Source organism: Pararoseomonas baculiformis, assembly GCF_017813395.1.
Lineage (GTDB): Bacteria > Pseudomonadota > Alphaproteobacteria > Acetobacterales > Acetobacteraceae > Roseomonas > Roseomonas baculiformis.
In genome coordinates this window covers 219,995-261,150 of the sequence record NZ_JAGIZB010000006.1, presented here as the reverse complement: position 1 = coordinate 261,150, position 41,156 = coordinate 219,995, and the positions used below count along the sequence as shown (strand labels likewise).

Annotated in this window: 43 protein-coding genes (1 of these 43 cut by a window edge); 17 read left to right on the top strand and 26 right to left on the bottom strand. The window is 69.8% G+C overall.

Annotated features, from left to right (window positions below; translation table 11 throughout):
• From J8J14_RS08645 to J8J14_RS08625, 5 genes are all read right to left on the bottom strand, one after another.
• A partial coding sequence (locus J8J14_RS08645; RefSeq protein WP_245215567.1) for an enoyl-CoA hydratase-related protein occupies nucleotides 1-247 on the bottom strand: 247 nt, incomplete at its 3' end.
• Nucleotides 248-354: 107 nt separating this feature from the next.
• A complete protein-coding gene (locus J8J14_RS08640) occupies nucleotides 355-765 on the bottom strand; it encodes a GIY-YIG nuclease family protein (RefSeq protein ID WP_209379065.1) in 411 nt (136 codons plus the stop codon).
• A gap of 257 nt (nucleotides 766-1,022) precedes the next feature.
• The gene (locus J8J14_RS08635; RefSeq protein WP_209379064.1) at nucleotides 1,023-1,952 is read right to left on the bottom strand and encodes a hypothetical protein; all 930 of its coding nucleotides are present in this window, start codon (nucleotides 1,950-1,952) and stop codon (nucleotides 1,023-1,025) included.
• 5 nt (nucleotides 1,953-1,957) lie between these two features.
• Entirely contained in the window at nucleotides 1,958-3,226 is a 1,269-nt protein-coding gene (purD, locus tag J8J14_RS08630) for a phosphoribosylamine--glycine ligase (protein WP_209379063.1), read from the bottom strand.
• Nucleotides 3,227-3,282: 56 nt separating this feature from the next.
• Nucleotides 3,283-4,461, bottom strand: coding sequence for a sensor histidine kinase (locus J8J14_RS08625; protein WP_209379062.1), 1,179 nt, complete (start codon nucleotides 4,459-4,461; stop codon nucleotides 3,283-3,285).
• Nucleotides 4,462-4,568: 107 nt separating this feature from the next.
• Between J8J14_RS08625 and xseA the strand changes: the two genes are divergently transcribed.
• Both xseA and J8J14_RS08615 read left to right on the top strand, forming a co-directional pair.
• On the top strand, nucleotides 4,569-6,155 hold the full coding sequence (gene xseA / locus J8J14_RS08620) for an exodeoxyribonuclease VII large subunit (protein ID WP_209379091.1): 1,587 nt from the start codon (nucleotides 4,569-4,571) through the stop codon (nucleotides 6,153-6,155).
• A 42-nt stretch (nucleotides 6,156-6,197) separates the two neighbouring features.
• Nucleotides 6,198-7,010 (top strand): M23 family metallopeptidase, encoded by an 813-nt coding sequence (locus J8J14_RS08615; protein ID WP_245215565.1) that lies wholly within the window; start codon nucleotides 6,198-6,200, stop codon nucleotides 7,008-7,010.
• Here J8J14_RS08615 and J8J14_RS08610 read toward each other — a convergent pair whose 3' ends face one another.
• The 5 genes from J8J14_RS08610 to J8J14_RS08590 form a co-directional block, all read right to left on the bottom strand.
• Nucleotides 7,011-7,214: a hypothetical protein gene (locus tag J8J14_RS08610; RefSeq protein ID WP_209379061.1), complete on the bottom strand. Its 204-nt coding sequence runs from the start codon at nucleotides 7,212-7,214 to the stop codon at nucleotides 7,011-7,013. It abuts the gene before it with no gap.
• Between the two features lie 648 nt (nucleotides 7,215-7,862).
• Nucleotides 7,863-8,564, bottom strand: a complete 702-nt coding sequence (locus J8J14_RS08605) for an ATP-binding cassette domain-containing protein (RefSeq protein ID WP_209379060.1) — start codon at nucleotides 8,562-8,564, stop codon at nucleotides 7,863-7,865.
• Nucleotides 8,564-9,778, bottom strand: coding sequence for an ABC transporter permease DevC (devC, locus tag J8J14_RS08600; RefSeq protein WP_209379059.1), 1,215 nt, complete (start codon nucleotides 9,776-9,778; stop codon nucleotides 8,564-8,566). The genes J8J14_RS08605 and devC overlap by 1 nt, the downstream gene beginning before the upstream one ends.
• A gap of 5 nt (nucleotides 9,779-9,783) precedes the next feature.
• Nucleotides 9,784-10,815, bottom strand: coding sequence for an HlyD family efflux transporter periplasmic adaptor subunit (locus J8J14_RS08595; RefSeq protein ID WP_209379058.1), 1,032 nt, complete (start codon nucleotides 10,813-10,815; stop codon nucleotides 9,784-9,786).
• Nucleotides 10,812-11,387 carry a TetR/AcrR family transcriptional regulator gene (locus J8J14_RS08590; RefSeq protein ID WP_209379057.1) on the bottom strand — a complete coding sequence of 192 codons (576 nt, stop codon included), beginning with the start codon at nucleotides 11,385-11,387 and terminating at the stop codon, nucleotides 10,812-10,814. The genes J8J14_RS08595 and J8J14_RS08590 overlap by 4 nt, the downstream gene beginning before the upstream one ends.
• Before the next feature lie 216 nt (nucleotides 11,388-11,603).
• Between J8J14_RS08590 and J8J14_RS08585 the strand changes: the two genes are divergently transcribed.
• Both J8J14_RS08585 and J8J14_RS08580 read left to right on the top strand, forming a co-directional pair.
• Nucleotides 11,604-12,074, top strand: coding sequence for a (2Fe-2S)-binding protein (locus tag J8J14_RS08585; protein WP_209379056.1), 471 nt, complete (start codon nucleotides 11,604-11,606; stop codon nucleotides 12,072-12,074).
• 15 nt (nucleotides 12,075-12,089) lie between these two features.
• A complete protein-coding gene (locus J8J14_RS08580; RefSeq protein ID WP_245215564.1) occupies nucleotides 12,090-14,351 on the top strand; it encodes a xanthine dehydrogenase family protein molybdopterin-binding subunit in 2,262 nt (753 codons plus the stop codon).
• Nucleotides 14,352-14,412: 61 nt separating this feature from the next.
• On the opposite strand, the gene J8J14_RS08575 is transcribed toward J8J14_RS08580, so the two are convergent.
• On the bottom strand, nucleotides 14,413-14,790 hold the full coding sequence (locus J8J14_RS08575; protein WP_209379055.1) for a hypothetical protein: 378 nt from the start codon (nucleotides 14,788-14,790) through the stop codon (nucleotides 14,413-14,415).
• Nucleotides 14,791-14,981: 191 nt separating this feature from the next.
• On the bottom strand, nucleotides 14,982-15,734 hold the full coding sequence (locus tag J8J14_RS08570) for a hypothetical protein (RefSeq protein WP_209379054.1): 753 nt from the start codon (nucleotides 15,732-15,734) through the stop codon (nucleotides 14,982-14,984).
• Between the two features lie 206 nt (nucleotides 15,735-15,940).
• Between J8J14_RS08570 and J8J14_RS08565 the strand changes: the two genes are divergently transcribed.
• On the top strand, nucleotides 15,941-16,336 hold the full coding sequence (locus J8J14_RS08565) for a c-type cytochrome (RefSeq protein ID WP_209379053.1): 396 nt from the start codon (nucleotides 15,941-15,943) through the stop codon (nucleotides 16,334-16,336).
• A 39-nt stretch (nucleotides 16,337-16,375) separates the two neighbouring features.
• On the opposite strand, the gene J8J14_RS08560 is transcribed toward J8J14_RS08565, so the two are convergent.
• The 3 genes from J8J14_RS08560 to J8J14_RS08550 form a co-directional block, all read right to left on the bottom strand.
• A complete protein-coding gene (locus tag J8J14_RS08560) occupies nucleotides 16,376-16,879 on the bottom strand; it encodes a CinA family protein (RefSeq protein ID WP_209379052.1) in 504 nt (167 codons plus the stop codon).
• Nucleotides 16,876-17,184, bottom strand: a complete 309-nt coding sequence (locus J8J14_RS08555) for a putative quinol monooxygenase (RefSeq protein ID WP_209379051.1) — start codon at nucleotides 17,182-17,184, stop codon at nucleotides 16,876-16,878. Before J8J14_RS08555 ends, J8J14_RS08560 begins: the two co-directional genes overlap by 4 nt.
• A gap of 61 nt (nucleotides 17,185-17,245) precedes the next feature.
• A complete protein-coding gene (locus J8J14_RS08550) occupies nucleotides 17,246-17,890 on the bottom strand; it encodes a histidine phosphatase family protein (RefSeq protein ID WP_209379050.1) in 645 nt (214 codons plus the stop codon).
• 99 nt (nucleotides 17,891-17,989) lie between these two features.
• On the opposite strand from J8J14_RS08550, the gene thrC reads away from it, so the two are divergent.
• Both thrC and J8J14_RS08540 read left to right on the top strand, forming a co-directional pair.
• Nucleotides 17,990-19,393, top strand: a complete 1,404-nt coding sequence (gene thrC / locus J8J14_RS08545; RefSeq protein ID WP_209379049.1) for a threonine synthase — start codon at nucleotides 17,990-17,992, stop codon at nucleotides 19,391-19,393.
• A gap of 533 nt (nucleotides 19,394-19,926) precedes the next feature.
• Nucleotides 19,927-21,198 carry a hypothetical protein gene (locus J8J14_RS08540; protein ID WP_209379048.1) on the top strand — a complete coding sequence of 424 codons (1,272 nt, stop codon included), beginning with the start codon at nucleotides 19,927-19,929 and terminating at the stop codon, nucleotides 21,196-21,198.
• Nucleotides 21,199-21,217: 19 nt separating this feature from the next.
• Here the strand turns inward: J8J14_RS08540 and J8J14_RS08535 are convergent, their stop codons facing one another.
• The 4 genes from J8J14_RS08535 to J8J14_RS08520 form a co-directional block, all read right to left on the bottom strand.
• Nucleotides 21,218-22,423, bottom strand: a complete 1,206-nt coding sequence (locus tag J8J14_RS08535; RefSeq protein WP_209379047.1) for an aminotransferase — start codon at nucleotides 22,421-22,423, stop codon at nucleotides 21,218-21,220.
• A gap of 366 nt (nucleotides 22,424-22,789) precedes the next feature.
• Nucleotides 22,790-23,008, bottom strand: a complete 219-nt coding sequence (locus J8J14_RS08530) for a hypothetical protein (protein ID WP_209379046.1) — start codon at nucleotides 23,006-23,008, stop codon at nucleotides 22,790-22,792.
• 322 nt (nucleotides 23,009-23,330) lie between these two features.
• Complete coding sequence (locus tag J8J14_RS24950; protein ID WP_245215563.1) at nucleotides 23,331-23,612, bottom strand: hypothetical protein; 282 nt, start codon at nucleotides 23,610-23,612, stop codon at nucleotides 23,331-23,333.
• An 8-nt stretch (nucleotides 23,613-23,620) separates the two neighbouring features.
• Nucleotides 23,621-24,940, bottom strand: a complete 1,320-nt coding sequence (locus tag J8J14_RS08520; protein ID WP_209379045.1) for a tetratricopeptide repeat protein — start codon at nucleotides 24,938-24,940, stop codon at nucleotides 23,621-23,623.
• A gap of 174 nt (nucleotides 24,941-25,114) precedes the next feature.
• Between J8J14_RS08520 and J8J14_RS08515 the strand changes: the two genes are divergently transcribed.
• The 3 genes from J8J14_RS08515 to J8J14_RS08505 all read left to right on the top strand — a co-directional run bounded on the left by J8J14_RS08515 (nucleotide 25,115) and on the right by J8J14_RS08505 (nucleotide 28,617).
• A complete protein-coding gene (locus J8J14_RS08515) occupies nucleotides 25,115-25,378 on the top strand; it encodes an AraC family ligand binding domain-containing protein (RefSeq protein ID WP_209379044.1) in 264 nt (87 codons plus the stop codon).
• A gap of 184 nt (nucleotides 25,379-25,562) precedes the next feature.
• The gene (locus tag J8J14_RS08510) at nucleotides 25,563-27,185 is read left to right on the top strand and encodes an ABC-F family ATP-binding cassette domain-containing protein (RefSeq protein ID WP_209379043.1); all 1,623 of its coding nucleotides are present in this window, start codon (nucleotides 25,563-25,565) and stop codon (nucleotides 27,183-27,185) included.
• A 727-nt stretch (nucleotides 27,186-27,912) separates the two neighbouring features.
• Nucleotides 27,913-28,617: a lysozyme inhibitor LprI family protein gene (locus tag J8J14_RS08505; RefSeq protein ID WP_209379042.1), complete on the top strand. Its 705-nt coding sequence runs from the start codon at nucleotides 27,913-27,915 to the stop codon at nucleotides 28,615-28,617.
• A gap of 94 nt (nucleotides 28,618-28,711) precedes the next feature.
• On the opposite strand, the gene J8J14_RS08500 is transcribed toward J8J14_RS08505, so the two are convergent.
• Together J8J14_RS08500 and J8J14_RS25740 are read right to left on the bottom strand one after the other, a co-directional pair.
• The gene (locus J8J14_RS08500; protein ID WP_209379041.1) at nucleotides 28,712-29,929 is read right to left on the bottom strand and encodes an amidohydrolase; all 1,218 of its coding nucleotides are present in this window, start codon (nucleotides 29,927-29,929) and stop codon (nucleotides 28,712-28,714) included.
• Nucleotides 29,930-29,976: 47 nt separating this feature from the next.
• Nucleotides 29,977-30,135: an SH3 domain-containing protein gene (locus J8J14_RS25740; RefSeq protein WP_408895712.1), complete on the bottom strand. Its 159-nt coding sequence runs from the start codon at nucleotides 30,133-30,135 to the stop codon at nucleotides 29,977-29,979.
• Between the two features lie 466 nt (nucleotides 30,136-30,601).
• Between J8J14_RS25740 and J8J14_RS08490 the strand changes: the two genes are divergently transcribed.
• On the top strand, nucleotides 30,602-30,781 hold the full coding sequence (locus tag J8J14_RS08490; protein WP_209379039.1) for a hypothetical protein: 180 nt from the start codon (nucleotides 30,602-30,604) through the stop codon (nucleotides 30,779-30,781).
• A 267-nt stretch (nucleotides 30,782-31,048) separates the two neighbouring features.
• Here the strand turns inward: J8J14_RS08490 and J8J14_RS08485 are convergent, their stop codons facing one another.
• A complete protein-coding gene (locus tag J8J14_RS08485) occupies nucleotides 31,049-31,816 on the bottom strand; it encodes a hypothetical protein (RefSeq protein ID WP_209379038.1) in 768 nt (255 codons plus the stop codon).
• Nucleotides 31,813-32,559, bottom strand: coding sequence for a sulfite exporter TauE/SafE family protein (locus J8J14_RS08480; protein ID WP_209379037.1), 747 nt, complete (start codon nucleotides 32,557-32,559; stop codon nucleotides 31,813-31,815). The genes J8J14_RS08485 and J8J14_RS08480 overlap by 4 nt, the downstream gene beginning before the upstream one ends.
• Before the next feature lie 86 nt (nucleotides 32,560-32,645).
• On the opposite strand from J8J14_RS08480, the gene J8J14_RS08475 reads away from it, so the two are divergent.
• Nucleotides 32,646-33,545, top strand: coding sequence for a LysR substrate-binding domain-containing protein (locus J8J14_RS08475; protein ID WP_209379036.1), 900 nt, complete (start codon nucleotides 32,646-32,648; stop codon nucleotides 33,543-33,545).
• 287 nt (nucleotides 33,546-33,832) lie between these two features.
• Here the strand turns inward: J8J14_RS08475 and J8J14_RS08470 are convergent, their stop codons facing one another.
• Complete coding sequence (locus J8J14_RS08470; protein WP_245215562.1) at nucleotides 33,833-34,468, bottom strand: AAA family ATPase; 636 nt, start codon at nucleotides 34,466-34,468, stop codon at nucleotides 33,833-33,835.
• A 165-nt stretch (nucleotides 34,469-34,633) separates the two neighbouring features.
• Here J8J14_RS08470 and J8J14_RS08465 point away from each other — a divergent pair, with 165 nt between their 5' ends.
• Nucleotides 34,634-35,608 carry a Bug family tripartite tricarboxylate transporter substrate binding protein gene (locus J8J14_RS08465; protein ID WP_209379035.1) on the top strand — a complete coding sequence of 325 codons (975 nt, stop codon included), beginning with the start codon at nucleotides 34,634-34,636 and terminating at the stop codon, nucleotides 35,606-35,608.
• A gap of 17 nt (nucleotides 35,609-35,625) precedes the next feature.
• Here J8J14_RS08465 and J8J14_RS08460 read toward each other — a convergent pair whose 3' ends face one another.
• A complete protein-coding gene (locus tag J8J14_RS08460) occupies nucleotides 35,626-35,832 on the bottom strand; it encodes a hypothetical protein (protein WP_209379034.1) in 207 nt (68 codons plus the stop codon).
• 257 nt (nucleotides 35,833-36,089) lie between these two features.
• On the opposite strand from J8J14_RS08460, the gene J8J14_RS08455 reads away from it, so the two are divergent.
• The 3 genes from J8J14_RS08455 to J8J14_RS08445 all read left to right on the top strand — a co-directional run bounded on the left by J8J14_RS08455 (nucleotide 36,090) and on the right by J8J14_RS08445 (nucleotide 39,585).
• On the top strand, nucleotides 36,090-36,803 hold the full coding sequence (locus tag J8J14_RS08455) for a restriction endonuclease (RefSeq protein ID WP_209379033.1): 714 nt from the start codon (nucleotides 36,090-36,092) through the stop codon (nucleotides 36,801-36,803).
• Nucleotides 36,804-36,916: 113 nt separating this feature from the next.
• Nucleotides 36,917-38,233: a M16 family metallopeptidase gene (locus J8J14_RS08450; protein WP_209379032.1), complete on the top strand. Its 1,317-nt coding sequence runs from the start codon at nucleotides 36,917-36,919 to the stop codon at nucleotides 38,231-38,233.
• Nucleotides 38,230-39,585, top strand: coding sequence for a TldD/PmbA family protein (locus J8J14_RS08445; RefSeq protein ID WP_245215561.1), 1,356 nt, complete (start codon nucleotides 38,230-38,232; stop codon nucleotides 39,583-39,585). Before J8J14_RS08450 ends, J8J14_RS08445 begins: the two co-directional genes overlap by 4 nt.
• A 91-nt stretch (nucleotides 39,586-39,676) precedes the next feature.
• On the opposite strand, the gene J8J14_RS08440 is transcribed toward J8J14_RS08445, so the two are convergent.
• Nucleotides 39,677-40,600 carry a dihydrodipicolinate synthase family protein gene (locus tag J8J14_RS08440; protein WP_209379031.1) on the bottom strand — a complete coding sequence of 308 codons (924 nt, stop codon included), beginning with the start codon at nucleotides 40,598-40,600 and terminating at the stop codon, nucleotides 39,677-39,679.
• A gap of 126 nt (nucleotides 40,601-40,726) precedes the next feature.
• Between J8J14_RS08440 and J8J14_RS08435 the strand changes: the two genes are divergently transcribed.
• Nucleotides 40,727-41,156, top strand: partial view of a FadR/GntR family transcriptional regulator gene (locus J8J14_RS08435; RefSeq protein ID WP_209379030.1) — the 5' portion only. 278 nt of this gene lie beyond the right edge of the window; only the first 430 of its 708 coding nucleotides appear in the window; it begins with the start codon at nucleotides 40,727-40,729; the stop codon falls past the right edge of the window.

Genomic DNA, 41,156 nt, shown 5'->3' with positions numbered 1-41,156 from the left:
TCACCTCCGACAGGCCAGGCGGGACAGGCGGCTTGCCGAACTCGCTGATGTCCGCCCCCGCAATGAAGGTCCGGCCCTCCGACCCGATCACCACCGCCCGCACCGAAGCATCAGCCCCGGCCAACTCCACAGCCCGCAACAACCCAACGCGAACACCAGAACTCAACGCATTCACAGGCGGGTTCGAAATGGTGATGACCGCCAGGCCGTTCTCGTGAACCGACGTGACCGGAGCTTCTGAAGCCATGCCTTGGCGACCCCCATTCCCCCTATTTTCGCACTGCGAAAATATGTTTTGTGCTTTCCATCCTTGCTAAACGGGGAGTCCGAGGCAGGTCAAGCGACAGCAGTATCTCAGCCTGAACTCGCCCTCATGCGCGCCGACCGGATTCGGTTGCCGTAGGGCCAAATGCCTGTTGCGTCGCGGAATGCCTCCAGCATGAGCCGTTCCGCCTCCGCATAGACCTCCGCCCGCGCCCAATGGACGACCCTCTGCCCATCGAGTTTCAGGATCTCCTGCCCGCCACGATGGGGTGAGGAGGCACCATATCGGTGCCGGTAAAACTGACGCAGGCGGCGGGACAGAGATTTCGCCCGTCCGATATAGACGACGGGTTGCCCGTCGCGCGGCGCGGGATCTGCTGTGATGATGTAGACGCCTGGTCCGCGCTCCTGGACGAGCTGACCCCACCCGACTTCGCTACAGGGCGCCAAACCGGCTTGAGCGAACAGCCAGCCAGGCGTGACTGCCGCGATGCCGCTCACGCCGTCTCCGGCTGACGCGGCCTGTAAGCTCCGCGCTTGGCCGCGCCTGCTTCCAGCAAATCCTTGCCTTCAAAGAAGTAGGAGACGACGGTCATACACGTTTCCATGTCTGCCACTCATGCATAGCAAGTAGTCCATCAGTTCGGCTACGAGAGCTCAGATTTCAGACTGAGATACCATCGAGGCGACAGCGTAGCGCCCGCGCCGCATCGCGGGCCAAGTCACCAGGCAAAGCCTGCTCGGAATCAGCGCAGCGACTAGAACGGCAGTCCCATGGCCCCACGCCCCGGCGGCAGGTCCGTCACCCCTGCGGCACGCGGGCTCCACCACCATCCCCCGCCGGGGCCGACGATCACGCCGGCATGGAAGCGTGGCGCGGAGACGTAGCGCGCTTCGCCCGCCAGGATCGCCGCCCCGCGTGGCGTGACGGCATAGGGCGGATCGCGCGAGATCAGCCGGCGCGTTCCCGTGGAAAGCCGCGCCAGCAGGTCGCGCAGGATCAGGTCCGTCACATGGAAGACCGTGTCGGCTTCGCGGATCCGCGCGAGCAGCGCCGCTTCGGTGCGGACACCTTCCGCCACACCCTGCATCACCATCCGCTCCGTCAACCCCAGCCCGTCCGTCACCCAGGGCAGGTCCTGCAGGTGGCGCCGCATGGCGCGGGCTAGATGGGGCAGCGGCAGCGCGCGGCGCGTCAACCGGTCCAGCGCGGTCGGGTCCGGATCGGCGAAGGCGCGCCAGGCCTCCGCGCCGGCCTCCACGGCGGACCAGGGCAGGGGTTCCGGCATCAGCGCCTCCAGCTCCTCCTGCGGCAGCAGCGGGAAGGGCCGCACGCCGTCGGCTGGCATCAGGAAGATGCGCCCGGCCAGGGCCGGCCAATCCGCGAGAAGCGAGAGCAGGCGGATCAGCACCGCCTGGTCCCAAAGGTCATGCTCGAACCACAGCAGGATGCGGTCGAAACCCGCCAGCCCGCGCAGCGCCTCGTACTCCGCCGCCAGCCGCGCCCGCACGGCGGCCACGCCGCCCCCGTAATGCGCCGCCACGAAGCCCGCGCGGCGGGAGACATACTCGGCGGGAAACTCGCCATGCACCGGCCCCTGGCAGACCGGATCGGCGAGGCAGAAATATTCCCCGGGCACCCGCCCCCGCAGGTCGTCGCCGCAGCGGATGGAGGCGGTGCCCGGCATGCGTTTCAGAGTGCCCGGTGCGCGATGTCCCGCCGGCAGAAGCCGCCGGGCCAGTCCAGCGCATCCACCGCCGCATAGGCGGCATCCCGCGCGGCGCGCAGATCCGGGGCCGTGGCGGCGATGCCCAGCACACGCCCACCGGAAGCGACCACCGCGCCATCCGCGCCGCGCGCCGTTCCGGCATGGAACACGCGCGCGCCCGGCACGGCCGCCGCCTTCTCCAGCCCGCCGATCGGCTCGCCCTTCCGCACCGCGCCCGGATAGCCGCGCGCGGCCACCACCACCACCAGCGCCGGGTCATCCGACCATTCCAGCGCCACGCCCGAGAGATCGCCGCGCGCCGAGGCCAGCAGCGCCGGCAGCAGGTCGCTCTTCAGCCGCATCATCAGGACCTGGCACTCCGGATCGCCGAAGCGCACGTTGAACTCGATCACGCGCGGCCCCGTGGCCGTCAGCATCAGCCCGACGAAGAGCACGCCGCGGAAGGGCGCGCCGCGCCTGTTCATCTCCGCCAGCACCGGATCCACCACGCGGGCCATCACCTCGTGCCGCATGGCGTCGGTGAAGGCGGGCGGCGGGGAATAGGCGCCCATGCCGCCGGTGTTGGGGCCGGTGTCCCCATCACCCACGCGCTTATGGTCCTGCGCGGCGGCGAGCGGGACGGCGCGCGTGCCGTCGCACAGGGCGAAGAAGGAAGCCTCCTCGCCCATCATGCATTCCTCGATCACCACGCTCGCGCCGGCCTCGCCGTGCACGCGGCTTTCCATGATGTCGGCGATCGCGGCCTCCGCCTGTTCCAGCGTCTCGGCCACCACCACGCCCTTGCCGGCCGCCAGCCCATCCGCCTTCACCACGATGGGCGCGCCCTGGGCACGCAGATAGGCACGGGCGGCCTGCGGATCGTCGAAGCGCTTCCAGGCGGCCGTGGGCGCCCCCGCGGCGTCCAGCACCTCCTTCGTGAAGGACTTGGAACCCTCCAGCATCGCGGCGGCCCTGCGCGGGCCGAAGCAGGGAATGCCCACCTCCTCACACGCATCGGCCAGGCCCAGGGTCAGCGGCGCCTCGGGGCCCGCCACCACCAGCTCCACCCCGTTCTCCCGGGCGAAGCGCAGCAGCCCGGCCACGTCCTCCGCCCCGATCGCCACGCATTCCGCATGGGCCGCGATGCCGGGATTGCCCGGCGCGCACCAGAGCTTCGTCAGGAGCGGGCTCTCCGAGATCCGCCATGCCAGCGCATGCTCGCGCCCACCGCCGCCGACCAGCAGAACCTTCATGCGTGCCCGATCCCCAACTGCCGCCGGGCGCCTTATGCCCCGGAAAGGGCCGCCCGTCAGGTCACCAGGGGGAAGAACACGCAGAAGCCGGCCCCGCATTCCTGCTCCGGCTGCTCCAGCCGCCCGCCCACCTGGCGCACCAGCCGCCGCACCAGCTCCGTGCCCGAGCTGCCCGGGCGGGGCGGGCCCATGCCTACGCCGTCATCGCGGACGCAGAGCCGGGCCTCGGCGCCCGGGGGGGCTTCGAACTCCACGCGGATCACCCCGTTCCGCCCATCGGGGAAAGCGTGCTTCAGCGCGTTCGTCACCAGCTCGTTCACGATCAGCCCCAGCGGCACGGCGCTGGAATGGGGCATCTCCACCGGCTGCAACGTGGTCTCGATCGCCACCCCTTCGCGCCGGGCGGAGAGGTTGCCGCACAGCGCCTGCAGGTATTCCGCCAGGTCGATCAGCCCCGCCCCGCGCTCCAGGTTCAGCTGGTCATGCGCGACTCCGATCGCGGCCACGCGGTCCAGCACATGGCCGAAGACCCGGCGCGCCTCGGCATCCGGCAGCCGCCGCCGCTGCATCACGAGGAGGGAGAGGATCAGCTGCAGGTCGTTCTTCGCCCGGTGCTGCAGCTCCCCGCGCAGCGTCCGCTCCTGCGCCAGCTGGCGGGCCGCATCGGCGGCCACGTCGGCCACCTCGCGCGTGCCACCCCGGAAGGCGAGGGCCAGGCCCAGCGTGTTCGCCATGGCCGAGAGGAAATGCACGTCGTCCGGCCCGAAATGGCGGGGCACATGGCTGTCCACCTCCAGCACGCCCCAGACATTGCCATCCATTTGGATGGGAACATTGAGCGCGGAGACGATCCCGTGATCGCGCAGCACGGTGGAATAGCGGAACTCCGGGTCGTTCGGCAGGTCGTCGATGATGTTGGGCTGCGTCGTGCGCAGCGCCTGCCCGGGCAGGGATGCGAGATCGGTGCCGAGGCTCACATGCCCCACCACCCCCGGCTTCCACCCCACCCCGGCCACGATCAGCAGGTCGCCCAGTTCCGGCCGGTAGCGCAGCGCCTTGCTGTGCCCGATCCCGATCCCGCGCGCGGCCTGCACGCAGGCCAGCTGCAGCAACCGCTCCGCATCCGTCGCCTCGGCCGCCATGCGCCCGAAATCGTTCAGGATCTCGCCATAACGCCGCAGCCGCGCCAGCTGCGCCTCCACCGGCTCGTCCCTCGATATCCGGGCATCATCCATCAAGACCGGTACACTCCGCTGTTGCAGGGGCGAAAAGTCCCGACACGGGCGCAAGGTTTCGGGAGCGCCGCATGGCGCGCGCGGGCGTGAGGCGGCATAATGCGGGCATGGACGGCACCAGCGACGGCAGCCGGGGCAACATCCCGGAATACAGCGTTTCGGAAATTTCCGGCGCGGTGAAGCGCACGCTGGAAAGCGCCTTCGGCCGCATCCGCGTGCGCGGCGAGATCTGCGAGTTCAAGACCTACCCCTCCGGCCACTCCTACCTGTCGATGAAGGATGAGGCGGGCACCATCCGTGCCATCATCTGGCGCGGCGCGCTCTCTAAACTCTCCGTGAAGCCGGAGAATGGCGTCGAGGTGATCGCGACCGGCAAGATCACCGCCTCCGACAAGCGTTCCGACTATGCGCTGCAGATCGAGAAGCTGGAATATGCCGGGGAAGGCGCGCTGCTCGCGCGGATCGAGAAGCTGCGCCAGCGTCTGGGCGCCGAAGGCCTGTTCGACGAGGCCCGCAAGCGCCCCCTGCCCTTCCTCCCCGAGGTGATCGGCGTCATCACCTCCGAAAAAGGCGCGGTGCTGCACGACATCCGCACCACCCTCGCCCGCCGCTTCCCGCGCCGCGTGCTGCTCATCCCCGTGGCGGTGCAGGGGCAGGGCGCGGCGGAGCAGGTGGCGGCGGCGATCGCCACCATGGGCAGCCTCTCGCCGCTGGGCCGCATCCCGCGCCCGGATGTCGTCATCGTCGCGCGCGGCGGCGGCAGCCTCGAGGACCTGATGGCCTTCAACGAGGAGATCGTCGTCCGCGCCGCCGCCAGCTCCCCCATCCCCCTGATCTCCGCCGTCGGGCATGAGACGGACACGACGCTGATCGACTTCGCATCGGACCGCCGCGCCCCCACCCCCACCGCCGCCGCCGAACTGGCCGTTCCCTCACGCGAGGAACTGTCCGCCGCCCTGCAGCAGCGCGGCACGCGCCTGGCCCGCGCCGGGCATTCCGTGCTGGACCGCGGGCGCCTCCGCCTGGCCCGCGCCGCCTCGGGCCTGCCGGACCTGCCCGCCCTCATCGCTGCGGGCCGCAACCGGCTGGAGGATCGCGGCCACCGGCTGCAGCTCGCGCCGCGCGCCCTCATCGCCACCAAGCGCCGCGGGCTGGAAACCGCCGCCTCGCGCCTGCCACGGCCACAGGAAGCGATCGCCGCCCGCCGCGCCGCGCTGAACCTGCTGCAGCTTCGCGCCGCGGGGGCCACGCGCACCGTGCTCGACCGGCAGTCCCGCGCCCTCGCGCGCCTGCCCGATCCGGCGCCCTTCCTCCGTGGCCGCCTGCGCGAGGGACGCGCCGCCTTCCTGCGCAGCGCCGAGCGCCTGGATTCCGCCGCCGCGCACCGCCTGGATGAGCGCGGCGCCGCCCTGGGACGCATCCCCGACCCCACGCCGCTGATCGCCGCCCGCCTGCGCGAATCCCGCGCGGCGCTGCACGGCCTCGGCGCGCGGCTGGAAGGCGCCTCCTATCAGGCGCTGCTGGAACGCGGCTTTGCCCTGGTGCGGGACAGCGCCGGCCAGCCCGTCACCGCCGCGGCGGATGTGGCCGTGGGGCAGAGGCTCACCCTGCAATTCGCCGATGGCAGCGTGAACGTGACCGATGACCGCGCGAGGCGGCGCGGCAAGGCGGATGCGCAGGGATCGCTGCTGTAGGAAAACAGCGCGACCTTCCCCGCCGGTTCTGCTGGAGCACGGATGATCCCCCTGACCCCTATCCTGTCACGCCGCGCCGCGCTGGCCCTGCCCGCGCTGCTGCTCGCCAAGCCCGCCGCCGCGCTGGTTCTGCCGGAGCGCATCACCCAGGGCGCGCTCGTCACGGGCCGCGCCGATCCGGGCAGCCGCGTGGCCTTCGAGGGGCGCGAGATCCGCGTCTCGCCGAATGGCTTCTTCGTCTTCGGACTGGGCCGCGACGCCACCCAGGCCAGCCTGGCCGTCGCGGCGCCCGGCGGCGGGCGCATGGAGCGCCGTATCGATGTGATCCCGCGCGAATGGGACGTGCAGCACCTGCAGGGCCTTCCGCCGCGCATGGTCACGCCCGATGCCCAGGCCATGGAGCGCATCCGCGCCGAGCAGCAGCGGCTGAACGCCGCACGCCGCACGGACACGGCCATCCCCCATTTCGCCGATGGCTTCGAATGGCCCGCGCGCGGGCGCATCAGCGGGGTGTATGGCAGCCAGCGCATCCTGAACGGCCAGCCCCGCGCGCCGCATCTCGGCCTCGATGTCGCGGTTCCCGTCGGCACGCCGCTGGTCGCCGCAGCCTCGGGGCGCGTCACCCTCGCCGACGATCTCTACTTCACGGGGCAGACCATGCTGATCGAGCATGGCCACGGCGTGACCACGCTCTACGCCCATATGTCCCGGCTGGACCTGCAGGAGGGCGACACGGTGTCGCGCGGGCAGGTCATCGGCGCCTCCGGCGCCACGGGCCGCGTCACTGGCCCGCATCTCCATCTCGGCCTGTTCTGGCTCTCGACCTCGGTCGATCCCCGGCCCGTTCTTCCCTGATCAGGCCGCGGCCGGCCGAAGGCTGGCCATGGCCATGGGCGCAGGCAGGGAGGCCGGCATCGCCGGCATCATCTGCGAGCCGGCCGGCAACGTCAGCAGCCCCATCCGGGACTCCTGGCGCTGCTTCTCAGCAGCCATGGTCTGGGCACCGCGCAGCAGCACCCGCGGCGGAAAATAGTCGCGGCCGGGAAGCGGAACGCGCATGAATTGTTACTCCGAATTCAGGACCTTAAAGCACAGGCCGCGCGGGAAAATGTTGCCCGGCGCGCCAGCCTGCAAGGCGGTGTGCCGTGACAAGACGGTGAAGAACTTCGCCCCCTTGCCGGGGCCCGGAACGCGGTGCCGAAGAGTGCGTTGCAGCAATTCCAGCAACATTCCTTTTCAGCCGGGCTCGCGTTGCGGCTCCGATACGATAGAGCCGCGCAAAGCTATGGTTCCCGCACCGACCGAGTCCTGCATCGCAGTCCGGACCGCCTGGGCGGCGGGCATATGCCCGCGGAGCCGGGAGTATGTTTTATCGCAGGTGATTCACAACGGATCGTGAAGGTCGCGGCCGGGTTTCAGGCGGTGTGGCGCCCGCTCTGGGCTGCCGGTTCCCGGAGAGGGCTCTGCCCTCTCCGGACCTCACCCGCCAAGGGCCTGAGGCCCTTGGATCCCCGTCTGGCTGCCGCGGATACGGTGCAACACGGGGTTTCCTGTTCCCCATCCTGCCCTTGCAGTCGCCTCCGGTCATGGACCGGAGGCGCACCACCAGCCCAGCCGCTCCAACTGATAGAAAAAGATGATGGTGAGGGGTCCGGGGAGAGGAAGAATTCCTTCTTCCTCTCCCCGGGACAATCCGCCCTGGAAGGATCAGCCCAGCACCGCCTGCGCGGAGCCATCCCCCACCACGCGCCCGTCCTCCATCGCCACGATCCGGTCGGCCACGTCCAGGATGCGCGGGTCGTGTGTAACCAGCAGGATTGCGGTCCCGCGGGAGCGGGCGAGGTCGCGCAGCAGGTGCACCACTTCCTGTCCGCTGGCCTTGTCCAGCGCGGCCGTCGGTTCGTCGGCCAGGATCAGCCCGGGGCGGGCCACCAGTGCACGCGCCACGGCCACGCGCTGCCGCTGCCCGCCCGAAAGCTGTCCGGGGCGCTTTTCCGTATGCTCCGCCAGCCCCACGGCGCCGAGCAGCGCCCCCGCCCGCTCCAGCCGCTGTGCCTCGCCCGTGCCGCCATCCATTTCCAGCGCCATGGCCACGTTCTGGCGCGCGGTAAGGAAGCCCAGCAGGTTGTGGTTCTGGAAGATGAAGCCGATGCGCCGCCGCAGCGCCACGCGCTCCGCCTCCCGCGCGCCGGCCAGCTCATGTCCCAGTACGCGGCAGGATCCCTGCTGCAGCCCGCGCAGGGCGCCGACCAGCGTCAGCAGCGTGGTCTTGCCGCTGCCGGAGGGGCCGGTGAGGATGACGATCTCGCCGGGCGCCACGCGCAGCTCCACATCCCGCAGCACCTCCCGCCGCAGCGCGCCTTCCCCATAGGCATAGGTGACGTCGCGGATCTCGACCGGGTTCTCCATCAGAACATGTCCGCCGGATCGGCATCGCGCAGCTTGCGCACGGCCAGCAGCCCCGCCGCCGCGCACATGGCGAAGATCATCGCGAACACGGTAAGCGCGCGGTCGGCACCCAGGGAGAGCGGGAGGAAGGTTGCCTCCGCCACCACGCTGTAGAGCAGCGCGGAGGCGATGGTGCCCGGCACGAAGCCCAGCACGGCCAGGATCCCCGCCGCCCCCAGCACCACGCGCGACAGGTGCCCGTTGGAATAGCCCATCGCCTTCAGCGTGGCGTATTCCTTCAGGTGCCCCGCGATGTCGCTGAACAGGATCTGGTAGACGATCACCATTCCCACGATCAGCCCCATCAGGCTGCCGAAGGAGAAGATGAAGCCGATCGGTGTCGCTTCCTCCCAGTAGCGCAGCTCATGTCGCCGCAATTCCTCCTGGGTCAGCACGGCCACGTCGGGCGGCATGATGGCGCGCAGCGCCGCCTGCGCCGCCAGCAGGTCCGCGCCGGGCTTCAGCCGGATTGCGGCCAGGTCCACCAGCGCCTGCGGCCTTTCCCGCACCGCGCGGCGGAAGTTCACCTCGGACAGCACGGCGTTGCCATCGGCGCCGAAGGAGCTGCCCAGTTCCACCATGCCGACCACGCGCATCTCGCGGTTGCCGATCTGTACGGGGAAAGGCCCCTGCCCGGCGAAGATCTGCGCCACCGGCCCGAATTCGGGCCGGGACCGCGTATCGAAGGCGATGGTGTCCGGCTGCTTCAGCGCTTCCCGCATCGCGGAGAGCCCGGGCAGGTCCAGCACGCCCGCCTCGGCGTCGAAGCCGATCAGCTGGATCATGCGCCGCTTTCCCGTCTCCGGGTTCCGGAAGCTGGCCTGCGCCAGATACACCGGCACGGCCGCCTGCACCGCCTCCACGCCCAGGGCCTGCGAGACGCGCACGCGCGGAATCGTCTCCGGCCGGAAGGAGGCGAGGGTCATCGGGCTCATCAGGAACAGGTCCGCCCTCATCGCGGAGATCAGCGTCGTCGCGCTCTCGAACAGCGCCGCGCGGAAGCCCAGCTGCATGAAGACCAGCACGCAGGCGAACATCACCCCCGCGATGGCCGAAGCCAGCCGTGCCCGCTCCGAGCGCAGCTGCCGCCAGGCCAGCCGCAGCGCCAGCCAGGATCCCGTCAGGAAACCCGGCTGCGGAACCGCGCCGCGCAGCGCGGGCCGGATGTCGTTCATGGCGTTCACGGGCGGATGGCCACCTGCACCTGCATGCCGGAACGGCGCATCAACGCCTGGCGCGCGGCCTCGTCCAGGGTCAGCCGCACCTCCACGGTGCGCGCATCCACGGCCGCCACGGGGTCGGTGCCCGCCTGGGTCGTGCGCCGCACCAGCCAGCCGATCTCCCGCACCACGGCGTGGTGGCGCGTGCCTTCCCCGGGCACCAGCACCTCGGCGGCCATGCCCTCGCGCAGGCGGGGCAGGTCCGTCTCATAGACATCCGCCACCACGTCCATGCGGGAGAGGTCGCCCATCTCCAGCACGCCATCGGCGCCCACGGCCTCGCCCACGCGCGCGATCACGCGCAGGACGGTACCATCCGTCGGGGCGCGCAGCCGGGCCAGGTCCGCATCCACCCGCGCCCGGGCCAGCGCGGCCTCGGCCGCGGCCATATCGGCCTGCGCCCGCGCCACATCCTCCCGCCGGGGGTTCCGCAGCGTCTCCAGCTCCGCTTCCGCAGTCGCCCGCTCCGCCGCGCGCTGCGAGGCCAGGAAGCGGTTCCGCTCCGCCTGGGCCGCCGCCCCCGCACCCGAGGAAACCAGGGATTCCGAACGCACGGCATCGCGCCGCGCCGTTTCCTCAGCGGCCCGGGCCGCCGCCACCCGCGCTTCCGCCGCCGCCCGCTCGCTGGGGCTGCCGCCGCGCCGCGTGCGCTCCAGCGTCGCGCTTGCCTGGGCCAGGCGCGCGGCCGCCTCCGCCACCGCTGCATCGCGCTGCGCGGCATCGGCGAACTCGGCCAGCACCTGGCCAGCCTTCACCGCATCACCCTCGGACACCAGCAGGCGGTCCAGCCGCGCGCCCATGCTCAGCCCGGGGGCCGCGAGGCGCAGGATTCGCCCGGCGGGCTCCACCCGGCCCAGCGCGCCAACCCCTGCCGGCGCAGCGGCCACGGCGGGGGGCGCCACGGGCGCGGGCGCGAAGGGCCCCAGCCCAGCCGCCCAGGCGCCGATGCCGGCGGCCAGCACGGCCGCTCCCAACCAGGCCCAGCGCTTCACGACCCGCCCTCCAGCAGGCCGTGCAGCGTGGCCCGCAGGGCGGCCAGTTCCGCCGCATTCGGCTCGTAGAGGCGGAACAGACGGGCCATGAACAGCCCGTCCCCGGCCAGCATCACCGCCCAGGCCACGCCCGGCGCCGTGCCATCCAGCGCCACCTCCGCCCGCACCTGGGCGAAGAACTCCCGGATCGGGTCGATCAGCGCGGGATCATGGTGAAAGGCGGCCAGGAGCACCGCCGCGGCCCGGGCATGCGCCTCGGAAATGTCGGGCTGGTCGAAGGTGAAGGCCAGGCAGGCGCGCAGCGCACGGTGCGGCCCCTCCGGCTGCGCCGCGACGATCGCGCGGAAATCCGCCTCGATCCCCTGGGCCAGCCGCCGCATCAGGGCGACCAGAAGGGCTTCCTTGGACGCGAAATGGTAGAGCAGCCCGCCTTTGGAGACCCCGGCTTCCCGCGCCGCCCCTTCCAGCGTGAGGGCCGGGACGCCGCGCGCGCGGATAATCGCCTCGGCGGCATCGAGCACGCGGGTCCGCAGGTCGGGACGATCAGGGCTGGGAGGGGCATCGGGCGGCATGCCCTTCAACTATACCGTCCGGACGGTTTTTTCCAGACCGTCCGGACGGTCTGGTCCGCTCCGCGGAACTGTTCCGCCCGGAAGGCTGGTCGCTGCCACCCCGCCGCCCCGCAATCCGCCGAAGGGCAAAACCGCGGGCCATGCTCAGTCGTTAGGCCCAATGCAGCGCAGCTTCGCCCGGCCATTCCCATGGGCCCGGGTGCCGGAGGATTACCCATGGCCAGTTCGGTGCCGCTACACGTCAACGGGCAGGCCACGACGGTCGAGATAGATGACCCGGACATGCCGCTGCTCTACGCGCTGCGGAACAATCTGGGCCTGCACGGTCCCCGCTTTGGCTGCGGCCTGGGCCAGTGCGGCACCTGCACCGTTCATATCGACGGCGAGGCGGCCCGCTCCTGCATCACGCCCATCTCCTCCATCGGGCCGGACCAGAGGATCGTCACCCTTGAGGGGCTCGGCTCTCCGGAAAGCCCGCACAAGGTCCAGAAGGCCTTCATGGACGAGCAGGCCGTGCAATGCGGCTACTGCATCAACGGCATGATCATGCAGGCCGCCGCCCTTCTCGCCCGCACGCCCAAGCCGAGCGAGGAGGACATCCGGAACGAGCTGGCCAACAACATCTGCCGCTGCGGCACGCATGCCCGCATCCTCCGCGCCGTGAAGCGCGCGGCGGATGCGGCATAGCCGGGGAAACGGAACATGATCACCTCCATGGCCTCGCGCCGCGCCTTCCTCGGCGCCGGCGGATCGCTCGTCATCGGCTTCGCCCTGGGCGGGCGGGCGCTGGCCCAGGGGCAGGCGCCCGCGCCTGCCGGGCCATCCGCTCCCGCCGGTGGCCCCGCCGTCCACAAGAGCGTCGCCCTCGACGAGGTGGACGGCTTCCTCGCGATCGGCGCGGACGGGAAGGTCACGCTCTTCTCCGGCAAGGTGGATCTCGGCACCGGTATCCGCACCGCCCTCACCCAGATGGCGGCGGAGGAACTCGACGTTCCTGTCGAGCGCATCACCTTCGTCCAGGGCGACACGGCGCTGACCCCGGACCAGGGGCCGACCTATGGCAGCCTTTCCATCCAGAACGGCGGCATGCAGATCCGCCAGGCCGCCGCGACCGCGCGCCGCCAGCTGGTGACGGCCGCGGCGCAGCGCCTGGGCGTGCCTGCGGCGGAGCTGGTGGTGGAGGACGGCACGGTGCGGCCGCGCTCCGGCGGCCAGGGCCTCGGCTACGGGGAGCTGATCGGCGACCGTAACTTCTCGCTCAAGGTGGACAAGGACATCGTCACCAAGGACCCGGCGAATTTCCGGGTCGTCGGCAAGTCCGTCCAGCGGCTCGACATCCCGGACAAGACGACGGGCCGCTTCACCTACATGCACGACTTCCGTGTGGACGGCATGCTCCATGGCCGGGTGGTGCGGCCGCCGGGGCTCCAGGCCCAGCTGCAGCAGGTGGACGAGTCCTCGGTGCGGAACATCCCCGGCCTGGTGAAGGTCGTGCGCGAGGGCAATTTCGTCGGCGTGGTGGCGCAGACCGAATGGGGCGCCATCCGCGCGGCCCAGGATCTGAAGCTCACCTGGTCGAACTGGGAGGGCCTGCCGGAGCAGAGCCGGCTCTGGGAGCATGTCCGCGCCACGCCGGTCGCGAAGGACGATGTCACCAGCAATGTCGGCAATGCCGGGGAGGCGCTGGGCCAGGGCGCCAAGCGCCTCAACGCCACATACGACTTCGCCATCCACACCCATGGCTCGCTGGGCCCGTCCTGCGCGGTGGCGGAGATCCGCGACGGGCTGCTGACTTGCTGGACCGCGTCGCAGATGACGCACAACCTTCGCAAGCAGCTCGCCGCCATGATGCGCATGCCCGAGGAAAAGGTGCGCTGCATCTACCTGGAGGGCTCGGGCTGCTACGGGCGCAACGGCCATGAGGACGCGACAGGCGACGCGGCGCTTCTCTCCCGCGCCGTGGAGGGCCGCCCCGTGCGGGTGCAGTGGATGCGGCAGGACGAGCATGGCTGGGACCCGAAGGGCCCGCCCACCCTCATCGACCTGCGCGGCGCAATCGACGCCAATGGCAACATCACCGCCTGGCAGTCGGAATTCTTCATCCCGCAGGGCGCGGCCGGCAATGTGGCCCTGGTTCCGGCGGAGCTCGCCGGGCTGCCGCATGAGGAATCCATGGCGCCCGGCAACATCATCCAGAATTCGGCGCTGCCCTATTCCGTGCCGAACGTGCACACCGTCTGCCACCGGCTTGAGAACACGCTGTTCAAGCCGTCCTGGATCCGCACGCCCGGGCGGATGCAGAACACCTATGCCAATGAGTGCTTCCTGGACGAGCTGGCCGCGGAGGCCGGGGCCGACCCGATGGAATTCCGGCTGCGCCACCTGAAGGACGAGCGCGGGCTGGAGCTGATGCGCCGCCTTGCCGTGCTGTCGCGCTGGGAAAGCCGCCCATCGCCGCGGCGCGACGCCGGGGCCAGCAACGGCGGCGGCACCGCCACCGGGCGCGGCGTGAGCTACGTGAAATACGAGCTGAACCGCACCTATGTCGGCGCCGTCGCCGAGGTGGAGGTGGATCGGGGCAGCGGCGACATCCGCGTGAAGCGCTTCTTCGTCGTGCATGACTGCGGCCAGGTCATCAACCCGGACGGTGTGCGCAACCAGATCGAGGGCAACGTCCTGCACACGATCAGCCGCACCCTGAAGGAGGAGCTGACCTGGGACCGTTCCATGGTCACCAGCCTGGATTGGGGAAGCTACCCTGTCATCACCTTCCCCGAGGTGCCGGAGATCGTGATGGAGTTGCTGGACCGGCCGGGCGAGCGGCCCTGGGGCGCCGGCGAGCCCTCGGCGGCGGTGATCCCCTCGGCGATCTCCAACGCGGTGTTCGATGCCACGGGCGTGCGGCTGCGCTCCGTGCCCTTCACCCCGCCCCGCGTGAAGGCGGCGCTGCAGCAGGCGAGCTGACGGGGGCGTGGCCCCGGGGAGAGGAGGGCCTTCCTCCTCTCCCGCGGCGGCCCCGGCAGCCCTAGTAGGCCGAGGTCTTCAGCGACAGCGGCCAAGTACCTTTCGTCCCCTCGACCGTGACGACCAGCCCGGTGCGCCCGACGACATAGGGCCCGTTCCAGTCGGAGCGGAGGATGTTGCCGGTGCAGCGCTCGGATTCGTAGGCCACGACCAGCACATGCACGGTGCGGCCCGGGCCGAAGCTTCTATCCGCCTCGGTCATGGTGAGGAACCGGTTGTAGTTGACGAGGCAGAAGGGCGGCGCCCGGCGCCCTGTCGCATCCGCCACGACGACGCTGATGGACAGCCGGGTGTTGTTGGCCACGATCACATCGGCCCGCGCCCCGGTGGCGCAGAGAGCGATCAGCCCGGCAAGAACGAGGCGCTTGTAGCGGTGCATGGCGCGGTGGTCTCCCCGGGAACCACCCTATGTGCGCGCCGTCGTGGCGAACAGCGGTCCCGACCTATGACGGGGATAGCGCATTCCGATCGGTGCGGCCCGTTGGGGCGATAAGGCACGCCCCCCGCCCGGCGAACCGGACGGGGAGGGGCCGAAATCGGAAACAGGAATCGGCCGCCTGGCAGGTGCCTCTAGCGGATCACGGCCGGGCTGGTTCCGGCACCCTGCCCGGGCGCCGGCTGGATCACCGCTGTATCGGGATCGCGCAGATCCCCTTGCGGGGGGCCAAGGCGCAGCTCCTGCGCGTCCCGCGGGACCCGGCCCTCCTGGATCTCACGCACACCTTCCGCCATCGCCTCGCGCGCCTGGGTCACCGTGCGGTGGCCCCGGATGATGTCATGGGCCAGGTTCAGCGCCAGGATGTTGGTCGCCTCGCGATCGCCTTGCGTGCTCAGCTCGCCGCGCGTGCGGTTGGGCACGACGCTTCCGTTGAAAGTCGCGATCGGCTCGAAGAAGTTCAGCGGAACGCGGTAGGGCGCCACCTGCTCCAGCACATCGACATGCCGGGCGGGGAAGTCATGCGGCGTCCCCGTCTTGTACACGATGGTGCGGATCCAGGGGCGGTTGGCTTCCCAGAGCAGCCGCGTCGGGCTGGCCTCCTGCGGTGCGCCGTATTTGCGCAGCATCTCCTCCGCGGCGGCCCGTGCCTCCTGCGGCCAGTCCTGGATCAGCGCCGTGACGCTGGCCTGGTCCATCCGGTTCGGGCCCGCTTGGCTCGGCGTGCCCTGGCCTGGAGTGGCCTGGGCGGGAGTGGCCTGGCCTGGGGTGCCCTGGCTTGGAGTGCCCTGGCCCTGGGCATGGGCCCAGCCGGGCAGGAGCGCGACCGCGCCAGCCGCGAGGAGAAAACGCCGGCTGATGCCGTGGATTGGGTGGCGGCCGCCCATGGGCATCCTCCGGGACTTGTCGAGTGTGGAACTGAACGACCGGGCCGGGATCGGGGTTTCTGAGAGGATGCCCGTCCCGCAGGGCAGGGCCGCGGGCGGCGCGGCTCGTTCCGGCTCTCCCGCCCGCATCCAACAGGGCTGCCTCGCGTTGGTTCAGGCTACGGAATGGCGGCTGGCTGGCCGCGCCGGATGAGAAAGGAATCGGGATGAAGCGACAGATCGGCGTGGTCCTTCCGGTCCTCGGTCTCCTGCTTGGAGCCGCCCTGCCGGACGCGGCGAGAGCGCAGGATGCCGAGGCAGGCCAGCGGGTCTTCGGCCAGTGCCGTGCCTGTCACACCGTCGAGGCCGGCGGGCGGAACGGCGTCGGCCCAAATCTCCACGGCGTCTTCGGCCGTAAGGCCGCATCGGTCGAGGGCTTTCGCTACTCGGCGGCCATGCGCCAGAAAGGCGAGGAAGGCCTGACCTGGACCGCGGAGAACCTGCGTCCCTATCTCGCCAATCCCAGGGCGGTCGTCCCGGGCACCAGCATGGTCTATCCTGGGCTTCGGAACGAGGAGCAGCTGACCAACCTCATCGCCTATCTCGAACAGGCGACCCGCTAGGTTCCGGGCGGGCGGTGGCAGGCCCGCCGCCCGCGTATCCTACCTTCGAAGCTCTTCCTCCAGCAGCAGCAACGCCCCTTCCGCGAAGGCCTCCATATTCGCCTCCCGGTCGGCGCCACCGGTCCTGAGCGTGCGGGCATGCCTGCTTCCGGGCCCGCAGGCCGCGAAGCAGGCATGCCCGGCAGGGTCACCATAGCGGTTGCCGGATGGGCCGGCGGCCCCGGTTTCCGCCAGCCCCCAATCCGCTCCCAGGCGCTGCCGCACCCGCTCCGCCAGGAGAAGCGCATAGGCCTCGGTGGAGGGCCGCATCCCCGACATCTCCCCGGGCGTAATGCCGAGCAGCCCCATGCGCGCGGCGCCGGTGTAGAGCACGCCGCCCCCGAGGAAATAGGCGGAGGCCCCGGGCAGCGCGAGCAACCGTGCCGAGACCAGCCCGCCGGCCGAGGTCTCGGCCACCGCCACGGTCTGCCCCCGCGCCACAAGCAGGGCTGCGACCCGCGCAGCCGGGGCCGCGACCCGCGCGGCCGGGGCCGCGCTGCTCATGCGCCGGTCAGCACATGGATGGTGCGGCTGGCGATGAACTCGCGCGCTGCCTTGCCATAGGCCACCATGTGCGGCGCCGCTCCATGGGCCTTCAGCGTTTCCGGCGAGCTCCACTTCTCGATCACCATGAAGGTGTCGGGACCGATCGGCGTCTGCACCGGGCCGAAATCGGGCAAGTCCACCACCGGCCCGTATTCGATGCAGCCCTCCTCGGCCAGCACGGCGGGCATGTTGGCGCGGAACAATTCCAGCAGCTTCTCCCGCTGGCCGGGCTTTGCCGTGATGACGGCGACGACATGGATCATGGGCGATGCTTCCTCCGAAGCCGGCAGGCTAGGCCGATCCGGGCCGGGCCGGAATCACCCCTCAGCACCCGTGAAAGCCACCGCCCGGCAGCGGCGCCAGTTCCAGTATGCCCAGTACTCGGAAAGACCCGCCCGGCTCCACCACCGCGAAGGCGCCCTCCGGGAAGGCCCGCCCGCCCACGGCAGGCCCGGCCACCATGATCAGCGGCGTCCGGTGCCCCACCAGCACCCGGTTCACCCCCGGCGCCACGGGGGCCGAGAGCAGGCGGCGATGCCCGGCCAGCACCTCCTCCAGCCGCCCATGGGCAAAGTCATCGGCCAGAAGCTCATCCGTCACCCGCACCCGCGCCGCGCCGAAGGCGGCCTCCGCCGTGTCCCGCGCGCGGAACACGGGGCCGGCGGGCACCGGGAACTCCACCGGGATCCCCAGCTCCGCCAGGCGCCGCCCGATGGCCGCCGATTGGTCCCGCCCCGCGGGGGAGATGTTCCGTTGCCCCGCCCGGTCCCCCACGCGGAAGCTCCGGTCGCAGGGCTCGCCCCGCGTATCGGCATGGCGCAGGAACATCACCAGCCCGCCCTGGCGCAACCGCGCCACCAGCGCATCACCCTCCGGCGTGCCGGGGCGGGTGGGGCGAAGCGCCTCCGCCGCCGCCGTAGGGGCCAGGAGAAGGGCGGGAGAAAGGGCAAGAAGGGCGCGCCGGTTCATGCCCCATCATCCCGCGCCTGCCCGCGCCCGATCCAGTCACGATGCCCCCATGCGCTACCCGCCATTCCGGCGGCCGCCCCTTTCCGCTAAGCCCCCCTGATGCGCTACGTCTCCACCCGCGGCGAGGCCGCCCCCCGCGACTTCGAATCCGTTCTCCTGGCCGGGCTGGCCGAGGATGGCGGGCTGTTCCTGCCGGAGACCTGGCCCATCCTCCTGCCGGAGGACTGGCGCGCCCTGCGTGGCCTGCCCTATCCGGACATGGCCGCGCGGGTCATCGCCCTCTTCACGGGCGACTGCTTCGAAGAGGGCGTGCTGCTCTCCATGTGCCGGGACGCCTATTCCGGCTTCGCCACCCCCGCCGTCGCCCCGTTGGTGCAACTGGATGAGCGCCGCTTCGCGCTGGAGCTGTTCCACGGGCCGACGCTGGCCTTCAAGGACTTCGCCCTGCAGCTGCTGGGCCGCATGTTCGACCATGTGCTGGCCCGGCGCGGGCAGCGCATCACCATTGTCGGCGCCACCTCGGGCGATACGGGTTCCGCCGCCATCGAGGCCTGCCGGGACCGGCAGAACCTGGACATCGTCATCCTGCATCCGGAAGGCCGCACCAGCGCCGTGCAGCGCCGGCAGATGACCACGGTGCTGTCGCCCAACGTGAAGAACATCGCCATCCAGGGCGATTTCGACAATTGCCAGGACATGGTGAAGGCCATGTTCAACGATGCGCCCTTCCGCGCGGAGATGAACCTCTCCGCCGTCAACTCCATCAACTGGGCGCGCATCGCGGCGCAGATCCCTTACTACGTCTATGCCGCCCTTTCCCTCGGCGCGCCGGAGCGCGAGGTGGCCTTCGCCGTGCCCACCGGCAATTTCGGCAATGTCTTTGCCGCCTGGGCTGCGCGCCGCATGGGGCTGCCCGTCTCCACGCTGATCATCGGCTCCAACCGCAACGACATCCTGGCGCGCTGGATCACCGCCAACGACATGTCCGCGCAGCCCGTGGTGCCCAGCCTCTCCCCCAGCATGGACATCCAGGTCTCCTCCAACTTCGAGCGCCTGCTTTTCGAGCTGCTGGGCCGCGACGGCGCGAAGACCGCCGCCACCATGCGCGCCTTCCGCGAGACCGGCACGATGCCCATCCCCGCGGAAGCCTGGCGCAACGCCCAGGCCCTGTTCCGGGGACAGGCCGTCTCAGACGAGGAAACGATCGCCGAGATGCGCCGCCTGCACGCCCAGGGCTACCTGGCCGATCCGCACACCGCCGCCGGCACCGCCGCCAGCCTGGCCCATGCGCCGGACGAGAAGGCCACGCCCATCATCATCGCCGCCACGGCCCACCCGGCGAAATTCCCGGATGCGGTGGAGCAGGCCACCGGCACCCGCCCGGCCCTGCCGCCGCATATGGCGGATCTGTACGAACGCGAGGAACGCTTCACCGTGCTGCCGAACGAGCTTTCGGCGGTGCAGTCCGCCGTGCGGGCGCATGCCCGGCGCAACGTGGCTTGATGCGCGCCTCCCGGAGAGGGCTCTGCCCTCTCCGGACCTCGCCCGCCAAGGGCCTGAGGCCCTTGGAACCCCGTCTGGCTGCCGCGGATAGGGTGCAACACGGGGTTTCTGCCCCTGCTCCTGCCCCTGCAGTCGCCTCCGGTCATGGACCGGAGGCGCACCACCAGCCGAACCGCTTCAAACTGCCAAAAGAAGAGGGGCTGGCATAGATAAGCTCATAGGGGCTTGTCTTTGTTCATGGCTTCTCGTCGCCGCAGCAGGCTGCCACTTGGGACGCAAGTCCGGCTGCTGGAGCACTTTGTCTAGGAACGCCGGCCCGGCAGCGGCCGACCTGCGGCGAGGCTGGGACGCTGCTCGGTCAAGGTCTCTTGCTTCCTGCGCCGCTAACCTGACAAGGCCGGCGCGAGACCTGACAGAACGGACAGAACCATCGAGACTGCCCCTTCGACGCAGACTTGAGTAAACGGCACCGCCACTCAGATGACCTCTCTCGGCAGGAAATCCTGCCGGTCCCAATCGGGAGAGAGCGACGCATGCGCATCCTCGGCGTTGGTCCACGTGCCTACCTGGGCGACATCTACCTGTCACTCCGCCGACAAGGGCACGAGGTCCGCGTCGTCGCGGAGGACCCGCCTGAGCAGCGCGCTTTCGGGGGCCTGATCGATTGTGTCAGCGACTGGCGGGCGGAACTGGAGTGGGTCGGCCGGGAAGGCATCATCTTCTTCGAGCGTGTGGGGCGAGGGACCATCCAGGACGACCTGCGCGCCCAGGGCTATCGCGTGGTCGGCGGCAGCGCCTTCGGCGACCGGCTGGAAGACGACCGCGCCTTCGGGCAGGCGGTGCTGCGGGATGTGGGTCTTGCGGTTGCCGAAAGCACCTCCTTCGACACGGCCGCGCTGGCTTTGGATTGGCTGCGCTCGCATCCTGGCCGCTACGTGCTGAAGCACGACGAGGCCGGCATCAATACCTATGTCGGCGAAGATCCACAGGGCCGGGATGTCGCCTTTATGCTCAGCCGTGCCGGCAAGGGCCGCGTGATGCTGATGGAGCGGCTGGAGGGAGTGGAGGTCGGGGTTGGCGCCTACTTCGACGGCACCCGCTTCCTCCGCCCGGCCTGCATCGACTTCGAGCACAAGCGCTTCTTTCCCGGCGAAATGGGCGAGATGACCGGTGAGATGGGCACTCTCGCCTCGTTTGAAGGATCGGAGCTCCTCTTCACGGCCACCCTGGACCGCCTTGCCTCGCGCTTCGCCGCCGCCGGGCATGTCGGCTACGTGAACCTCAACCTGATCGTCAACGAGCGCGGTGTCTGGCCGCTCGAGTTCACATGCCGCTTCGGTAATCCTGGCTTCGCGGTTCTCGCGGCTCTTCAGCCTGATGGCTGGGCTGATCTCCTGGCGCGTATGGCCGCGGGGGCCCGCCCGGCAGATGACGGCCGCTTCACGACCCTGCCGGGCTGGTCCGTTGCCATCGTGTTGACCGTGCCGCCCTTCCCCGCTTCTACAGAGGCCTCACCGGAGCAAGACCCGCCCATCTTCTATCTACGCGTACCCGAGGGAACGGAGTTGGATTGCTACCACTTCGTGGACGTACGGCTGGAGGGAGACCAGCTGCTCGGCCACCGCAGGTCGGGACACTTGATGATCGTGACCGGCACGGGCGAAACAGTCGAGGCCGCCCAGGAGGACGCCCGCGCGCGGGCGCGCAACGTCGTGGTCCCGGAGCTGCGCTGGCGCACCGATATCGGCGACCGCTTCCTGCAGGGAGAGCGCGATCGGCTTCGCACCCTCGGCTGGCTGGCCTGACCGGGCGCCCTCCGCTGCTTCAGGCCGGGAGCGGAACCTCCTGCGGGCACACCCCGGTTCGCGTGGAAGCTGCCCGAAGCCGCTCCTCCATGGTTCCAATGCCGGTCTCGTCCACGTTGGCAAAGGCGATGCGGAGGTGCGCCTCCTCGCCGGCGAAGGCAGGACCTGGAAGGCACATCAGACCGTGTCCGGAGGCCAGTCGCTCCGCCACCTTCCAGGCAGAGGTGTTCTTGAAGGGGTGGCGGACATAGGCGAAGTAGGCCCCGAGCGACTGCAGCTCCCAGCCCGGCAGGCGGGAAAACGCGGAGCGGACGACCTCCAGCCGGGCCTGCATCCCGGCACGGTTGGCCAGGCGCCAGCTGTCGAGCGCCCCTAATCCCCAGGCCAGCGCGATCTGCCCGGCCCGCGCCGCGCAGATCTGCACGCAGTCCATCACCTTGGTGAGTTCCGACATCGCCGATGCAGGGGCACCTATGGCGCCGAGGCGGTAGCCCGGAATCGCGAACGACTTCGAGAAGCTGTAGAGCTGCACGAGATTCTCCGGCCACTCGTCGCCCGAGAGGAGCCCGTGCGGCCGCTCCTTACCTGGTGGCAGGAAATCCCGGTAGGTCTCGTCGAGCACGAGCCAGATACCGCGCTTCCGGCACAGGGCATGGAAGCGGGCGATGACCTCGGGTGGGTAGATCGCGCCGGTCGGGTTGTTGGGCGTGACGAGGACGATTGCCCGCACCCGATCGTCGATCAGCGCCTCCGCCTCGTCCGGATCCGGGACGAACCGGCGCTCTGCCCGGCACGGGAGGGGGCGCGGCTCCACGCCCAGCATGTTCAACGTCATCTGGTGATTGAAGTACCAGGGTGTGGGTACCAGGACGGCGTCGCCGCGCTGCGCCAGGGCCATCATGGTCACGAAATAGGCTTGGTTGCAGCCCGCGGTGATGGCGACATGCGACGCGTTGACCAGCCCGCCGTATACACGGCCAAGTTCCGTAGCATAGGCCCGGCGCAGGTCTGGCTCACCCAGTATGGGCCCATAAGCCGCAGCCCGAGGATCGCCGGCTGCGCGAGCAAGACGTTCAAGCATGCCCGGCGCCGGCGCGTGTGATGGCACGGCCTGGCACATGTTCAGCAGCGTGCCCCCGTTGCTGGCGTACCGGGCGCCCCATTCCTGGATCTCTGGGATGGGCGGGCTACCCGTATCGAGCAGCCGAGGGTTAAGAGTCGGCATGAGTCGTTCTGCAGATGGGACAGACACAACGCTTCGCGGCGCAACTCGTCCTCACGCCGGCACCATTTTGTTGTGATCGATCTGGTCAGCCACTCTGTAGCAAGATGCTGCCGGGGCTTTGGCAAGTTCGACCCGGCGCAGAGAGCGGCAGATGCTGCGGTTCAAGTCGCCCAGACGAGCCCAACGCCTCCTGTCGGCGTACAGCATGAACGGTCACTGCCACCCGCGGCGGCAGGAGACGTGCGCCCGAACGGCGGTTTGAACGAACAAGCCGGCGCGTCGCTCGATCCAGCGCGACCGCTGGCAGAACGATTTGGCGATGCCCCCGCATACGCCCGGCCGTGTGGATGAAGGTAGGGGCCTGCCTCAGTCCACCGACCACGGCCCTGGTCCGCGGTCGGCCTTCCAGCGCTCCTTCATCTCGTCCCACTGGGCTCGGCTGTCGCAGGCCAGCCGCAGGAGATCGCGCGGGAGTTCCTCGTCCAGGGCGCCGTCCCAGCGATCATGCAGGTTCCGACGAAGCCACAGGTCGAAGGGATCGACAGGCCCGTTGACGTCCGGAGGCAGCGCTGAGCGGGGTGGCATGCGGCTCTCCTCCTGGCGTCGGCACCCCGCGAGAACGGCTCTCCCGTCGCGGAGTTCCCCAACCCGGGCGGAGGAGGACCACTCGCAGCAACGCACGGCAAAGGCATGGAGCAAAGCCGTGCGAGCACCGTTCAAGGCCCGGGTGTCAGGGGAGGTTTGGCAGCGAGACTGGCTAGCGGCAGGAACTGCAAAAGCGCAGGCATGAAAGGCGAAAAAGCCGTTCATATGTGGAGAGCTGATTCTTGTAGACCAAATCACACAAGCCCGAAGCTCGGGAGAAGAATGCCTCTCCGGAGAGAGAAAACTGCGCTCGTTTCTCCCTCTAAATATCGAACTCCGCGCCCAGACACAGGCAAAACAAGGCACATAGTGCCGCCCCCACCTGCACCGGAGAATATTTTGAGAGAGGCGGATTGGAGCAGGAATAGGAACTGAGGGCAAAGATCCTCCTCCCGACGACCGCGCCCATCGCGTAGACGACGGTAGAGTTCGCGCCCGCGAGCGCCTGGGCGACCGCGAGCCGCAGGACGTTGCCCCGTTCCTGAGTGGAGGCGGTCGCGGGCGCGGCGGTGGCGGCGGTAGTGGTGATGTTGGCTTGGGACATGGGAGTTCTCAGGCCGCCAGCAGGCCGTGCCAGGCTTTGTCGCGCGGCGACGGGCGACGGTGGAGACGACGGTCCAGAAGGCTGCCGGCCTTGGCGGCCTCGCCGCTCCGCATCAGGGCGAGCAGCAGCATGTCCTCCACCAGCTCGCGCTGGGCGCCGCTGCCGCCGACGCGCACCACCTCGGACGCGACCGGCTCCAGGATGCGGGCGCACCCCGCATAGTCTCCGTCCGCGAAGGCGAGTGCCGCGCGGCAGATGGCGGGCACCACCGGCCCGGCGGGTAGCGTTCCGGCCTCGATCATCCCCATCAGCGCGGACACGCGCCGCTCCAGCGCGTCCTTGTCCCCCGTCGCCGCGGCGAGGAGGGCCATGTGGACGTCCGCGAAGGCGAAGCCCGCGCCGGGAAAGGACGGCGCCGCGTAGGTGGCTGCCGCCTGCCACAGCCCCTCCGGCACCTGATGGCCGTAGGCCTGCAGCCGCCACAGGAAGGACGCGGTGTCGCTGACGACGTTCACGGCGTTGCCGGCCGAGACCGAAGGCTGGACGTGCTCCCCATAGATCGCGAGGGCCCGTTCCGTGTCCCCGTGCTCCAGCGCCGCGAGGGCCGCGTGCCATGCGATGTGACCGTGCAGGATGCCCGAGCGGTCGTAGGTGGGCAGCCAGGCCTGGATCAGCCGGTCGGCCTCGTCATTGGCGCCGCCCTCGTACATGGCGTGCGACAGGGCATGCGCCGCGTTGGCGTTCTTGGGGCGGAGGTCGAAGCCGCGCTGGGTGAAGTCGCGGCCATGGGCCACGTTGCCGTTCTCCGCGTGCGACCAGCCCCGGTAGGTAAGGAACCACCAGTCGTCGGACGCGAAGTGCCCGGCATGGCGTTCGCACAGGTCCACGCGCGCCTGATCATGGTCCGCCCGGCCGGAGAAGGCGAGCAGCCCGAAGGCGCCCAGCGGCAAGGATAGGATCACCACGTCCCGCGGCCACATGCTGGCATGGGCGAACACCCGCTCGAGCGCCTCCGCCGAGTGACCGTTGATGACGAGGGAGAGGATCTCGACGTGGTTTCGCTCCCGCTCGGTACCCCGGCGGGCCACGAGCTCGGCGGCCGCCGCGATGCGGGCCTTGGCGAGGGCGGGCTCCGAGTGCATGGCGTGTTGGCGCGCGCGCGCCGCATGGGCGAGGGCGAAGTCCGGATCGGCCGCGATCGCCTGGTCCAGCACCTCGGCCGCGCCCGGCCAGGTCGAGAGCATCAGGTCGACGCCCTCCCGGTACCGCTCGGCCGCGAGGTCGGAGGTGGTCGAGATCGGCAGGCCGCGGCTGTCGATGCGAGCCATGGCGGGGTCCTCATCCTGAGATCAAGGCGGACGTGGCGTCCGGCGGCGCCCCGTCCCGGCGGCCAACGGGTCCGGCCAGGGCGCCATCTCACAGCCAAATACCGAATCCGGATCTGTCTGTATCTTGGCGGGCTGACAATCCGTATAGAACAGATGACAAAGTGGAGGTGACCGATGCTCTGGGAGACGATTGCGGCACCGCCCGGCCTGGCTGCCCCCGGGCCGATGACGATCCGCGCGCAGTCCATCCCCGCGCGCCACTACTTCCCGGAGCACGCCCACCCCTGGCATCAGGTGGTCTACGCCATCTCCGGCGTGCTGACCGTCGCCGTGGAGCGGCGTTCCTTCGTGATCTCGCCGGAGCAGGCGGTCTGGCTGCCAGCCGCCCTGACGCACCGGGTCGGGTCTCTGCTCGGCTCGGCTACGAAGTGCCAGTGAGTGCCGCTCCAGCGCTTCCGAAGCTGCAGACTCGGTAACGCTCGGAAGAATTGGCTGGATGCGCAATCCGAGGAAGTGCTCCGCCCGCCGTTTGGTCGGCGGTTGACGGCGGGTTACCGGATGTGTTCACGGACGGCTCCTTCCGGTGCCGGAGCGCCGCGTCAGTACCAGGCACAGAGGTTTCATGTTTCGTCTCGATTCCATCAGCAAGCAGAACGGCCAGCAGCTTCTCTTCATCGAAGCATCGGCGGCGCTCCAGCGCGGTGAGAAAGCGGGCTTGGTCGGCCCCAATGGTGCGGGCAAGACCACCCTGTTTCGCATGATCACCGGGCGGGAGCAGCCGGACGAGGGTCAGGTACTGGTGGACCGCGGGGTCAGCATTGGCTTCTTCAGCCAACATGTGGGGGAAATGTCCGGCCGCACCCCGGTTGCGGAGGTGATGGATGGCGCTGGCGACGTTAGTTCCGTTGCGGCCGAGTTGGCCGTGCTGGAAGCCGCGCTGGCGGACCCCGAGCAAGCCGACAAGCTCGATGCCCTGATTGAGCGCTTCGGGGAGGTGCAGGGGCGCTTCGAGGAGTTGGGCGGCTACGCGCTGGAGGGGCGCGCCAGGGAGGTGCTGGCGGGCCTCGGCTTCAGCCAGGAGATGATGGAAGGCGACGTCGGCAAGCTGTCCGGCGGCTGGAAGATGCGCGTGGCACTGGCGCGCATCCTGCTGATGCGCCCGGATGTGATGCTGCTCGATGAGCCGAGCAACCACCTGGACCTGGAAAGCCTGATCTGGCTGGAGGGCTTCCTGAAGGGCTATGACGGCGCGCTGCTGATGACCTCGCATGATCGCGAGTTCATGAACCGCATCATCAACAAGGTGGTTGAGATAGACGGTGGCGCACTCAGTTCCTATGCCGGTGACTACGAGTTCTATGAGCAGCAGCGCGCCATGAACGAACGGCAGCAGCAGGCGCAGTTTGAGCGCCAGCAAGCGATGCTGGCCAAGGAAATCAAATTCATCGAGCGCTTCAAGGCGCGCGCCTCCCATGCCGCGCAGGTGCAGAGCCGCGTAAAGAAGCTGGAGAAGATCGATCGTGTCGAGCCGCCGAAGCGTCGGCAGACCGTGGCGTTCGAGTTTGGCCAGGCCCCACGCTCGGGCGACGACGTGGCAAGCCTGAAGGGCGTGCACAAGCGTTACGGCAGCAAGGTAATCTATGAGGGGCTAGACTTCCTGGTGCGCCGCAAGGAACGCTGTTGCGTGCTGGGTACCAACGGCGCCGGTAAGTCCACGCTGCTGAAGCTGGTTGCAGGTGCCACCGCGCCTGACCAGGGCACCGTGTCGCTCGGTGGTAGCGTGAGGATGGGCTACTTCGCACAGCATGCCATGGAGCTGCTGGACGGCGAGCGCACCGTATTCCAATCGCTGGAGGATGCATTCCCTCAGGCGGCACAGGGTTCGCTCCGGGCGCTGGCCGGCTGTTTTGGCTTCTCGGGTGACGAAGTTGAGAAGAAGTGCCGCGTGCTCTCGGGTGGCGAGAAGGCGCGGTTGGTGATGGCACGCATGCTCTACGACCCGCCGAACTTCCTGGTTTTGGACGAGCCGACCAACCATCTGGACATGGCGACCAAGGAGATGCTGATCGCGGCCCTGTCGGAATACGAGGGGACCATGCTGTTCGTCTCGCACGACCGGCACTTCCTGGCCGCCCTGTCTAATCGTGTTCTGGAGCTAACGCCGGAAGGAATCCACCAATATGGCGGCGGTTACACCGAGTACGTGGCCCGTACCGGGCAGGAGGCGCCCGGTCTGCACAGCTGAGCCGGGCAGGTCAGACGGGCAGGAGTGCTCGCCGAGCCTCTAAGGCGGGCGTGCACGGCACCGGTGCGGCTCGGCGTCACGGGGTTTCGTAGATCCCTTGTGGTTGGCCACTACGCCTTCTGCAGCACAACCAGACACCGGCGTTGAACGACCCGCGCCATCCGGTCGTCCTTCAGCGTTGATACCGCCAGTGCCCAGTTCGTTTCCATCGCATCCGCCAGAGAACGGGTCATGAGGCAGGAGCTAGTGAAACCGAAGCCGAGGACGCCCGCAGAGCGGGTGGTGCGCGACATTGGCTGGGCGGCCCGCGAGCACTACTCAGCCGAGCATAAGATCCGGACTGTGCTGGAGGGTTTGAGCGGCGGGAGAGCATCACGGCCCTGTGCCGGCGCAGGCCATTGCCGAGAGCTTCCATCGAACGTGGTCCAAGGAATTACTGCAAGCGGCCAAGCGCCGCTTGGCCGGGGACACGGTCTGGGCAGCGCCGACCTATCAGGTGAAGGAACTCCGCCAAGAGGCTGTACCAGGAAGGCGGCGCGGAGGCGCTCGAGGACAAGCCATCCCGACCTGACCGGGTCTGGAACCGCATCCCCGACGAGGTGCGGTCCCGGATCTTGGATCTGGCGTTGGACGCTCCACGGCGAGATGATGGTGAGACCGGCCTGACAACATCCCTCGCCCGGCCGAGATTATTTTCGGAACTGAACAGACGGGAGTGGCCGTGTCGATGAGAAGCCTACTCGTGCCGTTATTGCTGGCCTGTGCCGTCGCTGCTTCCCCGGGCAGTCGCGCAGCCAGCTTCGACTGCACCCGTGCTGCGGCGCCCGACGAGCGCGCCGTCTGTGCCGATCCGCGGCTCTCCGAACTAGACGACCTCCTCGGTGCCGCCAACCGTCAGGCCAGAGCCGAAGCAACCCCGGAGGAGACGACCGGCCTGACGTTGGTGGCGCGCGGCATTCTGGCGGACCGGCGTGGCTGCGCAATGCGGCGCGGCTGCCTCCTTGCTGTCTACGCGGGTGGCATCGAGAGCTATCGCCGCTTCGGCTCCTCGGTCCCGCTCCCGGCCTGGCTGAGCGCGACGGAGATGGCGGAGGGCGCGGCGCCCGAGAGCGACGTGCTACCCAGCCGGGTCGCGGCCTGCGTGACGACACGGGTGGCCGGCATCGGCGCGCGGCTTGAGGGCAAGGCGCCCGGTGAGTTTTCCTCCGGGACGTCGGTGGTGTTCGCCAATGGCGGGCGGCAGGTCTCCTACGAGAGGGAGAGGGCCGTCATCGAATCCAAGCCAGGGGACCGGGTCGTGATGTGCCTGACCGTCATCCCCCGCGCCTGCCCGCCAGGCGATGACCGGGGCCGGTATTACATGGTCACCAATCTTCGCACGCGGGGCTCCTGGTCACTTCCGGACTCGCAGCATCTCTGCGGCGGCGCGTAACGTTGCTGTCGCTCACACGCTGGCGGCGCCAGTTCCAAAACAGGTCGACAGGTTGCGGGACACGGCCGAGCCGAGTTCTGGCGGGATGAGGCCGCTAGGGCCTCAGCCTCTCACCCGTGCCTGCCACCTGCCGGCCCTTATGGAATACGCATCGCCGTGGCGGATGGCTGCCGATGGCTTCAGGCACGCTCTCGACGGGCAAGGTGAAGAAGGTCGCAGGGTGGCCCACTGCAATACCGTGGCCCTCGATGCCGAGTGCTGCCGCGCCCTCCGAGGAGATCATGGCGAACAGTTCGTGTAACAGATCGTCGTGCCGCAGATCCTCTCGCCATCCGATGATCGATGCACGCTCCAGCATGTCCGCGTTGCCGTAAGGGCTCCATGTGTCCCGCACGTCGTCATTGCCGCAGAAGACGCGCACGCCGGCGCGGCGTAGCAGCATCAGGGGCGGCATGGTCGCGCTGCCCGCCCCGTGTGTCACGAGCGAGACGCCGGCCGCCGCCATCGTCTCCGCCGCCGCCTTCTGCTTCGACTCCGCGATACCACCGAGGCAAAAGCCATGGCTGATCGTCACCCGCCCCTGCAGGCCGAGCGCCCTGGTGCGGGCGCAGATCTCCTGGAGGCTGAACAGCCCCATCTCGCCCGGCTCGTGAAGGTGAATATCCAGCCCCACCCCTCGCCGCTCGGCCAGATTGAAGATGCCGTCCAGCTGTCCCTTAGGGTCACGATCCACCTCGCAGGGATCAATGCCCCCCACGAGATCAGCCCCTGCCAGGATCGCCGCGTCGAGCAACTCCAGCACCGGCGTGCCGCCGAGGCGCATGACGCCGGCCTGGGGGAAGGCGACGATCTGGACCGTCACGGAATGGGCATGAGCATCGCGCGCACGCAGCACGCCCTCCAGCGCTGAGAGGCCGAACGCTGGGGTGATGTCGGCATGGGTCCGAACATGTGCCGTGCCGTTCGCCACGCACCGGCGCAGGAGGTGACCTGCACGCCCTGCAGTGTCGAGCGGCAAGGATGGTAGGAGCCGCTGGTCGGTCTCGATGCGGCTGAGGCGTGATGGCTCGGCCTGATGGGGGATCCAGGGAAGGCCGAGCAAGGTCTTGTCCAGGTGCATGTGCCCGTCGACCAATCCGGGCAGCAGGAGGTCGCCCTGCAGGTCCAGCACCGTCCCGGCGGCCGGCAGGGGCGAGTCGGGCTGGACGATTTCCAGGATGCATCCGTCGCGGATGGCAATGCACCGCCCGCCCGGCCCACCGTCGGGCAGGTGCAGGTTCGTCAGGAGGATGTCGCAGGACCTATCCGTCATGACGTCGCTGGTTCCTGCTTACCAGGGATGGGAGTCATGCCGTCCGCTCACCGCTGTAGCATAGAGCCATGGATCCAGCCGGTCGGCTCGGTGACGCCTACTTGGTACCAGCCCCCCGGGGCTTCGGCAAAGACCTTGAGCCTCGTTCCTCTTGGCAGGACGCGCAGTACCGCCCCGCCCCCGGTCGGGCTGCTTCGCAGGTTCACGGGATGAGCCGATGTGGAGGTGACCGAGGCCTGGGAGGGCGCGCTCCCTGCATGGGGTGCCGGCAGGGCTGGCGGCGCCGTCGGTTCACTCACGGCTCGTCCAGCCGCAGGTGACGGCGGCTGTGCTGCCGGTGGCGGCGAGGCCGAGGTATCCGGCACGGGTGGAAGGGGCGGGACAGACCGCGCGGAGCTGGGCCCGCCTCCATCGAAGCAGCGGGTGTTCGTCTCGACATAGGTACGGGTAGCTTCCGCACTGCTGGACGCGACGAACTGCTCGATCCGCTCCCGATTCGAGCTGACGACCGTGACAAAGGGCAGGTACGGATCCTCGGCTGCGCCTGTGAGGTTCACCTGCCCGCAGACCGCATAGCCCCCGAGGGCTTGCCGGTGGGCCACCACGCCCCTGAGCTTCGCGGCTGGCGCGATGTTCCGGACTGTAGAGCGCAGCCGCTCCTCAGCTGCCCTGATGGCTGCCAAGGCCTCAGCTCCAGTGCGCGTCGCCTGCTCGGCCTGCTGGCGCTTTCGTGTGCTGTCCGCATCCTCACACGCGGAAAGGGTGAGTGCCGTCATCCAGAGCGACGCCATGATCCTGGTGTGCATGTCCCTGCCCTTTGCTGTGGAGACGCCGCCGCTGGAAGCGCAGTGATCCCCACCGGACCAAACGCATTGTCCTGGCCGAGCGTGGCAGTGCCGTCCTCGTCAACTCGAGCCCGGCAAAGCGGTATCCAGGATAGGTGGCAGGGTATGACGTCATCTCGTCGGACGGCTCCGACTTGGTCGGCGCGGCCACTGACCCTCAACTTGCCGGTGCCACACCGCAAAGCCCGCGATGCCGCGCTCAGCACCTGGCGCAATGTGGCCGGAACTGCACTGACAGTGTGAGGTCTGCGCCAGCCTGGGCGCGCCTTGGCTCCTATTTCGCCAATCTGACAACGCCGGCAGGACGCTGCGGTCCCCTCCCCGGCTCCGCGGCCCTGAATGCATCCCGGAAGTGGCGCACGACGCGGGCCACGCTCTCCTGCGTTGCCCAGCTATCGCTTCGCGCGAAGAGGCGAACTCGCGATCCGTCCGGGTGCGGCAGCATCGCCGTTCCTCCGGCCCCGATCCCTTGCCCATGGTCCCACCCGTGGGTGGTGGTCTTGACCGCCTCGGCGCGCGGATCGACCTGGAGGCAGGCCGCTGCCTCCCCTGGATCGTCTGGGTACAGCATCAGGGTTCGGCCCGAACGCTGGGCCGGAGGAAGGCCGCCACAGGCCGGGTAGAGTGCGGCAACCGGCACCTCGGACGCGGCCAGGGCGGCGCGCCCTCCTGCCCCAAATCCGAGAAGGCCAATACGCTCCGGATCCAGCCGCCCGGGCGCGAGGCTGCGGGCTATGGCACGCAAGCCTGACGGCCTGAGGAGCGGCACGGCCTCCTCCGGCGCGTCGGAGCCGAGTTGGATCACGGCGATGCCTGCGGCCAGGAGGTAGTCCGCGTAGGGCACCTCCCGCCCGTCCGGGCCGCTGCGATCCGCCAGGATGAGCACGGCAGGGAATGGTTCTTCCCCGCCCAGTGGCAGTGAGAGCCATACCGGGCCATACGGCGTTGCAAGCGTAGGCGCCTCCTCCGCCCCGGCCTGGAGGGATGCGGTTACGGCCAGCACCGCCGCGCAGGCAAGAGCCAGGGCGCGGCGGCCGTTCATGCAAGCCCCCGCCAGATCAGCTCGCCGCCTAGGATGAGCAGGCCGATGAAGAAGCCGCGGCGGAAGGATTCGGGTCGCAGGCGCAGGCGAAGCCAACCGCCGAGCCACATTCCGACGAGGGCTGGCAGGACCGCCAGCAGCGAGATGGCGGAAGCTGCAAGCGGCAAGGCGCCATGCAGGGCAAGGCCGGCGGCCAGGGCCAGGGTCGACGCGGTGAAGGACAGACCGAGCGCCTGCACCAGATCGTCCCGGTCCAGGCCGAGGGAGCCCAGATAGGGCACGGCGGGGATGACGAAAACGCCCGTGGCCCCCGTCACCAGCCCCGTCACCGCTCCGACGAGCGGCCCCGCCCACGGCTCGATCCTGGGCGGCACGCGGAGTTGGGGCTTGAGAAGGCCGACAAGGCCGTAAAGGACCAGTGCGGCGCCCAGCCCCGTGCCCGCGGCGAAAGCGACCGTACCCGCGATCACCCCTGAACCGGCCAGGGTGCCGAGGACGATGGCCAGCATCATGGGCCAGAGGCGTCGGATCAGCGCGGCAAGGCCCGGTCCGGCCAGAAGCTGCCAGACATTCGTCACCAACGAAGGGACGAGAAGGAGTGCGGCAGCCTGGACGGGGGGCATGGCGAGGCCAAGCAGGCCCATGGCAACCGTCGGCAACCCGAGGCCGAGCAGGCCTTTGACCGTGCCTGCCAGAAGGAAGATACCGCACAGCATCAGGGCCAGGGAAAGGATGTCCGTCATTCACAGGACCCTGCCGCCCGGTGCGGCTGCCACACAATGCGGGATTGGCGTAGCCTGCCTTAGTCCCAAACGAAGCCACACCGCCCGTGCATTTTGATCTGACAGACCTGCGCCTGTTCCTCCATGTGGTGGAGGCGGGCAGCATCACGGCAGGCGCGGCGCGCGCCGGGCTTGCCCTCGCCTCCGCCTCGACCCGGGTACGGGGGATGGAGGAGCAGGCTGGAGTGCCGCTGCTGGAACGTGGCCGGCGCGGGGTGGAGCCGACGCCCGCCGGACGGACGCTGCTGCGCCACGCGCGGCTGGTGACCGGGCAGGTGGAACGAATGCGCGGCGAGATGGGCGAGTATGCTCGCGGCCTGAGAGGCCATGTGCGTCTGCTGGCCAATACCGCCGCCGCGGCCGAGTTCCTGCCCGAGATACTGGCCGGCTTCCTGCGTGCCAATCCAAACGTGGATGTGGATCTCGGCGAGCGGTCCAGCCCCGAGGTGGCGCGGGCCATTGCCGAGGAGGAGGCGGAGGTCGGGATCGCGGCGGGTCACGCGGACTTCTCAGGGCTGGAGACCCTGCCCTTCCGGGCCGACCGGCTGGTGCTGATCACGCCGGCGGAGCACCCCCTGGCCGGGCGCGATCTGGTGAGCTTGGCGGAGGCGCTGTGCTTCGAGTTCGTGGGCCTCTCGGACGGGAGCGCGCTCGGCGGACACCTAGCCAGTCACGCGGCGCGAGCCGGCGGGCGGATGCGGACGCGCGTGCGGGTGCGCGGGCTGGAAACGGCATGCCGAATGGTCGCGCTCGGCGCGGGTATCGCCGTCGTGCCCGAGGCTGCGGCGCGCCGCTGGGACACGCAGGGCATGCTTGCCATCGTGCGGATGGGCGAGCCCTGGGCCGAGCGACAGCTCACGGTGATCGTCCGCCGCCTTGACGCGCTGTCACCCCAGGCACGAAAGCTCGTGGACCATCTCGCCAGGCCGGCGGAGATGGCGAGATAGGCATCGCCGGCCGCGCGAGGTGAGGTTCTGACGGGGACGGAAACCGACCGCCTTTGACAGCCCTCCCATGCGGGCTGCTCAGAAGGGAATTCAGGCGGGCCGTAGTTGAGGGACCGAGAAGATCTGAACGCCAACGTGGCCAGCGCCTGCGGCAAGCCCCCTCCCCTGCCATCGTGCCCACCGATGTGATGTTATCGTCCCTGAGTGCCCTGCCAGAGAGGATGGTCGGGCCCGGAGATGCTTACCTTTCGCTGGGTGAGGGACTACGCCACGGCAAGATCTTCGGTCTAACGCTTGGGCCAGACCCAGCGCGGCGGGTCGAGGTCGGGCGCGGAGGTCTCGCCGAAGTCCTTCCGCAGCCGCACCGCCGTGACGTTGCCCTCACCATTTAGGGCGCCGATCAGCGCCTCGTTGTAGCTGACCACCACCACTTGGCAGCGGCGTGAAGTCTCCGCAAGCAGCCGCGCGAGGGGCGGCATCAGGGAGGGGTGAAGACTGGCCTCCGGCTTGTTCAGCACCATCAGCTCCGGCGGCCGCGGTGACAGCAGGGCGGCCACGAGCAGAAGGTAGCGCAGCGTACCGTCGGAGAGCTCTGCCAAGCCGAGCGCGCGTAGCAGCACGTGCTGGTGCAGCATAGGGCCGCCACGGTCGCCCGGCGCGATCTCCAGGCGTGCACCTGGGAAGGCGTGCTCCACCGCCTCCTCCAGCGCCGCCGCGTCCCCGATCGCGGCAATGGTGGCGATGGCGGCCGCGAGATCGGTGCCGTCGCCGCCGAGCACCGGAGTGTAGGTCATCACCTGCGGGCGCCGGGCCGGCGCCTCCGGGTCGGTGCGCAGCGCGTCGTAGAAGCGCCAGCTCCGCAGGCGCTCGCGCGCCGCGAGAAGCTCCGCGCCGTCCGTCGGGTCGGCGCAGTGGGTGACCATTCTGCTCACCTCACGGCGCAGCACTCACATCCCGAAACCCCGACCAGCACTTCAGCGCGCCTTAGCCTATGCCATCTGCCACGGCGCCTGATGGCCAAAGTCGAGCTTAGAAAAACCCCGCGCCGCAGTAAGCTTCAGCCCAGGAAAACGTCCAGAGGCTGATCCATGCCCACATCATCGCGCCGCCACCTTCTGACGGCCGCCACCAGCATCCCGTTTCTTCCCGCCCTGGCCCGCGCCCAGTCCAACTGGCCCACAAGGCCGATCCGCGTGGTCGCCTCCTATGCCCCGGGTGGCGGGGTGGATGTCCCTACGCGCCTCCTGGCCGAGCCCATGGGCAACATCCTCGGCCAGCCGCTCGTCGTGGAGAACCGCGCCGGCGCCACCGGCTCCATCGGCGCGGCCGCCGTCGCGGCGGCAGCGCCGGATGGCTACACCATCCTCTCCGATGCCTCCGGGCAGGCGCTGAACCCGGCGCTGATGACGAACCTGCCCTTCGACTATGCCACGGCCTTCGCGCCGATCGGCCGGGTCTGCATCCTGCCCCAGGTGCTGGTGGTGCTGCCGGGCGGGCCGCAGAGCCTGGCGGTGCTGATGGAGGCCGCGCGGAAGCGGCCGGGGATGACCTATGCGTCCTCCGGCATCGCCTCGGGCCCGCATCTCGCGGGCGCGGTGCTGTCGCGCCGCGCCGGGCTCGGGCTTACCCATGTGGCCTATCGCGGCTCGGCGCCGGCGATGCAGGATGTGCTGGCAGGCGCGGTGGACATGGCCTTCTCCACCACGCCCCAGGCCGTGCCGCTGATCCGGGAGGGAAGGCTGCGCGCCCTGGCCGTCACCACGCGCGAACGCCTGCCCTTTCTGCCCGATGTGCCCACTATCGCCGAGCAGGGCTTCGAGGGCTTTGACGTGAATGACTGGGTGGCCATGTGGGCGCCGGCCGGCACCCCCGCGCCGATCCTGGAGCGGCTGAACGCCGCGCTGAACCAGGCGCTTTCCGATCCGGCGCGACGGGACCGCCTGCTCAACGGGCTGGGCGTGCTGCCCACCGGCGGCAGCCGCGAGGATCTGGCCCGCTTCGTCGCGGAGCAGCGCATGGCAATGCGCGAGGTGGTGCGGGCCGAGAATATCCGTATCGAATAGGATCGAGTAGGGCGCCCTCAGGCGCCCCGCTTCTCCGGCCCATCCGTCTCGGCTTGGCCCTGCGGCTGGTCATGTGTGACTGGGGCGCCGTTTCCCAACTGCTCCAGCTTGCGCTTCACCTGCTTTTCCTCCTCCGAGAGGTCGGGCGGATATTTCGGCGCGACGCCCGGCGGCACGGAATCGCCGGGGTCATGGCCCGGATCGTCTCGGTTGGCCTCGCTCATGGCAGCCTCCGCGCCTGGGTGATCAGGAAGCGGAAAGCGTCCTGCCGGCACCCCGGTTGCAGCCCTGCCGCTCCTCTCAAGGGAAGCGGCTGAAAACTCTGATGAATCTCTTCAACCAATTTAGGTCCCGATGTTGAAGTTCCCTGTGAAGAACGGCACCTAAAAACCCTGCCCGGCCCTCATGCCCCGAGTCGCAAGCCCCCGGACAGGCGCCCGGCCGCCCGTCGGTGAACACAGGACCGCCAGAGAGGCATGGGATGGGGGTGCTGCTCGCAGCCATCGCGCTCCTGCTTCTCGCCGCTGTGCTGGTCATCGCCCATGGCCTGCCGGTGGAAGAGGCGCCGAAGGCCGGCAAGCCCGCCGCGGCCCCAGGTCTCACCCCGAGGGAATTCGAGCAGCACTGCGCCGATGCCCTGGCCGCACGGGGATGGAACGTCTCCGTGGGCCGCGGCTCGGGCGACCAGGGCGTGGATGTCCTGGCGCGCAAGGGCGGCCGCAAGGTCGTGCTGCAATGCAAGCTCTATAACCGCCCGGTCGGGAACAAGGCGGTGCAGGAAGCCCTGGCCGGGCGCGGCTATGCGGGGGCGGATGGCGCGGCCGTCGTCTCCAACGCGGCCTACACCGCGGCCGCCCATGCCCTGGCCGCGCGGGTGGGCGTGCTGCTTCTCCATGTCTCGGACCTGTCCCGGGCCGATACGCTCTTCCAGTTCCCCGCCAGCCCCGTGCCGCCAGGGGAGGAACCCACCCGCGCCCGGCGCCGCCGCGCCCGGCGTGGTGGCGGCACGGCGGCCTGGCGCCCCGCCCTGCGGCTTCTCCTTCGCCCTGTGCCGGCGGCGGTCTTTGCCGGCTTCATCCTTCTTTTCCCCCGCCTTCCGGCGGAGCGGGCGGAAGCGCCCGAGCTTCGCCGCGCCGCCCGCCCGGTGCTTCCCCTTCCTCCGCCGCCCCCACCCAGCCGCCACGCCTCGCGCTGAAGGCATGGCTGGCCAGGGGCGGCATGCCCGGTGCAACCTCGCAGCCAGCCGCTGAGCACCCTACATTCAGCCCTCGAAACGCCCCCCCAGCACCCGGAAGCCACCCCCGAAGCATGACCGAGCCAACGACCGAGGCGCCCCTGGCCGCCGCCACCGACCCTACCCTCGGCGGCAGCATCCGCCTCACCCGCCTGCCCAACGGCCTCACCATCGTCTCTGACTCCATGTCCCGGGTGGAGACCGCCTCGATCGGCGCCTATGCCCATACCGGCACGCGCGACGAGGCGGCGGAGGAGAACGGCGTCTCCCACTTCCTCGAGCACATGGCCTTCAAGGGCACGGAGAAGCGCGACGCGCAGGCCATCGCGCGCGAGATCGAGGCGGTGGGCGGCCACCTAAACGCCTACACGGCGCGCGAGACCACCGCCTATTACGCCAAGGTCCTGAAGGAGGACCTGCCGCTCGCCGCCGACATCCTCGGCGATATCCTCACCCACTCCACCTTTATCCCGGAGGAGGTGGAGCGCGAGCGCGGCGTGATCCTGCAGGAGATCGGCCAGGCGAACGACACGCCCGACGACATCATCTTCGACCATTTCCAGGACACGGCCTACGCGCAGCAGCCCATGGGCCGCCCCACGCTCGGCCCCGCGGAAATCATCGAGAAGCTCCCGCGCGAGGCGCTGGTGAACTACATGCGCCGCCATTACGGCCCCTCGCGCATGGTGGTGGCGGCCGCCGGCGCGGTGGACCATGACGCGCTGGTGGAGCTGACGAAGAAGCACTTCGCCGATCTTCCCACCCTCTCGCAGCACCAGGCCGAGCCCGCCCGCTACACCGGCGGCGAGTTCCGCGAGGAGCGCGACCTGGACCAGGTTCATCTGGTGCTGGGCTTCCCCGGCCCCGCCTATGGCGACCCGATGCACTACCCGACCATGCTGCTCTCCACGATCCTGGGCGGCGGCATGTCCTCGCGCCTGTTCCAGGAGATCCGGGAGCGCCGCGGCCTCGTCTATTCGGTCTATTCCTTCCACTCGCCCTATCGCGATCATGGCCTCTTCACGATCTATGCGGGCACGGGCGAGGAGCAGGCGGCGGAGCTGATGCCCGCCACGCTTGAGGAGCTGCGCCGCGTGCAGCACGACGTGACCGAGGAGGAGCTGGCCCGCGCCAAGGCGCAGCTTCGCGCCTCCGTGCTCATGTCGCTGGAATCCACGGGATCGCGCTGCGAGCAGCTGGCCCGCCAGCTTCAGGTGCATGGCCGCATCATCCCGGTGGAGGAGACGAAGGCGAAGATCGCCGCCGTCACCGTGGAGCAGATCCAGGCCGCCGCCGCCCGCGCCTTCCGCGCGGCGCCGACACTGGCTGCCCTCGGCCCCGCCGGCCGCGTGCCGCGCCTGCCGGAAGTGGTGGAAAGGCTCGCCGCATGAGCGCGACGATGGAGCGCAGCAAGGCGGATCCGCGCGAAACCCTCGCCAGCCTCGTCTCCGCTGCCCGCGCGGCGGGAGCGGATGCGGCGGATGCCATCCTTGCCGCCGGCGCCTCCCTCTCCGTGCAGATGCGCCTGGGCGAGGTGGAGAATGTCGAGCGTGCGGAGGGCTTCGACATCGGGCTGCGCGTCTTCGTCGGGAAGCGCCAGGCCATCGTCTCCACCACCGATGCCGATCCCCGCGGCTTCGCCAGCCTGGCGGAGCGCGCGGTCGCCATGGCCCGCACCGTGCCGGAAGATCCTTTCGGCGGCCTGCCCGAGATGGTTCCCACCATCGCCGGCCTGCCGCTGGACATGGATGACGGCGTCGAACCCGATGTCGCCACCCTGACCGATCGCGCCCGCCGCGCCGAGGATGCCGCGCGCGCCATCCGCGGCGTGACGAATTCAGAGGGCGCCGATGCCGGGTGGAGCCGCACGGTCATCGCCCTCGCCGCCTCCAACGGCTTCGCGGGCAGCTATTCCCGCAGCGGCCACAGCCTCTCCGTCACCGCCCTTGCCGGGGAGGGAACGGCGATGGAGCGGGACTATGACTACGCCTCCGCCACCCATCTCGCCGATCTCGACGATCCCGAGACGCTGGGCCGCCTGGCCGGGGAACGCGCGGTGCGCCGCCTGAACCCCATCCGGCCGGCCACGGCGCGGCTGCCCGTGGTCTATGACCCGCGCGTGGCCAATTCCATCCTCGGCCATCTCGTCGCCGCCGCGAACGGCGCCTCCGTGGCGCGCGGCGTCAGCTTCCTGCGCGAGAGCATGGGCCAGCCCGTCATGGCCCCGGGGCTGACGGTGCGCGACGATCCCACCCGCCCGCGCGGCCTCCGCTCCCGCCCCTTCGACGCCGAGGGAATGCCGACCGCGCCGCTCGCCATCGTCGAGGACGGCGTGCTGAAGCACTGGATCCTGGACTGGCGCTCCGCCCGCCAGCTCGGCCTGTCATCCAACGGCCGCGCTTCCCGCAGCACCGGCGGGCCGCCCTCGCCCTCCACCACCAATCTCTGGCTGGAACCGGGCACGCTGACGCCGGAAGCGCTGATGGCCGACATCAAGGAAGGCCTCTACGTCACCGAGATGATCGGCAGCAGCATCAACCCGAACACGGGCGACTACAGCCGCGGCGCCTCGGGCCACATGATCCGCAACGGCGAACTGGCCGAGCCTTTCTCCGGCATCACCATCGCCGGGAACCTGCGGGAGATGTTCATGAACATTACCCCGGCCAACGACCTTCGCTTCAGGCGCGGCACGGACAGCCCGACGCTTCGGATCGAAGGGCTGACGATGGCCGGGGCCTGAACGAGAAAGGCCGGGGAGAAGGAATTCTCCCCGGCCCCCTCATCCTTTTCCTCGGGGCTGCCGCGGAACGCGGGGCAGCCCCGTCAGGGGCTCAGGCCGCCTTCCTGGCCGTCAGGCCCCAATCCCCCAGGCGCTGCTCCAGCAGGGTCTGCTGGCGCTCGGTCAGCGGCCAGGCGCCGGGCGGGCGGACATGGCCGCAATCATTGCCCATCAGCTTCAGCGCGGCCTTCACCACGGACACATTGGTGCCGTTGCCTTCTTCGGCGCGCAGCTCCTCGAAGGCGCTCATCGTGGCGATCAGCGCGTTCGCCTTCGCGTAGTCTCCGGCGGCCAGGGCGGAGTGAATGGCCACCGAGTGCTCCGGCCACACATTGATCAGGCCCGAGGTGAAGCCGCGCGCGCCCACGGCGGTCAGCGGCGGCGCCCAAACCTCGGCCAGGCCGCCCACCCACACGGTCTTCGGATCGGCGCGGCGGATCGCCTCGGCGAGCTTCAGGGGCTCCGGCGTCGCCCACTTCACACCCGCCACGCCGGGAATGGCGCAGAGCTTCTCGATCGCGTCCAGGCCGATGCCGGCATTGCGCAGGTAGAGAACCAGCGGCAGCCCCTCCGCCGCCTCGGCCACGCGCTCCACATAGGCGACGACGCCGCGCGGCGCCACGAAGGGATCGGGCGGCTGGTGCACCATCAGCGCGGCCGCGCCGGCCTTCTTTGAGGCGCGGGCGAGCGACACCGCATCGCCGATGCTGCGGCCCACGCCGCCCACGAGCGGCACGCGGCCACCGATCATCTCGGCCACCTCATGCACCATCCGCTCCGCCTCGGCGGTGGTCAGGCCGTAGAACTCGCCCGTGTTGCCGTTCGCGGTGAGGATATGCACCCCCGCCTTGATCGCGCGGTCGATCACCGGGCGCAGGAGCTGCGGGGCGAGCTGGTCGTTGCCGTCGAAAGGCGTGACCAGGATGCCGGAAATGCCGGGCAGGGCGCTCAGGACATCGGGATGGGGTGCGGGCACGGGGCGCCTCCTCAAGGCTTGTCGCGGCCCGAAACTGACAAATTCGCGGGCAACATGTCAACCTGTAAGACAGGTTGGCAGGCCGCCCCAAAAAGGCGATCCTGCGTGACGGCAAGGGAGGACGGGATGAGGCTGGTGCCGGCGCGCAAGGAAAGGCTGGGCGATCAGCTCTACGGCCAGATCCTCGAACAGATCGTCTCCGGCACCTACAAGGAAGGCGACAAGCTCCCCTCCGAAAGCCAGATCTGCCAGGCCTTCCAGGTCTCCCGCCCCACCGTGCGGGAAGCGCTGATGCGCCTGCATGCCGATGGGCTCGTGGCCACGCGCCAGGGCTCCGGCACCTTCGTGCAGAAGCGTCCCTCCGGCCATCTGACCCGCCTTGCCCCGGTTTCCGACATTGCCGGCATCCTCCGCTGCATGGAGGTCCGCATGGCGCTGGAGGACCGCGCCGCCGGGCTTGCCGCCGAACGCCGCAGCACGGCCGATCTCGACCGCATCCTGAAGGCGCTGGACAGCCTCCGCTCCAGCCTTGAGGCCGGCGCCGTGCCCGTGCAGG

Coding starts and splice junctions, on each gene's coding strand:
- J8J14_RS08480 (WP_209379037.1), bottom strand. CDS start 32,559: ATGACGGACATCCTTTCCCTGGCCCTGATGCTGTGCGGTATCTTCCTT.
- J8J14_RS08540 (WP_209379048.1), top strand. CDS start 19,927: ATGCGCATCCTCGGCGTTGGTCCACGTGCCTACCTGGGCGACATCTAC.
- J8J14_RS08625 (WP_209379062.1), bottom strand. CDS start 4,461: ATGGATGATGCCCGGATATCGAGGGACGAGCCGGTGGAGGCGCAGCTG.
- J8J14_RS08590 (WP_209379057.1), bottom strand. CDS start 11,387: ATGCCGCCCGATGCCCCTCCCAGCCCTGATCGTCCCGACCTGCGGACC.
- J8J14_RS08550 (WP_209379050.1), bottom strand. CDS start 17,890: ATGAACCGGCGCGCCCTTCTTGCCCTTTCTCCCGCCCTTCTCCTGGCC.
- purD (WP_209379063.1), bottom strand. CDS start 3,226: ATGAAGGTTCTGCTGGTCGGCGGCGGTGGGCGCGAGCATGCGCTGGCA.
- J8J14_RS08510 (WP_209379043.1), top strand. CDS start 25,563: ATGTTTCGTCTCGATTCCATCAGCAAGCAGAACGGCCAGCAGCTTCTC.
- J8J14_RS08565 (WP_209379053.1), top strand. CDS start 15,941: ATGAAGCGACAGATCGGCGTGGTCCTTCCGGTCCTCGGTCTCCTGCTT.
- J8J14_RS08505 (WP_209379042.1), top strand. CDS start 27,913: ATGAGAAGCCTACTCGTGCCGTTATTGCTGGCCTGTGCCGTCGCTGCT.
- xseA (WP_209379091.1), top strand. CDS start 4,569: ATGGACGGCACCAGCGACGGCAGCCGGGGCAACATCCCGGAATACAGC.
- J8J14_RS08470 (WP_245215562.1), bottom strand. CDS start 34,468: ATGGTCACCCACTGCGCCGACCCGACGGACGGCGCGGAGCTTCTCGCG.
- J8J14_RS08560 (WP_209379052.1), bottom strand. CDS start 16,879: ATGAGCAGCGCGGCCCCGGCCGCGCGGGTCGCGGCCCCGGCTGCGCGG.
- J8J14_RS08515 (WP_209379044.1), top strand. CDS start 25,115: ATGCTCTGGGAGACGATTGCGGCACCGCCCGGCCTGGCTGCCCCCGGG.
- J8J14_RS08460 (WP_209379034.1), bottom strand. CDS start 35,832: ATGAGCGAGGCCAACCGAGACGATCCGGGCCATGACCCCGGCGATTCC.
- J8J14_RS08580 (WP_245215564.1), top strand. CDS start 12,090: ATGATCACCTCCATGGCCTCGCGCCGCGCCTTCCTCGGCGCCGGCGGA.
- J8J14_RS08615 (WP_245215565.1), top strand. CDS start 6,198: ATGATCCCCCTGACCCCTATCCTGTCACGCCGCGCCGCGCTGGCCCTG.
- J8J14_RS08575 (WP_209379055.1), bottom strand. CDS start 14,790: ATGCACCGCTACAAGCGCCTCGTTCTTGCCGGGCTGATCGCTCTCTGC.
- J8J14_RS08535 (WP_209379047.1), bottom strand. CDS start 22,423: ATGCCGACTCTTAACCCTCGGCTGCTCGATACGGGTAGCCCGCCCATC.
- J8J14_RS08555 (WP_209379051.1), bottom strand. CDS start 17,184: ATGATCCATGTCGTCGCCGTCATCACGGCAAAGCCCGGCCAGCGGGAG.
- J8J14_RS08635 (WP_209379064.1), bottom strand. CDS start 1,952: ATGCCGGGCACCGCCTCCATCCGCTGCGGCGACGACCTGCGGGGGCGG.
- J8J14_RS08455 (WP_209379033.1), top strand. CDS start 36,090: ATGGGGGTGCTGCTCGCAGCCATCGCGCTCCTGCTTCTCGCCGCTGTG.
- J8J14_RS08610 (WP_209379061.1), bottom strand. CDS start 7,214: ATGCGCGTTCCGCTTCCCGGCCGCGACTATTTTCCGCCGCGGGTGCTG.
- J8J14_RS08490 (WP_209379039.1), top strand. CDS start 30,602: ATGGCTGCCAAGGCCTCAGCTCCAGTGCGCGTCGCCTGCTCGGCCTGC.
- J8J14_RS08585 (WP_209379056.1), top strand. CDS start 11,604: ATGGCCAGTTCGGTGCCGCTACACGTCAACGGGCAGGCCACGACGGTC.
- J8J14_RS08465 (WP_209379035.1), top strand. CDS start 34,634: ATGCCCACATCATCGCGCCGCCACCTTCTGACGGCCGCCACCAGCATC.
- J8J14_RS08445 (WP_245215561.1), top strand. CDS start 38,230: ATGAGCGCGACGATGGAGCGCAGCAAGGCGGATCCGCGCGAAACCCTC.
- J8J14_RS08450 (WP_209379032.1), top strand. CDS start 36,917: ATGACCGAGCCAACGACCGAGGCGCCCCTGGCCGCCGCCACCGACCCT.
- J8J14_RS08605 (WP_209379060.1), bottom strand. CDS start 8,564: ATGGAGAACCCGGTCGAGATCCGCGACGTCACCTATGCCTATGGGGAA.
- J8J14_RS08485 (WP_209379038.1), bottom strand. CDS start 31,816: ATGAACGGCCGCCGCGCCCTGGCTCTTGCCTGCGCGGCGGTGCTGGCC.
- J8J14_RS08520 (WP_209379045.1), bottom strand. CDS start 24,940: ATGGCTCGCATCGACAGCCGCGGCCTGCCGATCTCGACCACCTCCGAC.
- J8J14_RS08500 (WP_209379041.1), bottom strand. CDS start 29,929: ATGACGGATAGGTCCTGCGACATCCTCCTGACGAACCTGCACCTGCCC.
- devC (WP_209379059.1), bottom strand. CDS start 9,778: ATGAACGACATCCGGCCCGCGCTGCGCGGCGCGGTTCCGCAGCCGGGT.
- J8J14_RS08570 (WP_209379054.1), bottom strand. CDS start 15,734: ATGGGCGGCCGCCACCCAATCCACGGCATCAGCCGGCGTTTTCTCCTC.
- thrC (WP_209379049.1), top strand. CDS start 17,990: ATGCGCTACGTCTCCACCCGCGGCGAGGCCGCCCCCCGCGACTTCGAA.
- J8J14_RS24950 (WP_245215563.1), bottom strand. CDS start 23,612: ATGTCCCAAGCCAACATCACCACTACCGCCGCCACCGCCGCGCCCGCG.
- J8J14_RS08530 (WP_209379046.1), bottom strand. CDS start 23,008: ATGCCACCCCGCTCAGCGCTGCCTCCGGACGTCAACGGGCCTGTCGAT.